45 protein-coding genes and 3 pseudogenes are annotated in these 53,516 nt (G+C 48.7%); 24 read left to right on the top strand and 24 right to left on the bottom strand.

Annotated features, from left to right (window positions below; translation table 11 throughout):
• From LLG09_03505 to LLG09_03485, 5 genes are all read left to right on the top strand, one after another.
• Window positions 1–216: hypothetical protein (locus tag LLG09_03505; GenBank protein MCE5196179.1), on the top strand; the 216-nt coding region annotated here is incomplete at its 5' end.
• Window positions 213–836, top strand: a complete 624-nt coding sequence (locus tag LLG09_03500; protein MCE5196178.1) for an ATP-binding protein — start codon at window positions 213–215, stop codon at window positions 834–836. The genes LLG09_03505 and LLG09_03500, both read left to right, overlap by 4 nt.
• Window positions 833–1,855 (top strand): iron ABC transporter permease, encoded by a 1,023-nt coding sequence (locus tag LLG09_03495; protein ID MCE5196177.1) that lies wholly within the window; start codon window positions 833–835, stop codon window positions 1,853–1,855. The genes LLG09_03500 and LLG09_03495 overlap by 4 nt, the downstream gene beginning before the upstream one ends.
• Window positions 1,852–2,622 carry an ABC transporter ATP-binding protein gene (locus tag LLG09_03490; GenBank protein ID MCE5196176.1) on the top strand — a complete coding sequence of 257 codons (771 nt, stop codon included), beginning with the start codon at window positions 1,852–1,854 and terminating at the stop codon, window positions 2,620–2,622. Before LLG09_03495 ends, LLG09_03490 begins: the two co-directional genes overlap by 4 nt.
• A gap of 15 nt (window positions 2,623–2,637) precedes the next feature.
• Window positions 2,638–3,690 (top strand): ABC transporter substrate-binding protein, encoded by a 1,053-nt coding sequence (locus tag LLG09_03485; GenBank protein MCE5196175.1) that lies wholly within the window; start codon window positions 2,638–2,640, stop codon window positions 3,688–3,690.
• Window positions 3,691–4,131: 441 nt separating this feature from the next.
• Here the strand turns inward: LLG09_03485 and LLG09_03480 are convergent, their stop codons facing one another.
• On the bottom strand, window positions 4,132–6,471 hold the full coding sequence (locus LLG09_03480) for a ribonucleoside triphosphate reductase (GenBank protein MCE5196174.1): 2,340 nt from the start codon (window positions 6,469–6,471) through the stop codon (window positions 4,132–4,134).
• A 174-nt stretch (window positions 6,472–6,645) separates the two neighbouring features.
• The gene (locus LLG09_03475) at window positions 6,646–7,338 is read right to left on the bottom strand and encodes an anaerobic ribonucleoside-triphosphate reductase activating protein (protein MCE5196173.1); all 693 of its coding nucleotides are present in this window, start codon (window positions 7,336–7,338) and stop codon (window positions 6,646–6,648) included.
• A gap of 37 nt (window positions 7,339–7,375) precedes the next feature.
• On the opposite strand from LLG09_03475, the gene LLG09_03470 reads away from it, so the two are divergent.
• The gene (locus tag LLG09_03470; protein ID MCE5196172.1) at window positions 7,376–7,948 is read left to right on the top strand and encodes a hypothetical protein; all 573 of its coding nucleotides are present in this window, start codon (window positions 7,376–7,378) and stop codon (window positions 7,946–7,948) included.
• Window positions 7,949–8,154: 206 nt separating this feature from the next.
• Here LLG09_03470 and LLG09_03465 read toward each other — a convergent pair whose 3' ends face one another.
• The 5 genes from LLG09_03465 to LLG09_03445 form a co-directional block, all read right to left on the bottom strand.
• Window positions 8,155–9,354 (bottom strand): P-loop NTPase, encoded by a 1,200-nt coding sequence (locus LLG09_03465; protein MCE5196171.1) that lies wholly within the window; start codon window positions 9,352–9,354, stop codon window positions 8,155–8,157.
• Between the two features lie 108 nt (window positions 9,355–9,462).
• Complete coding sequence (locus tag LLG09_03460; protein MCE5196170.1) at window positions 9,463–10,350, bottom strand: ATP-binding protein; 888 nt, start codon at window positions 10,348–10,350, stop codon at window positions 9,463–9,465.
• The gene (locus LLG09_03455) at window positions 10,322–11,203 is read right to left on the bottom strand and encodes an ATPase (protein MCE5196169.1); all 882 of its coding nucleotides are present in this window, start codon (window positions 11,201–11,203) and stop codon (window positions 10,322–10,324) included. Before LLG09_03455 ends, LLG09_03460 begins: the two co-directional genes overlap by 29 nt.
• Window positions 11,193–11,558: a NifB/NifX family molybdenum-iron cluster-binding protein gene (locus LLG09_03450; protein ID MCE5196168.1), complete on the bottom strand. Its 366-nt coding sequence runs from the start codon at window positions 11,556–11,558 to the stop codon at window positions 11,193–11,195. Before LLG09_03450 ends, LLG09_03455 begins: the two co-directional genes overlap by 11 nt.
• Window positions 11,559–11,759: 201 nt before the next feature.
• Complete coding sequence (locus LLG09_03445) at window positions 11,760–12,137, bottom strand: DUF5320 domain-containing protein (protein MCE5196167.1); 378 nt, start codon at window positions 12,135–12,137, stop codon at window positions 11,760–11,762.
• A 387-nt stretch (window positions 12,138–12,524) separates the two neighbouring features.
• Between LLG09_03445 and LLG09_03440 the strand changes: the two genes are divergently transcribed.
• Both LLG09_03440 and LLG09_03435 read left to right on the top strand, forming a co-directional pair.
• Complete coding sequence (locus tag LLG09_03440) at window positions 12,525–13,319, top strand: ZIP family metal transporter (protein ID MCE5196166.1); 795 nt, start codon at window positions 12,525–12,527, stop codon at window positions 13,317–13,319.
• Between the two features lie 530 nt (window positions 13,320–13,849).
• Entirely contained in the window at window positions 13,850–16,996 is a 3,147-nt protein-coding gene (locus LLG09_03435; GenBank protein ID MCE5196165.1) for a DUF3427 domain-containing protein, read from the top strand.
• A gap of 55 nt (window positions 16,997–17,051) precedes the next feature.
• Here LLG09_03435 and LLG09_03430 read toward each other — a convergent pair.
• Window positions 17,052–17,267 (bottom strand): annotated as a pseudogene (locus LLG09_03430) (DUF4143 domain-containing protein).
• Window positions 17,268–17,329: 62 nt separating this feature from the next.
• Between LLG09_03430 and LLG09_03425 the strand changes: the two are divergent.
• From LLG09_03425 to LLG09_03415, 3 genes and pseudogenes are all read left to right on the top strand, one after another.
• Window positions 17,330–17,515: a hypothetical protein gene (locus LLG09_03425; GenBank protein MCE5196164.1), complete on the top strand. Its 186-nt coding sequence runs from the start codon at window positions 17,330–17,332 to the stop codon at window positions 17,513–17,515.
• Window positions 17,445–17,660, top strand: a complete 216-nt coding sequence (locus tag LLG09_03420; GenBank protein MCE5196163.1) for a transposase family protein — start codon at window positions 17,445–17,447, stop codon at window positions 17,658–17,660. The genes LLG09_03425 and LLG09_03420 overlap by 71 nt, the downstream gene beginning before the upstream one ends.
• Window positions 17,660–18,152 (top strand): annotated as a pseudogene (locus tag LLG09_03415) (transposase). The gene LLG09_03420 and the pseudogene LLG09_03415 overlap by 1 nt, the downstream one beginning before the upstream one ends.
• A 424-nt stretch (window positions 18,153–18,576) precedes the next feature.
• Here the strand turns inward: LLG09_03415 and LLG09_03410 are convergent.
• Window positions 18,577–22,746: pseudogene (locus tag LLG09_03410) on the bottom strand (acyl-CoA dehydratase activase-related protein).
• A 162-nt stretch (window positions 22,747–22,908) separates the two neighbouring features.
• Window positions 22,909–23,619, bottom strand: coding sequence for a zinc dependent phospholipase C family protein (locus LLG09_03405; GenBank protein ID MCE5196162.1), 711 nt, complete (start codon window positions 23,617–23,619; stop codon window positions 22,909–22,911).
• A gap of 245 nt (window positions 23,620–23,864) precedes the next feature.
• On the opposite strand from LLG09_03405, the gene LLG09_03400 reads away from it, so the two are divergent.
• The 3 genes from LLG09_03400 (at window position 23,865) to LLG09_03390 (ending at window position 25,903) form a co-directional block, all read left to right on the top strand.
• Window positions 23,865–24,446: a DNA-3-methyladenine glycosylase I gene (locus tag LLG09_03400; GenBank protein MCE5196161.1), complete on the top strand. Its 582-nt coding sequence runs from the start codon at window positions 23,865–23,867 to the stop codon at window positions 24,444–24,446.
• Window positions 24,447–24,474: 28 nt separating this feature from the next.
• Window positions 24,475–25,254, top strand: coding sequence for a nitroreductase family protein (locus LLG09_03395; GenBank protein MCE5196160.1), 780 nt, complete (start codon window positions 24,475–24,477; stop codon window positions 25,252–25,254).
• A 109-nt stretch (window positions 25,255–25,363) separates the two neighbouring features.
• Window positions 25,364–25,903: an inorganic diphosphatase gene (locus LLG09_03390; protein MCE5196159.1), complete on the top strand. Its 540-nt coding sequence runs from the start codon at window positions 25,364–25,366 to the stop codon at window positions 25,901–25,903.
• 118 nt (window positions 25,904–26,021) lie between these two features.
• Here the strand turns inward: LLG09_03390 and LLG09_03385 are convergent, their stop codons facing one another.
• The 12 genes from LLG09_03385 to dnaA all read right to left on the bottom strand — a co-directional run bounded on the left by LLG09_03385 (window position 26,022) and on the right by dnaA (window position 41,872).
• Window positions 26,022–26,828, bottom strand: a complete 807-nt coding sequence (locus LLG09_03385) for a Nif3-like dinuclear metal center hexameric protein (protein MCE5196158.1) — start codon at window positions 26,826–26,828, stop codon at window positions 26,022–26,024.
• 81 nt (window positions 26,829–26,909) lie between these two features.
• A complete protein-coding gene (locus tag LLG09_03380; GenBank protein MCE5196157.1) occupies window positions 26,910–29,030 on the bottom strand; it encodes a M56 family metallopeptidase in 2,121 nt (706 codons plus the stop codon).
• A gap of 4 nt (window positions 29,031–29,034) precedes the next feature.
• Window positions 29,035–29,406, bottom strand: a complete 372-nt coding sequence (locus LLG09_03375) for a BlaI/MecI/CopY family transcriptional regulator (GenBank protein ID MCE5196156.1) — start codon at window positions 29,404–29,406, stop codon at window positions 29,035–29,037.
• Between the two features lie 171 nt (window positions 29,407–29,577).
• On the bottom strand, window positions 29,578–30,357 hold the full coding sequence (locus LLG09_03370) for a class I SAM-dependent methyltransferase (protein MCE5196155.1): 780 nt from the start codon (window positions 30,355–30,357) through the stop codon (window positions 29,578–29,580).
• Between the two features lie 244 nt (window positions 30,358–30,601).
• Window positions 30,602–32,320, bottom strand: a complete 1,719-nt coding sequence (locus LLG09_03365; protein ID MCE5196154.1) for a hypothetical protein — start codon at window positions 32,318–32,320, stop codon at window positions 30,602–30,604.
• 636 nt (window positions 32,321–32,956) lie between these two features.
• The gene (gene gyrA, locus LLG09_03360; protein ID MCE5196153.1) at window positions 32,957–35,419 is read right to left on the bottom strand and encodes a DNA gyrase subunit A; all 2,463 of its coding nucleotides are present in this window, start codon (window positions 35,417–35,419) and stop codon (window positions 32,957–32,959) included.
• 16 nt (window positions 35,420–35,435) lie between these two features.
• Window positions 35,436–37,364, bottom strand: a complete 1,929-nt coding sequence (gyrB, locus tag LLG09_03355) for a DNA topoisomerase (ATP-hydrolyzing) subunit B (protein ID MCE5196152.1) — start codon at window positions 37,362–37,364, stop codon at window positions 35,436–35,438.
• 440 nt (window positions 37,365–37,804) lie between these two features.
• Complete coding sequence (locus tag LLG09_03350) at window positions 37,805–38,035, bottom strand: hypothetical protein (protein MCE5196151.1); 231 nt, start codon at window positions 38,033–38,035, stop codon at window positions 37,805–37,807.
• Between the two features lie 13 nt (window positions 38,036–38,048).
• Complete coding sequence (recF, locus tag LLG09_03345) at window positions 38,049–39,140, bottom strand: DNA replication/repair protein RecF (GenBank protein ID MCE5196150.1); 1,092 nt, start codon at window positions 39,138–39,140, stop codon at window positions 38,049–38,051.
• The gene (gene yaaA / locus LLG09_03340) at window positions 39,137–39,361 is read right to left on the bottom strand and encodes a S4 domain-containing protein YaaA (protein ID MCE5196149.1); all 225 of its coding nucleotides are present in this window, start codon (window positions 39,359–39,361) and stop codon (window positions 39,137–39,139) included. Before yaaA ends, recF begins: the two co-directional genes overlap by 4 nt.
• A 12-nt stretch (window positions 39,362–39,373) precedes the next feature.
• On the bottom strand, window positions 39,374–40,498 hold the full coding sequence (gene dnaN / locus LLG09_03335) for a DNA polymerase III subunit beta (protein ID MCE5196148.1): 1,125 nt from the start codon (window positions 40,496–40,498) through the stop codon (window positions 39,374–39,376).
• A 39-nt stretch (window positions 40,499–40,537) separates the two neighbouring features.
• A complete protein-coding gene (gene dnaA, locus LLG09_03330) occupies window positions 40,538–41,872 on the bottom strand; it encodes a chromosomal replication initiator protein DnaA (protein ID MCE5196147.1) in 1,335 nt (444 codons plus the stop codon).
• Between the two features lie 553 nt (window positions 41,873–42,425).
• On the opposite strand from dnaA, the gene rpmH reads away from it, so the two are divergent.
• The 10 genes from rpmH to LLG09_03280 all read left to right on the top strand — a co-directional run bounded on the left by rpmH (window position 42,426) and on the right by LLG09_03280 (window position 50,487).
• Window positions 42,426–42,560 (top strand): 50S ribosomal protein L34, encoded by a 135-nt coding sequence (gene rpmH, locus LLG09_03325; protein ID MCE5196146.1) that lies wholly within the window; start codon window positions 42,426–42,428, stop codon window positions 42,558–42,560.
• Window positions 42,561–42,673: 113 nt separating this feature from the next.
• Entirely contained in the window at window positions 42,674–43,030 is a 357-nt protein-coding gene (gene rnpA / locus LLG09_03320) for a ribonuclease P protein component (GenBank protein MCE5196145.1), read from the top strand.
• A gap of 20 nt (window positions 43,031–43,050) precedes the next feature.
• Window positions 43,051–43,263 carry a membrane protein insertion efficiency factor YidD gene (yidD, locus tag LLG09_03315; GenBank protein MCE5196144.1) on the top strand — a complete coding sequence of 71 codons (213 nt, stop codon included), beginning with the start codon at window positions 43,051–43,053 and terminating at the stop codon, window positions 43,261–43,263.
• Window positions 43,264–43,393: 130 nt separating this feature from the next.
• Entirely contained in the window at window positions 43,394–44,056 is a 663-nt protein-coding gene (locus LLG09_03310; GenBank protein ID MCE5196143.1) for a YidC/Oxa1 family membrane protein insertase, read from the top strand.
• Between the two features lie 31 nt (window positions 44,057–44,087).
• On the top strand, window positions 44,088–45,113 hold the full coding sequence (locus LLG09_03305; protein MCE5196142.1) for a Jag N-terminal domain-containing protein: 1,026 nt from the start codon (window positions 44,088–44,090) through the stop codon (window positions 45,111–45,113).
• 142 nt (window positions 45,114–45,255) lie between these two features.
• Entirely contained in the window at window positions 45,256–46,641 is a 1,386-nt protein-coding gene (gene mnmE, locus LLG09_03300; protein MCE5196141.1) for a tRNA uridine-5-carboxymethylaminomethyl(34) synthesis GTPase MnmE, read from the top strand.
• A gap of 12 nt (window positions 46,642–46,653) precedes the next feature.
• Entirely contained in the window at window positions 46,654–48,534 is a 1,881-nt protein-coding gene (gene mnmG / locus LLG09_03295) for a tRNA uridine-5-carboxymethylaminomethyl(34) synthesis enzyme MnmG (protein MCE5196140.1), read from the top strand.
• A complete protein-coding gene (gene rsmG / locus LLG09_03290) occupies window positions 48,531–49,250 on the top strand; it encodes a 16S rRNA (guanine(527)-N(7))-methyltransferase RsmG (protein MCE5196139.1) in 720 nt (239 codons plus the stop codon). The genes mnmG and rsmG overlap by 4 nt, the downstream gene beginning before the upstream one ends.
• 93 nt (window positions 49,251–49,343) lie before the next feature.
• On the top strand, window positions 49,344–49,508 hold the full coding sequence (locus tag LLG09_03285) for a hypothetical protein (GenBank protein ID MCE5196138.1): 165 nt from the start codon (window positions 49,344–49,346) through the stop codon (window positions 49,506–49,508).
• Between the two features lie 13 nt (window positions 49,509–49,521).
• Entirely contained in the window at window positions 49,522–50,487 is a 966-nt protein-coding gene (locus LLG09_03280) for a hydroxyacid dehydrogenase (GenBank protein MCE5196137.1), read from the top strand.
• 151 nt (window positions 50,488–50,638) lie between these two features.
• On the opposite strand, the gene LLG09_03275 is transcribed toward LLG09_03280, so the two are convergent.
• A complete protein-coding gene (locus tag LLG09_03275; protein ID MCE5196136.1) occupies window positions 50,639–51,817 on the bottom strand; it encodes a M20 family metallopeptidase in 1,179 nt (392 codons plus the stop codon).
• Window positions 51,818–52,082: 265 nt separating this feature from the next.
• Complete coding sequence (locus LLG09_03270; protein ID MCE5196135.1) at window positions 52,083–53,426, bottom strand: C1 family peptidase; 1,344 nt, start codon at window positions 53,424–53,426, stop codon at window positions 52,083–52,085.
• Window positions 53,427–53,516: the final 90 nt, after the last annotated feature.

The following is a 53,516-nucleotide window of genomic DNA, read 5'->3' as shown; positions in this document are numbered from 1 at the left end:
GGCTGGAACATGATCAAGACTGCCGAGAGCCAATTGGGTTTTGCTTTACTGGACAGCCATCCCGGCGGGGAGCGCGGCGGCAGCTCGCAGCTCACCGCAGAGGGCACGCAATTTTTAACGATGTTTCTCAAAATGAAACGCGACCTGGAACTCTATTCCGAACAATTATTCCAGGCGAATTTCAGCCAATATCTGCCGGGAGGCGAAACGCAATGATCTCCAAGCTGCTGTTGCAGGGACCTTCCGGCAGCGGTAAGACGAGTCTCCTGCTGCAAACTCTACAACAAGCAAAACGGCCGGCCGGAGGCTTTATCGTGCAGCGAATGCGGCTGCCGAACGGTCTTTTGGCCTATTGCCTGACCCCGGCGGCGGCAGCGCTTTCTCCTGATTGGTCGGAGGCGGCGGAACAAGCCAATATTTTCCTGCAAATCACGCCAAACGGCGCGCAGTTTTCAGCAGAGGATTTCCTGCGCTCTTTCACTGCGCTGACTGAAAATCAACCTTTTCTGATTCTGGATGAAATCGGCGGTATTGAACTGCAGCTGCCTTTTGTACGGCAGCGGCTGGCAGAATTCTTTCGCTCCGAGCGTATCCTTTTAGGTGTTTGGAAAAGCCGGGCGAATCTGGCCCGGATGATTGAACGAACCCGTCTCAATCCCGATCTTTTGCTTTATCACGACGAACTGGAAGCCTTGTTTTGTGCCACACAAGGCGCGCGGTTGCTTGATCACCTGCCCTGCGCGCCGGCAATGCATGACTTTCTGGCGCAGAATGGTTTGCTGCTTTGCCCGCCAAGCTGCCGGCGGGCAAATTCAGCCGAGGCTGCAACGTTATGAAAACACAAAGCAAAGTCAGCCATCTCAATCGAATAATCTTGATTCTCAGTCTGCTGCTGCTTTTACTGATCTCTGTTTCTTTCCTGCTGGGACGTTATCCGGTGCCGCTGCCGGAACTGCTCGGTATTTTGGCAAGCAGAATTTTTCCGATCGCACCTTTCTGGACGGAACGGATGGAATCGATTGTTTTCAACGTTCGCCTGCCCCGGATCTTAGCCGCCTGTCTGGTGGGATGCTCTCTTTCCGCTGCCGGAGCCGCCTACCAGGGCGTCTTCCAAAACCCCATGGCCTCCCCGGATATTCTGGGCGCCACAGCCGGAGCCGCCTTCGGCGCCGCTCTGGCTATTCTATTGGGCGCCGGCAGCCGTCTGATTATGCTGAGCGCCTTTTGCTTCAGCTTGCTCACGGTAGTCCTGGTTTGGCTGATCAGCCTGCGCGCCAGAGGCAGCCGCGTTTTAAGCCTGATTTTAGCCGGGATCATGGTCAGCTCCCTCTTTTCCGCCGGCACTTCCTTTCTCAAGCTGGTGGCGGATCCCACCGATCAGCTGCCTGCCATCACTTACTGGCTGATGGGCAGTCTGGCCGGAATCAAAGCCGATGATTTGCTCTTTGTGACCATTCCGATGCTTGTCGGTCTTTTGATTTTGCTGCTGCTGCGTTGGCGGATCAATATTCTGACCTTGGGCGATGAGCAAGCCCGCACCATGGGGATCGATGCCAAAAGGCTGCGTTTGCTGGTGATTCTAGCTTCTACCCTGATCACTGCCGCGGCGGTCTCCGTCAGCGGTATGATTGGTTGGGTCGGTCTGGTCATCCCGCATCTCTCCCGGCGCCTGGTTGGCAGCAATTATCAGGCTCTGATGCCGGTTGCCATGCTCTTTGGCGCCTTGTTTTTGCTGTTGGTGGATAATGTCTCCCGTAATTTACTGGCCGTTGAGATTCCCATCGGCATTCTTACGGCTCTGATCGGCGCTCCCTTCTTCCTCTTTCTGATCACCAAAAAGGGAGAACAGCTATGAGTATTCTCGTCCGGGATTTAAGCTGCCGTTACGGCCAAATACCGGTGCTGCAGCAAATTGGTTTTACTGCCCTGCCCGGTGAATTACTGGCGGTGTTGGGCCCCAATGGCGCCGGCAAGAGCACCTTATTCCGCTGCATGCTGGGACTGCTCCGCTATCATGGTTCAATTCAGATTAACGGCAGGGAGGCAGCTGCTCTGAGTGCCCGGGAACTGGCGGCGGAAATCGCCTATATTCCGCAATCGCACAGCCAGACCTTCAACTTCAGTGTCATTGATATGGTCCTGATGGGTACGACGGCGCAGGTGGGACTGCTGCATGCGCCGGGAGTCCAACAAATGCGGCAGGCGACCGCCGCTTTGCAAAAGCTGAATATCCTGCCCTTGGCGGAACGCGGCTTTGAACAGATCAGCGGCGGCGAAGCGCAATTGGTCCTGATTGCCCGTGCCCTGGCGCAGGGAGCAAAAATATTGATCATGGATGAGCCAACCGCCAGTCTGGATTACGGCAATGCGCTGCATGTCCTGCGCCAAATTCAAGCGTTAACAGAAGCTAGCTATACCGTTCTGTTTTCAACACATAATCCCGATTACGCTCTCACTTATGCGCATCGGGTGATTGCACTGCAAAAGGGCAAAATTATTGCGGAAGGACCTGCCCGGCAAGTGATCACAGCCGAATTGTTGGAGCGGCTCTACGGCGTCCGGGTTTCCGTGGAAAGTTTCCAAAATGATCAGGTACGTATTTGCGTCCCAAAATTCAATTAAAGGAGAAGATCCATTTTGCAAAGAAAAAAATTATTTACTCTGCTATTGGTGATTTGCCTGTTGCTGACCGGCTGCAATCCTTTGGCGCCAAATACAAAAAAGGCCGAAAAATCGGTCAATTTCATCGATTCCAGCAAACGGTCCGTAGAGCTGCCTGCGGAAATTACCCGGGTAGCCGCCTCCGGTCTGATGGCGCAAATTGTCCTGTTCGCCATTTGCCCGGATCTGCTGGTTGGTTTAGCCGATGAATGGGCACCCGAAGCCGGGCAATTCATCGACACAAAATACGAGCAACTGCCGGTGCTCGGCCAGTTTTACGGGGTGAACACCTTAGATCCGGAAGCAGTCGCTGCTGCCGATCCTCAGGTGATCATTGATATCGGCGAGTCCAAGAAAACGATCGTGGAAGACATGGACGGCATCCAAGAGCAGATTGGCATCCCCACCATCCATATTGAAGCCACCACAAAAACCATGGCGCAAGCCTACCGCACCTTAGGCAAACTGCTGGGCAGGGAAGAACGAGCGGAAAAATTGGCGGTTTTCTGTGAAGAAACGCTGTCCACCATCCATGGAATTTTGGCCGATCAGCCAAAAACTTCCTTGCTCTATTGCCTGGGTGACTCCGGACTCAATGTCATTGCCAATACCTCGTTTCATGCCGAAGTAATCGATCTGGTGGGCAATAACCTGGCAGTGGTTGCCTCTCCTTCCTTCAAAGGCAGCGGCAACGAAGTGGATCTGGAACAACTGCTGTTATGGGATCCCGAAGTCATTCTCTTTGCGCCGGGCAGCATCTATTCGTCAGTCGGTCAGGATGCCGCCTGGCAGCAGCTGCAAGCCATTGCCTCCGGTCATTATTACGAAGTTCCCCACGGTCCCTACAATTGGCTGGGTGATCCTCCCTCCGCCAATCTATTCATGGGAATGCTCTGGCTGACCGACCTGCTTTATCCCGAAGCAACAAATTATGATCTCTATGAAAAAGCCGCAGAATACTACCGGCTCTTTTATGGCTGTGACTTAACGCCAGGTCAATTTGCTGCGCTGACGCAATTTGCCAAATAAATAATATAAAAATACCCACTGAATTTCGAATTTTTCAGAAAATACGCCTGTTTCTGCCGGTCAGCGCTGCTTTTGCTTCCTCTGCCCACGACAAACCGACCCCTTCAGCGTGCCAGGCTTATCAGGAGCGCCGGATCACAACAATCGCCTGCCTGAATCGTTTCAGCTGGTGGGCAATGCTGAAACGGCAGGCCGCCGGCGCGTTTCCCCGGGTTCCAATTTGTTTTGAAAAAAACAACACCCCTTGATCCTGCGGCAGAGCTTACTGTCTGACCATCGGGGTGTTGCTCATTGATAAATATTTTCCGTTGTTTTCAGGCAAGTGCTGCCATACCCAGCTGCCCGTCCGAGAAAATCAGCGATAATGTTTTGACCGTACGGTCTGATCCGGCGGAAAGTCAGGAGATGACGCCGTAAAAGCCACAAAACAAACCCTCTTGCTCAATTTCGATTATGAATATACTCCTCTACGCCGGCCAAACCGGTAAACTTTTCCACATTCTCCTCCGCAACAACCACAAGCGTCGGCGCCTGAAAGACGTTATATTTTTCGATCAAGTCCTGATGTTCACTCGCATCCATTACGCTGTAAGAAATATGAGCCGCAGTCAAAGCTTTTTTGGCCATTTGGCAGTTTACGCAAGCGGAAGTTGTGAATAAGAATAATTCCTTTTCCGGCGGCAGTGTCAGATTCGCCTGTGACAAAACAGGTTTCCCAACACGGTATGCTTTACGATCCTTAAACTCCTGTGATTTTCCTTCATTCCAATTTTTAACAGGGCGGTAATAACCTGTTATGCGGCTATAAACCTCGGTTTCAGCGCCGCATTCCGGACAACTGAAGTGCTCACCAGTGAGGTAACCGTGCGTTTTGCATACGGAATAGGTTGGCGATATCGTATAATACGGTAATTTGCTGTGCTCGGCTATCTTGCAAACAAGCGCAGCTGCCGAATGCCAGTCGGGCAGCTTTTCGCCGAGAAAAGCGTGGAAGACAGTCCCGGACGTATACAGGACCTGTAGTTCATCCTGCAATTCCAATGCCTCGAACAGATCGTCCGTAGCGCCAACCGGAAGATGAGAACTGTTCGTATAATAGGGGGGATCACCGGGTTTTGCGGCAGTTATAATATTGGGATATTGCTTCCTGTCGTGCCTGGCAAGCCGGTAGGTTGTGGATTCTGCCGGCGTCGCTTCCAGGTTAAAGAGAGCGCCATAGTGTTCCTGATATTTCACGAGCCTTTCCCGCATGTGATTCAACACATTTTTGGCAAACAGCCGGGTGGATTGATGCATCAAATCCGCTCTCAGCCAATTCGCATTCAGACCAGCTTCATTCATCCCGATCAGACCGATGGTAGAAAAATGATTGTCAAAGGTGCCAAGATACCGCTTCGTATAGGGATAAAGTCCGGCGTTCATCAGTTTTGTAATAACGGTACGCTTGGTATCCAACGAACGGGCGGCAAGATCCATCATTTTATCCAGCCGATTGTAAAAATCAATTTCATCCGCGGCCAGATAGGCAATCCGGGCTAAATTGATTGTGACGACCCCAATAGAACCTGTGCTCTCACCGCTGCCAAAGAAACCGCCGCCTTTTTTGCGCAGTTCCCGGAGGTCAAGCCGCAGTCGGCAACACATGCTGCGGACATCATTTGGCTGCATATCACTGTTTATATAATTGGAAAAATAGGGCGTGCCGTATTTCGAGGTCATTTCAAACAACAAACGGTTATTCTCCGTATCGCTCCAGTCGAAATCTCTGGTTATGGAATAGGTCGGTATTGGATATTGGAAGCCTCTGCCATTGGCATCCCCTTCAATCATAATATCAATAAACGCTTTATTGATCATGTCCATCTCGTTTTTACAATCTTTGTATCTAAAATCCATTTCTTTACCGCCAACGATGGCGGGGAGCTCCGCAAGATCATTCGGAACCGTCCAGTCAAGCGTTACATTCGTGAAAGGCGCCTGTGTACCCCAACGGCTCGGCGTGTTGACTCCGTAAATAAATGACTGAATACACTGCTTGACTTCCTTATAACTCAAGGCATCAACCTTTACAAACGGCGCGAGATAAGTATCAAAAGAAGAAAAAGCCTGCGCGCCGGCCCATTCGTTTTGCATAATACCAAGGAAATTAACCATCTGGTTGCACAGGGTAGACAGATGGCTCGCCGGTGAGGAAGTTATTTTGCCTTCAATGCCTCCCAAACCTTCCAGAAGAAGCTGTTTCAGGGACCATCCCGCGCAGTAGCCGGTTAGCATGGAAAGATCGTGGATATGCAGATCGGCATTTCTATGCGCGTTAGCGACATTCTCGTCATATACCTCCGAAAGCCAGTAATTTGCTGTAATCGCTCCGGAATTGCTCAAGATCAGCCCGCCTACGGAATAGGTAACGGTAGAATTTTCCTTAACGCGCCAGTCATCAAGATTTACATAACTATTGACTAAATCCTTATAATCGAGCAGCGTAGCATGCGTGTTGCGCACTTTTTCGCGCTGTTTGCGGTATAAAATGTACGCCTTCGCCACATCCGCATAGTCAGCCTGCACTAAAACACGTTCCACACTGTCTTGAATTTTCTCGACGCTAATCAGTCCGTCCATAATCGAATTCTGATAATCCGATGTCACCTTAAGCGCCAGAAAGTCGATGATATCAGAATTATATTGTTTGTTCTGCGCATCGAATGCTTTGGTTATCGCATTTGAAATTTTACTGATACTGAAATCAGTAATTTTACCATCCCGCTTGATTACCCGATACATGACGCGGTCCTCTCCTTCTGGTTAAAAATTGTTTTTATTACGATAGAATTTAACAGAACAACTTGCTCTCACAAACGCGGTCAGAACAAATTCATTGTAATATGATTATAGCAGCTTGTCAAGGAAAAGCACAATATATTGTATTCTATTTTTTACCATGATACAAGATGCAGGTCATATCCCCCTGATTTGCACGGAAGGGACAAATTCACGTACAACTTCCGCCAATACGCTCAGTTCTGTTTTATCCATACCCTGAAGCCCGGGTCGTATCAGATCTCCCGAGTCGACAAAGTTTTGCAGAAAATATCTTTGGGCTCCCCGGATCCATTTGCCAATTTCAATTAAATTCTCTTTGGCATGAAAGTCTTTTACTACCGTCGTACGAAACTCGTAATCGACGGCACCCGAAAGCAAAAAATTGACGCTCTCATTAATCTGTGGCAGCACATTGTCAGTTATCCCTGCCGTTTTCGCATACGCGTCGGGAGAGTTCTTAATGTCCATTGCCACATAATCGATCAGACCGGCTCCGACCAGTTCTTTGAGTTTAGAAGGAAAACTTCCATTGGTATCCAGCTTTACCAAAAAACCAAGGGATTTGATTTCAAAAATAAAATTTTTCAGGTCCTCCTGTAAAAGCGGCTCTCCCCCCGATAGGCAAATCCCATCCAATAACCCTCGCCGTTTGGCTAAAAAACCAAAGAATTCTTGTTCCAATCCGCTCTGATCTTTTTGCGGATGCAAAACCAAAGCGGCATTGTGGCAAAAAGGGCACCGGAAATTACAGCCGCCGGTAAACACCGTCGCTGCTATTTTACCCGGATAGTCCAGTAATGTCATTCTTTGTAAACCTTGTATCTTCATGGAATCTCCTCACGCAAGCCGCCTTCGGATGCGCTTATTGTCCTTTATCCTTGCCGAAAAAGAACTTATCATGAAAACTCGTCCGCTTTTTTCCGGCATCTACAGCACCTCTCATGAATTCCGTAGATTGCCTCCCGGATATTCAATGGCACCAAACGCTTGCAAGCCAATCCCTTACTTTTTTTCATCCGAATCATCAGCAAGGTATCTACTTTCTTTTTTTCCGGAGTCAACACCTTTTTTATATCAGCAAGCGGCAGACAAACATCTGCCGGGTTCGCGACAGATTCTGATCACTGATGGGCAGATAGGCATAATTATCCTAGCCGACTTGGATCATCCGGCAATAATGACCGGCAAAAGATTAAAAGCAAAGAAAAAATTCGTCAATTCACAAAACATATTTCTTTTTGATGCCGGAAGCGGACTGGTTTTTCCCATTGCAACGATAACAGAACAGAGCCTTGCGTCTGCTTTTACAGTCACAGGGCTCCGCTTTTTCCGTCTGTTTCGCTATGAATTTTTAATGAAAGCCCGGATGCAGGCACAACTCAATTGCGTATCGTTTTCACACATTTCAGCCATGCGGCTCCGCTCTTTACTCACCTGAATTCCACACCGGTGTTTTTAATCACATCTTCTCCGAGCGCAGAACAAGTGAATCTTCGCGTCAGGCAACTCACCTCAAGCCCGGAAAACTACTATTATAATCTTAGCGTTTCCTCGTTCGCTCGTAGCAAATCGCTTTTGATTCTGTGGATGTCAAAATTGATTGATCACTGCATCCGATAAAACCCGATGGAGACACCCCGTCTCCTATTTGCCGCATTCATCCTGATGCTGATGCTCGTGGCAAACAGATCCCGTTGTCTTCAGTTCGCCTCTCAGATACTTTTCAACAGCTGCTTTGGCATCACCAGAAGCCCCGACGACAACTTCAACATTTCTTTCGTTAAAAATATCGACTGCACCGCCGCCCATGCCACCACTGATAATCACCTTTACACCGCGATCGGCAAGAAAATTCGGCAGGAAACCCGGTTTATGACCAGGATTCGGGATGGCTTCTTCCTTGATGATTTTACCGTTTTCCACATCGTAAACCAGGAAATTAACGCAATGACCAAAATGTTCCGTCACATTCTTTCCTTCGCCAGCAATAGCAATTCTCATCATTTCTTTCTCCTCCATTTTTTCTAGTAATTGAGCAAGAGAATCCAACCAATCCTCCTGAAGGAATTCAATCATACCCTGATCGCAGGCTGTAGAGATTTCTGGAGCAAGCGGAATTTTGGCAAGAATCTTCAGCTTATGCTGATCAGCAATTTCATCAATATGGCTTTCGCCAAATATTTTATATTTCTTACCGTTATCTGGGCAGATGAAATAGGACATATTTTCAACCAAACCAAAAACCGGTATCGCCATCATTTCCGCCATTTTAACCGCTTTTGAAACAATCATCGAAACAAGTTCCTGCGGAGAAGTGACGATCATAATACCGTCTATCGCTACAGACTGAAAAATAGTGAGCGGTACGTCGCCGGTGCCCGGCGGCATATCGATCAACATAAAGTCCACATCACCCCAAATAACATCTGTCCAAAACTGCTTCACCGTCTTACCCAGAATCGGGCCTCTCCAAATCACCGGATCGGTATCGTTTTCCAAAAGCAAATTGATCGACATAATGTCAATCCCCGTTTTACTTTTCAATGGAAACCAACCGGATTCACCGCCGGAAACCTTACCGTTGATACCGAACGCTTTGGGAATAGAAGGTCCGGTCACATCGGCGTCCAGTATCGCGACGCGGTACCCTTTTCTTTGCATCGCTACTGCAAGCATAGATGTTACCGCTGATTTTCCCACTCCACCTTTTCCGCTGACAATACCAATGACCTTTTTGATATGACTCAGTTCATGCGGATCTACCCGGAAATCCGTTTTCGCTGCTTTTCTATCTTCGCAGACTTCGCCGCAGCTGCCATAATTTTGCTCACATTTTTCACTCACTGCCAATATCTCCTTACTTAAAATTCGTTCTCTGCTTTTCTATACAACAATATCAACCTGTATGCCCATAACAATACTCAGTCTTTTGTAGGTTCCATCCCTTTGCATTCATGCTCTTGGCTTATTGTCTTCCTTGTAAAGCAATTGTAAGCTGTTGCTGAAAACTTCTTTTACAGCAGTCCCAGACGGGCAAACAACGTCAACGATAGTCATCCCCTGGTTAATTGCCTTAACCGCTTCAGGATCGAACGGGATCTTTCCTGTAAACAAAAGGCCTTTCACCCGGCAGAATTCTTCGATCCTTTCCGTATTCGCGAGATTGGTATCATATTTATTGACACATACCCCGATCTTAGTCTGGAATATCCCGGCAGTTTTTATAATGCGTTCCATGTCGCTGATCCCGGATATTGTTGGTTCCGCCACAATCAAGACCATATCAATACCACTGAGAGAGGCAATGACCGGACAGCCAATTCCCGGCGAACCATCGATGATAGCTAACTCGGTAGCTGGCCCTGAAGCTGATTTCATTTGATTTTTCACCTTGGTAACAAGCATTCCCGAGCTACCGCTGCCCATTTTTAATTGTGCTGTCGAGAAAACTTTACCGTTATCCGTATATAACATCATCTTCCCCGCTATCGTGGGTTTTAGTAAAACAGCTCCCACCGGGCAAATCGCTACACAAACACCACACCCTTCACAGGCAAATGGATCTACTTTATAGCCTCCAAGTGGGGAAATTGCCTGGAACCGGCAAAACTCTGTACATTTTCCGCAAGCAGTACACTTTTTGATGTCTATCTCGGCTTTTGGCATGCCATAATAATCTGTATGCTTTGGCTCGCAGGTCAACATCATGACTAAATGAAGGTTAGGTGCATCAACATCACAATCGGCAAAAGCTGCAGCGTTAGAAATTTTGATGCAAGCACTGGCTATTGTTGTCTTGCCGGTGCCGCCTTTACCGCTGAGAATCAACAATTGTTTCATGTCGCACCTCCTTCATCACGCTTTCAAGCAGGGTAGAGAATAATATCCGAAATCTCTCGTTTTCTCTTGCAACTATTTTGGCATCTGAATTCAACATTCCAAGCTCATGATCAAACGGTATCCGTCCTAAAATTGGAATACTTCTTTCCGTACAGAACTTTTCCGCAGGATTCTCACCATTCAAGCATTTGTTGAGCACCACTCCATATGGTTTACCGAATAACCTGACCAAATCATAGACCATATTGAGGTTTTGCACGCCAAACAAAGTTGGTTCAGCTACCAATATGCAATAATCCGCATCCTTAATACATTCCATAACAAGGCAGGCACTACCCGGAGGGCAATCGATCCAGACAGGAACTTCGTTATGGCTGTTATTTTCATGCAAAAGTTTTTTTATGATCGGAATACCGGAAGTCTCACCGGTGTTCATCACTCCGGTATTTACCGTAACCCGACCGGATACGCCTTTTTCGATTTTTCCAATCTTCTTTTCTTTCTCAGTAATTGCTTTTTCCGGGCAGAGCAGCAGACAACCTCCGCAGGAGTGACAGACTTCTTCAAAGACATACGGCTTATTCTTGATAAAAGCAAGCGCGTTGAATTTGCAAAAATCTACACATTGGCGGCAACCCTTGCATAGCGCTGTAGCGATAACAGGTATTTTCACCGTGATGTCTTCTTCATCAACAGCTTCAGGTTTGAAAAACAGATAGCCATTTGGTTCTTCTACATCACAGTCAATATAGACAGATTTCCCCGCTGCTGCAGCCAAATTAACGGCAATCAGTGTCTTGCCTGTACCCCCTTTACCACTCAGCACGGCAATTTTGGTGCTCTTATTTTTCATGACCATGAAGGCTTGGATGAAAATCACTGAGTGAGATGAGTTGCCCGGCTAAGTAGGCATCTATATTTTGTTTCGCTGTTCCGGGGATTGTTTTATAGACAAAAATCTCCGCTTTTTGCAGAACCTCTTTTGCATTTTCGCCGCAACGCGGTGTTAGCAGTGCCTTAACACCATGATCTGCCAGTACCTGAGCCGCTCTGATCCCCGCTCCACCTTGGCTGGCGACGGCACTGTTATCTAAATAATAACTTTCTTTGGTGAGCGTATTATAGAAGAGGAAAAATGGCGCACGCCCATAGGACGGGCACACATCCGATTCTATTCCTTTACTCTCTACTGGTATTGCTATTTTCAATGTAATCCTCCATTCTAATTTTTTTTTTGCGGTTGTTGATTGCGAAACTTTTCATAAATTCTGCACCATCTATATCTCATACTTCGCAGTCATGATGGAAATCTCGCTTTGTCTTCCTCTTGAAAAATGGAGAGAACGAAATCTCATTCATTTACAGGTACAGAAGTAACCAGAACTAAGTCTGGTTACTTCTGCCATTTCTCATGAATTTTCTAATTGCTGATTAATCACTTCAAGCCGTCTTTGCAATGCCTCTTTTTGTTCCTGGAGTAGCGCTTTTGGTGTTTTAGCAGAGCTCGGATTGAAAAAAGCATTTCTTCCAAAGCCACATCCAAAACCACGCCTGCAAGCATAACCTAAGCCTAAGGCTAATCCCAAGCCAGCACCATACTTTACTGCATGAGCTCCGCATGTACCTAACCCTCTTCCGGTCATTGCTCCCGCACCCACTGGGCCGGTCCCATCTCTCCTTGGCATGTCATTCACCTCCTTTTGTTTTTGACATATGCCGCTTTCAATTCTTATTATACATGGTTTATGACATATGTCAATAATTATTTTCAGCATTTTTTCTAACAAAAAATAACCTGCCGTTTGAACGCAGCAGGGACGTTCAAACGGCAGGTAGAGCTAACGATTTTTTCACTTCGTTCTGGCAATATTACTGAAAATACGCCGGCAGCTCAATCAAGGATTCATCAAAAGATCCTCCAATTAGTCAAACCAGGCATGGCTGAACAAAGGCACTCCGCTGTTTTAAGCTTACAATCAACGATCTTATACAGACAAAACAGTTCCACCCAGATTATGATCAAATCAGCCATATTTTTAATCCCCTAAGGTTCTCACATGCTTTTAGAGAAGAAGCTGAAACTAAGCGGTTTCAATAGAGCAAAAAGGGGTTCGATCCTAAGATGCGGAATAGATCAACGAAGAAAATGAAAAAGATTTGAACGAGGTGAAAATGTGATAAAGGCATTATTATGGGCCGGCGCCGGAACCGGTTTTACGTTTCTCATGACTACCCTCGGCGCTGCCATGGTTTTTTTATTCCGCAAATCCATGAGCGGCGGTATCCAAAAAATATTTCTTGGTTTTGCCGCCGGTGTCATGATTGCGGCATCCGTCTGGAGCCTCTTAATCCCCGCTATTGAAGAGGCCCAGGCAAACGGGCAGATTGGCTGGCTGCCGGCAGCCGGGGGATTTATTTTGGGGATCGCTTTTTTATACCTGCTGGATCAACTGATTCCGCATTTGCATCCGCAGAAAAACACAAGAGAAGGTTTGTCTTCCTCGATGAAACGAACCTCTTTGCTGGTCATGGCGGTCACGCTGCATAATATCCCCGAAGGAATGGCGGTGGGCCTTTCCTTCGCTTTGGCTGCCCAACATGGCGGTGAATCGGCGGTTTATGCTTCCGCACTGGCTTTGGCGCTCGGCATTGGCATACAAAATTTTCCGGAGGGAGCCGCTATCTCGCTGCCGCTTCGTCAGGAAGGCGTCAGTCCGCAAAGAGCCTTTTTCCTGGGCAGTATGTCCGGGATTGTGGAACCTGTTTTTGGTGTTTTGACGGTGCTGCTCGCCGGCGTAATTATACCGTATATGCCCTGGCTTTTATCGTTTGCGGCGGGTGCCATGATGTATGTGGTTGTGGAGGAACTGATCCCGGAGGCTCATCTGGGAGAACATTCCAATATCGGCACCTTAGGGGTGATGCTCGGTTTTCTGATCATGATGGTTTTAGATGTCGCCTTGGGTTAAGGTTAAATTGTCTGGTTTCCCGCGTTCATTTCCGCATCGACAAACAAAGTCAGATCAGCATTTGAGCAGCTGATTTGACAGATCCAGCGGTCATTCTTTTTGAAGCTTTTGCGCGCAACATCCATACAAAACGCTTTGGCAGACGCCGCAGCGAAAATAACGCGCTGAATATTCAGAGAATCGCCGGCAAATTCGCGGCGAATAATTGGTTTTTTCTCATTTCAGTGCGGATTTACAGATTTCTCGAGAAAGTCGATTGCTTTTCCTCATTGCTTTGCCTGGCTTTCCGGCTGTGGCTTCTGCATACTCCAATTATCGCTGCTGCAAAGAGTTTGCCCTGGGACAATTACCCATATTTTCAATACAGGCAGCCTGAACCGCTCCGCCGGTATGGCAGCGCTCTGATCCTGTTTGCGGCGATCTCTGTAAGAACCGAAACGAAATTGAATCGTTCTGAAATTCAGGCTGTCATCATTGGCAGAACAACAGCAATCATCCGATGAAAGATGTTTTATTTGAGGTGAACAAGAATGTTGAAGCCCGGCCTATATGAACAAGTCATTAATACAATGATCGGCAGCGAGCTTGCCGTTGTTCAGGACGCCCGTAAGGCTGTTGCGCCGATTGACAAGGCGGAAGCCTCCAGGATACTGGCACAATATCTCTCCGATGTGGTGCAGCGGGGGCTGGAAAATCTATTGGACAATGGCGGAGATCTGGCGGCGCAGGTTGCTCTTTCCAACCGAATTGTCAACCTGATTGAACAGGAGACAAAGGAAGCAAACTTTGCCGTTTTCTCTGTGGATGAACGCGCAGAGCAGCTTCTTGCCCTCTTGGGAGAGAATGATCCCAGTCTGATGTTGGGCAAAACAGCAAGTGATATGAACCGGCCGCTAACCTCCATCGCCCAAAGCAGCCTGTTTACCGGTGCAGCACATGAACCTCAAATGTTTTCCGAGCTGAAAAAAGAGATACTCTCAGCCAATCGGATCGATTTGTTGGTATCTTTCATAAAGTGGAGTGGTCTGCGGTTGATTCTGGAGGAACTGCGTGAGTTTACTCAGCACGGTGGTGATCTTCGCGTCATCACCACCTCCTATCTGGGTGCAACCGATCTGAAAGCCATAGAGGAACTGGCCGGGCTGCCGCGCACGGAAATCAAGATCTCCTATGACACCAAAAGAACCCGACTTCATGCAAAAACCTATGCGTTTTACCGCGATACCGGCTTCAGCACAGCTTATGTAGGTTCCTCGAATCTGTCCAACAGTGCCATTTCCAGTGGCCTTGAGTGGAACATTAAGCTAACAGCCAAAGATTTACCGGAAACCATTCAGAAGATCAGAGCTACTTTTGACAGTTACTGGAATTCCAGTGAATTTGAATTATACAAGCAAGACGAACACGAACGCTTGCGAGAGGCGTTGAAAGCAGAACAGCGCCCCGGTTTTGATGCCGGCCGCTCTTTCGTCTTTGACATTCATCCCTATCCCTTTCAGCAAGAGATTCTGGATCAGCTCTGCGCGGAGCGTGAGGTAAGGCATCATTATCATAATCTCGTGGTGGCGGCAACAGGCACAGGCAAGACCGTAATCTCCGCGTTTGATTATCGCCGCTTCTGTCGCGATCACATCGGTCAAGCGAACCGGCTGCTTTTTGTGGCTCATCGGGAAGAAATTTTGAAACAGAGCCGCGACACCTTTCAGGGTGTACTGAAGGACCAAAATTTCGGCGAATTGTTCGTCGGCAGCTATCAGCCGGAGGGAATTGATCACCTCTTTGTTTCGATCCAGACCCTGAATTCTCAGGCATTCTGCGAAAACCTGCCTGAGGATTACTATGACTTCATCATTGTGGATGAGTTCCACCACGCCGCCGCACCAACCTATCAGAAATTGCTGAGTCACTTCAAACCGAAAATATTGTTGGGCTTGACCGCAACACCGGAACGCCTGGACGGTAAAAGTATTCTGGACTATTTCAACGGCCGGATTGCAGCAGAAATCCGTCTGCCGGAAGCCATTGACCGGAAGCTATTGTGCCCATTTCAATATTTTGGCATAACAGATACCGTCGATCTGAGTGAGCTGCGCTGGGTGCGCGGCGGCTACGATAAGGCGGAACTGAGCAACCTCTACTCCCTGCATCGCGTTGTGGCAGAACGGCGCGCGGACAACATCCTGCAATCCCTGGAAAAGTACGTGACGGATCTGCATGACCTGAAAGGTTTGGGTTTCTGTGTATCGGTGGAGCACGCCAAATTCATGGCGGATTTCTTCAATAAAAACGGGTTGCCCTCCCTCTCACTGGTGAGTCAGTCGGCTGATGAAGAACGCAAGACAGCCAGAAAACGGTTGCGATCCGGAGAAATCCGTTTCATTTTCGTGGTTGATCTCTACAACGAAGGAGTGGATATCCCGGAAGTCAACACCGTGTTGTTCTTGCGCCCAACCGAATCGCTGACCATCTTTTTGCAGCAGCTCGGCCGCGGTTTGCGTCTAGCCGAACAGAAGGAATGCCTGACCGTGCTGGATTTCATCGGTCAGGCAAACAAAAAGTATAACTTTGAAGAAAAATTCGCAGCACTGCTGACCAATTCAAACCATAGTGTGCAATACGAATTGAAAAATGGCTTTCTGTCCGCGCCAAAGGGCTGCTACATCCAATTGGAGAAAAAGGCGGCAGCCTATATTCTGGAAAATATAAAGAGTTCCTTCAGCACAAAGTCCGGGCTGATCAGCAAACTTACCAGCTTTGCAGAGGACAGCGGTCTGCCCCTGAATCTGGCAAATTTCATAGGCTACTACCATTTGGATAGCCGCACGATCTACGCACGATACAGCTTTAGCCGCCTTTGCGTTCTGGCCGGAGTCCAAGAAAACTTTGTCGAAGCAATCGAGGACCGCTTGACAAAAGCGTTCGGCCGTATCGCGACCATTGATTCGCGCAGGTGGATCTCCTTTTTGCTGGATATCTTACCGCGGTTGAATCAGGTGGATTTTGCTAAACTGACACAGCCGGAAGAGCGCATGCTGCAAATGTTCTATATTACGGTTTGGCAAAAGGCCGCGGACAATTGGAACAGTGACGAAGTATTCAGGAATCTCAGCTCGCTTGCCGGCAGCCCGGTATTGCTTGCGGAACTAATGACGCTGTTACAGTATAACTACGACCACATCGATTTCATCGATGAACCTTTGCATCTGGGTTTTGCCTGCCCCCTGGATCTGCACTGCTCCTACACCCGTGATCAGCTGCTGGTTGCCATGGATTACAGGCTGCCCTCAACGATACGTGAAGGAGTCAAATGGCTGCCGGAAAAACAGATCGATCTGCTCTTCATAACACTGAACAAATCAGATAAGGATTATTCCCCCTCGACGATGTACAACGACTATTCTGTCAATGAAAGTTTATTTCATTGGCAAAGTCAGAGCACAACCTCAGACAGTTCCCCCACCGGTCAGCGCTATCTCCATCACCGCGAGCGCGGCAGTAAAGTGCTGTTGTTCGTTCGCGAATACAAAACGGATATGTTTGGCACAGCACCCTATACCTTGCTCGGCCTTGCTCATTATCTGCAGCACTATGGCAGTCGGCCCATGAATATCACCTGGCAGCTGGAGCGTCCGATCCCGGCAAAGTATCTTAAGAAGACGAATCAATTAATCGTTTGATCAAAACGAAGGATTACTCCCTAACCGAATCCAGAAAAAAACTGATTCAGGCGGCTTATTCAAGCAGCCTGCTAACCTCAGAGACAGCATAGAGTGGCAAATTAACCAGCCACTCTCGCTTTTTATAATCCGCCATTGAAATACGCACGGAAAGCTCTGGGTAAAATTTATCTTTATAAGTTCTCAGGCTCTTTGCCATCAGATTCACTTCTGCTTTTACTTCAATCGGTATGATCTGTTCACCATCGTCAATGATAAAATCAATCTCAGAGGAATTTCGGCTCTACTCCCGAAGTAGTTGATATGATATCATGGGAGCAGGGTGATGAAGGAATGGAATCCATAGACAACCTATCGAAAATGATGACGGGTTCGCTCGGCTTGGAAGAACTGTGGTATATCATCGGCGCAGAGTTTAACGAGAAGGAACTTGCACTACACATTCCTTTTGGGATCCAGAAGGGGGCCGGCCATTGCCTGCCCCAAATGCGGCGCGCAAACCAAACGATTCGGTTATGAGACCAGGGAGCGTGTGTGGCGGCATGGGGACGTGATGTTCTATCCGTGCCTGGTACATTGCCGCCGACCAAAAATGCTGTGCCCACACTGCGGAGGCGTCCGGGTCAACGCACCGTTTGAACGGAGAAACAGCCGGAAAAGGTGATGATGGACGCGCTGAATGAGGTTCGCAAGGCAGAGCAGAAGGCGGTCGCCGACAAGAAAGACCTTTTCCGCGGACGGAGGCTGTTCCTGATTCCCCAGGCGAGGTTAAGCAAGAAACAGGCGTTCAAAATCGCCGAAATGTCCAGGCGATACCAAAAGGCAGGCCGCGCTTACCGCATAATCGTGGGGCTCGATGATTTCTACGCCAGTCAGACCATGGAGGAAGCCGAAAGCGGCTTTGACAGCTTGTATTCATGGATGCGCCGCTGCCGCCTGCTGCCCATAAAGGATGCCGCTGAAACTCTTAGGCGGCATAAGGACAAAATTCTTGCCTACTTCAAAAACCGTTACCAACGCGATTTGCGAGGGAATCCATTTCGTGATTCGGGCGGCTAAACGCAACGCCACAGGCTTTCACACCTTAGAGGGATACTCCTCCATGATTTATCTTGTCGCCGGAAAGCTTCCACCGGCTGTTCCAAAACCGTTTTGAATTTCCCTTTTCCACTAAAACAGGAGCAGAGCCGAAAAAACTCTTTACTCATTAGACTCTGCAGTCGTTCCTCGATAAATTGGATATCATCGAGTGTTTCGAAAATCCTGGTGATAAACTACGCCTGGGTGAGGTTCCCGAAAAACAAAAAAATTATATGAAGCAATGGATGTCCTGCCACCCACCTAGTGATGTATGGCGGGAATCCAGGGTTTAAATGATCACGTTTTTCCGGATAAAGAGAACAGCATTGCTTCGGATAATAAAACATGCTTATAATGTTCGGTATTTTTACCGTGCTTTATGAGCATGTTTTCAGTTACGTTGGCTCTATTTCTGTTAAAAACCGCTGTAGAATGAGACCGAACTCACGCTCCGCTTTGTTGTCTCCCGCTTACCCCGCCCGCCGGCTTTCCCCGGGTTCCTACTGCTCTCTGGCCACCGCCAGCATCAGTTTGATGCGGTTCTCCTGATTGACCTTGGTAGCGCCGGCATCATAATCAATCGGCACAATGTTGGCCTGCGGGTAGAGTGTTCGGATCTGGCGGATCATCCCCTTGCCCACAATATGATTGGGCAGACAGCCGAACGGCTGCGCACAGACAATATTATGATAGCCTTTTTCGATCAGTTCCAACATCTCGCCGGTCAGCAGCCAACCCTCACCCATTTTGCAGCCGGCGCCGATCAGAGGCGCTGCCAGTTGTTTGATATGCTCATAACTGGCAGGCACGATAAAGCGGGAATTCTGCTGCACCGCCTGAATCAAATAAGTTTCGAATTGTTTGAGGAATTGATAGAGCCAGCCGACAACCGTTTTTTTAATCCGGCTGCCGCCGTAGAGTTTGATATCTTCAATCCGGTTATCCACTTTAAACAGCATGAACTGCAGCAGACCGGGCACCATCACTTCACAGTCTTGCTCGGCCAGCAGCTTTTCCAGGTTATTGTTGGCCAGGGCGGAATATTTGACATAAATCTCGCCCACGATGCCGACTTTGACCTTCTTGACTATGCGCTGCGGAATCGCGGCAAAAGCATGAAGCATTTCACTGCAGTAGTTTTTAATTTCCTTCGTGCTCGTGGCTTTGCCTTTTTCAAACAGGTCGGAAACAAAGCTGACCCAATGCTCTACCGTCCGGTCGCTCTGACCGGGTTCGGTTTCATACGGTCTGGTCTGATTGCTGAGCAGCATCAGCAGATCGCCGTAAGCGAGGGCGGCTAACGCTTTGCGCAGCATGGACAGCGTGATTCTAAAACCGCTGTTTTCTTCCAGGCCCGATAAATTCACCGAAATTACCGGCACCTGCCCCATACCGGCATTGACTAAGGCTTTGCGCAGCAGATGGATGTAATTGGAGGCGCGGCAGCCGCCGCCGCTCTGCGACATCATCAGCGCCGTCTTGTTCAAATCGTATTTCCCGCTTTTCAGGGCGCTGATCATCTGACCCGTGGTTAAGAGCGCCGGATAACAGGCATCGTTATGGATATATTTCAGGCCTTCGTCAATCACACTGCTGTCGGTGTTGGTCAGCAGTTCAACATCGTAACCGTAACTGACAAAAACATTGCGTAGGATGCGGAAGTGAATATCTGCCATATTCGGAAAAAGGATCTTATAGGTCTTCTTCATTTCTTTGGTAAATTCAACCCGATTTTGCTCATCCGCCATCTTGTGTCATCTCGTTTCCTGTCCAACCGCGGCAAACAGGCTGCGTAAGCGTACCTTAACAGCTCCCAGGTTGGTAATTTCATCAATTTTAATCTGTGTGTAAATTTTATGCTCCTTTGCCAGGATTTTGCGAACTTCATCTGTGGTAATGGCGTCCACGCCGCAACCGAACGAAACCAATTGGACTAAGTTGATCTTCGGGTTTTTACTGTCGGCCACAAATTTAGCGGCAGCATAGAGTCTGGAATGATAGGTCCATTGATTCAAGACCGTCGTGGGAAACTTCTCAACCAGATCGGAAACGGCATCCTCACTGACCAGCACCGCGCCGAAACTGCAGATTAAATTATCAATACCGTGATTGACTTCCTGATCAAGATGGTACGGCCGGCCGGCCAGCACAATCACCGGCAGATTTTCCTCAGCGGCAATCTGTAAAAATTCTTTTCCTTTGTCCCGTATTTTCTGCATATAAGCGCCATATTCTTCATAAGCCATTTTGGCCGCATGCTCGACTTCCGCCAAAGAAATCGGACCGAATTCACGCTGCAAAATTGCCTGCATCTTTTTGGGGAAATCCGCCGGACGGTGAATCCCCACATAATCCGTGATCAGTTTGATCCCCGCCGGTAAGCTGACATTGGCGCTGATGACTTCCGGATAATAAGCCACCACCGGACAGTTGTAATGATTATCTCCCAGCTCTTCGTCAAAATAATAACTCATACAGGGGTAAAAGATGGCATCGACACCCGCTTCCGCCAGTGCTTCCACATGTCCGTGCATCAATTTTGCCGGGTAGCAAACCGTGTCGGAAGGGATGGTGTGCTGTCCTCTGCGATAGAGCCGGGGGCTGGACTGCGGCGAACTTTTCACGCCAAAACCCAATACGGTAAACAAGGTGTACCAGAAGGGATAAAGCTCATACATGTTCAAACCCATGGGAATACCAATATTGCCGCGCGAACCGGAGCAAGGTTGATATACCTGCAGCCATTGTCTTTTCTCATCATAGAGATTGTATTTTTTCTGGTTTCCCGGTAAAGCGAGCGGTTTTTCACAGCGATTACCGCCTATAAAGCGCTTGCCGTCATCGAATGTATTGACCGTCAGATGGCAGTGGTTGGAACAGCCGTTGCAGGTGATAGCCTGCGCGGAATGACGGAAAGTCAGCAGCTGAGCGGCGTTTAAAATACTGCTTTTTTCGGTCCGATGTTCTTTGGCATAGAGCGCGGCTCCCAAAGCGCCCATCAAGCCGGACATCAGCGGTCTGGTCACTTTGCGTCCAATTTCCATTTCAAAGGCGCGCAGAACCGCATCGTTGAGAAAAGTACCACCCTGCACCACAATATGCGAACCCAGGTCGTCGATGCTGGTAGTGCGGATGACTTTATAGAGCGCGTTTTTGACAACGCTGATCGATAAGCCGGCGGAGATATTCTCAATACTGGCGCCTTCCTTTTGCGCCTGTTTGACCGAAGAATTCATGAATACGGTGCAGCGCGAACCCAAATCGACCGGTCGATCGGCAAAAATTCCCTTTTGCGCAAAATCGGATACGGAATAACCCAAAACGCTGGCGAAGGTCTGCAAAAAGGAACCGCAGCCGGAAGAGCAGGCTTCATTTAAGAAAATATTGCCGATGGCGCCGTTTTCAATCTTGAAGCACTTAATATCCTGCCCGCCAATATCGATAATAAAATCCACCTGCGGATCGAAACGTTTGGCAGCCAGATAATGCGCAATCGTTTCCACCACACCCTGATCGAGATGAAACGCCTTTTGGATGATCTCTTCGCCGTAACCGGTGGAAGCGGCGCCGATAATTTCAATTTCAGGAAAGTTCTGATAAATCTGCTCTAAAAATTGCTTGACAATCGGAATCGGATTGCCGCTGTTGGCTTGGTAACTGGTAAAAATAACCTCATCCTGTGTATTCAGCAGAACACATTTGACCGTAGTGGAACCGGCATCGATACCGAGATAAGCACCCCGGTCGGCGCCAAGCGGAAAGAGCGGAAAGGTTTTGCCGATTTGATGCCGTTCCCGAAAAACTTCATAGTCTGCCCGCCCGGCAAAAAGCGGCGGACAGCTTTTATAACTGCCGTCGGACGTGAAATTTCTGATTTTCTCAACCAAAGCGGCCAGATCGCAGACCGTCTCATCGGCCAAAAGCGCTGCGCCGATGGCTGCAAAGTAGAGTGAATTCTGCGGGCAGCTTCCCTGCAATTCCAGGGAACGATCGAAGGCAAAACGCAGCTGCGATAAAAAGGTCAGCGGCCCGCCCAAATAGACGATATTCCCTTTGATCTCACGTCCCTGCGCCAAGCCGGCAATGGTTTGATTGACGACCGCCGCAAAAATGCTGGCAGAAACATCCGATTTTTGCGCTCCCTGATTGAGCAGCGGCTGGATATCCGATTTGGCGAACACACCGCAGCGGGAAGCGATACTGTAGAGTTTTTTGTGTTCTTTGGCCAATTCGTTCATTTCATCCGGGGTGATCGCCAGCAAAGTGGCCATCTGGTCAATAAAAGCACCCGTGCCGCCGGCACAGGAACCGTTCATGCGAACTTCCAGGGTGCCCGATAAAAAGAGAATTTTTGCGTCCTCGCCGCCCAATTCAATCACAACATCTGTTTTTGGCAGCAGTTTTTTCACTGCCACTCTGGTGGCATAGACTTCCTGCATGAAGGGAATTCCCATTTGTTCGGCAAAACCCATTCCTGCCGAACCGGTAACAGCCAAGCCCTGCACAATTTCCAGGGGAAACCGCTGCAGAATATCGTTCAAAAGAGCAGATGCTCTTTCCGTTATTTGTGAAAAATGCCGTTCATATACCTGATACACGATCTCTCCGTGTTGCTCAAGCACCACGCATTTAAGGGTTGTGGAACCTACATCCAGCCCGATTCGTATCATACCATCACGTCCTAAATCCCTGCTTCACGCGGCAACTTACCGTTTTTATTTCTGTTCACTAAGCTTTTATCTTAGCACCAATACCCATCCTGCACAAGCAAAATAAAATGTAACTTCCTGCATAAAGGTGTTTCCGACAGCTTGTTCGTGCTGATTCAAGATTCACCGACCGGTTGTTTTCGCCGGCGGCAATCCGGCTCCTTCAGCTGCTCTGCAATCGCCCGACGCACCGGATGCCGGGAGCCGGGAGCGACGGATCATCTTACGGCAGAGCTGTTCTGTCTGTCTTGCCAGTTGATCCACCAACAAGTCCGTTACCAAGGCCGGCGGGTTGCAGAGCCTGTTGTCCCGCTCGGTCCCGCCGGCGATGATTTGCTGCCGAAAAGCTTCCATCCATTCTTTGCTCAGGCCGTTGATTGGTTTTACCGCCGCTGTTTTCAGCAGCGGCCGCACTTCCTGCAGCCACCAGGCAGCCTTTAGCTGCTGATGGTCAAACCGAAAACAATCGTCCCAACCGGCGCCCAACTCGCTGACCGCCGGCAACTGCAGTTTCGGCATGGCCCGCCAGACATAATTATGAGCACCGGCATCCCAGGCAATATCGGTGAAAACATGCACGACATAACCCAGCAGAAAATCCGGGTCCTCATCGCCGCTGCTGTTTTCATAAAAGCGCGCCGCCTGCTCCGCCCAAATTTGCAGGTCGGCATGGCGGAAATGAGCGGCCCAGCGTTTTTCTTTACTGGCGAAACCTTGCAGATTGACGCTGTCCGGCACAATACAGCCGAGATAGAACTGCGCTTTGTTTTGCGGCGGCAGCCAATTCATGCTTACTTTCCGGCCGGCATACAGATGCATCATGGAACTCGCCACAAAAAACAACTCCTTTTTTAAAGCGACCCGTGCCTGATAGGTTACCCAGGAGTGGTTAAGACCGCCCCTATGACTGCGTTGCCGGTAACCGGTGGCGGGAAATCTTCGCGCAAACCTTGCATTTATCTTGTCCTCTGTGGTAAATTATCCTTATGAGTAAAAGATAATTATTATCATACTCAATAACGGGGCCGGCGTCAAATGAAATCTATATGAAATTCCAGTAAAGCAAGGAGGCTGCCGCCATGTTAAACCCACCGCGCTGTCCCTGGGCCGTCGATCCCTGGTCGGTTGCTTATCACGACAGAGAATGGGGCATCCCCTGTCATGAGGACCGTTTGTTATTTGAACTGCTCATTTTGGAAGGTTTCCAGGCAGGATTAAGCTGGCTGACGATTTTAAAAAAACGCCCCGCCTTTCGGGAAGCCTTTGATCGCTTTCAACCGGAAAAAGTTGCTGCTTATTCCCCGGAAAAATGCCGGGAGTTAACAGAAAACAGCGGTATTGTCCGCAACAAACGCAAGATCGCTGCCGCGGTTACGAATGCCCAGGCTTTTCTGCAAATTCAAGAAGAATATGGCAGTTTTGATGCCTTTATCTGGTCTTTTACTAATGGCAAGCCCATACTGAACAATTGGCAGCTGCAAGCCGAAGTACCGGCAACCTCTGCGCTTTCGGACAAAGTCAGCGCCGAATTCAAAAAACGCGGATTTAAATTTGTTGGCAGCACCATCATCTATTCTTATTTGGGAGCGATCGGTGTGATCAACGACCATCTGGCCGGCTGTCCGTTCAATCCCGTTTTTCAACAAACCTGTTGCAAATAACAGAAGCTCGCATGGGGAGGTTATTCAAATGATTCAGATCAATTCGGAACTCTGCAACGGCTGCGGCCTTTGCAGAGGCGATTGCTTTGCCGGCTGTATTACCATGATCAATGGAAAAGCGGCGGCAGCCGAAAGCGGTTGTATGCAGTGCGGCCATTGCGTCGCGCTTTGCCCACAGCAGGCAATTGTCAACACCAATTACCCCACCGCTGACCTGGAAACATACCAAGCGGACACCTTTGCGGTAAATCCGCAAAATTTGCTGCATCTGATGAAATATCGACGCAGTATTCGTCAATTTAAGCCGGATGCTATCGCGCATAACGTGCTGGAACAGCTGGTCCAGGCCGGACGTTTTGCTCCCACCGGCAGTAACCGGCAGGATGTCAGTCTGACCATCGTAGAGGAAAAATTAGCGGAGCTGAAGCCGCTGATCTGGCAGACCATCCGCAAAACTCTGCAAGATGCGGAGAAACCCAGCGCGTTTTTGCAGAAACTTTTAAAAGCGTATGACGAAGACGGGCAGGACGGCTTATTCTTTACAGCGCCCGCCGTCATGGTAATTACGGCCCATTCCACCGTCAACGGCAGTTTGGCCGCCGCCTATATCGAGCTGCTGGCCAATGCCCTCAACCTGGGCGTGCTCTATAGTGGTTTTATCTCTGCCGCTCTGCGCAACAACAAGGAAGCGCGCGCCTTGCTGGATCTCGCCGGGAAACCGATTGTCATCTGTCTTGTCTTGGGTTATCCGAATGTCACCTACCGGCGCACGGCGCCGCGCAAAGCAGCGGATGTTGTCTGGAAATAATGGCAAACCGATCGACTCCTCTACAGTCATTCTTGCTTTGCAAGCTATTTTAGCGTATGCTTAGCTTGCAACAAATCATAAATCATCTGAACTTGAAAGGAGTTTTTCCATGCCTAATATCTGGCACGATATGAACCCAGCCCGTATCAATTCCACCGATTTCACCGCTGTGATCGAAATTTCCAAAGGCAGCAAAAAAAAATATGAGTTGGACAAAACGACCGGCATGATTGTTCTGGATCGAATTCTCTTCACCTCTACCCATTACCCCGCCAATTATGGCTTCATCCCGCTCACTTATGGCGATGACAATGATCCTTTGGATGTGTTGGTCCTCTGTTCGGAGGCACTGGACCCCTTGGTCTTGGTGCGCTGCTATCCCATCGGTGTGGTGGATATGATCGATGAAGGAGCGCATGACGAAAAAATCATCGCCATTCCCTTTGGCGACCCGGGCAATAATTCCTATCACGACATCTCCGATCTGCCTGATCATATCTTTAAGGAAATGCTGCATTTTTTCAGCGTCTATAAAGATCTGGAAGGGAAATCGACGGTCGCCGATCGGGTATACGGTCGGGAAGAAGCCGAAAAAGTCATCGCCCGCGCGATCATCAACTATCAAACCCACTATTTAAAAGGCAAATAAAATCACTGCGCACTAAAACAGAGAAGCACCCGACCTGCCGGATGCTTCTTTTTTAAACCTGATCTGATAAAACGATCTGCCGTAATTTCTCCCGGGTAATTTCAAACAACTCCGCTCTTTACATTTCCTGCAGCTGCGGAGTTTCCGGCAAGAATAGTGAGGGTAAACCCAAAGCAGAAAAATAATGACACATCACCATAGGTGCGAATTTTTCGGTGGAATAATGCGTACCGCCGATCAAATTGATCCGATACTCTTTCGCCTGCTGATGCAGATCTGCTACCCAAGGATACTCTGCATTGGTTACCCCAGTAATAAAAGCGTTAATCCCCTTCTCATGAAGCTCGCGATAAATCTCCGTATTTTTAGCGCCGCCTGCCATGATGGCCAGACGTCCGTTTTGCAGAGCTGACTCACCGTAGGCATAACATTTGACTTGATGATTCAGCGCAGTTCGCAGCGCTTGCGTCAATTGATCAACCAGAGTATAGCCGGAATTGCATAGTGCTCCCATCAGCACACCATTTTGGAAATAAAACTCATCATATGGCGCAGCAGCGATTGCCTTAGCCAAATTGTTGCCCGGAGACCAGCGGCCGTTGCGGTCCAAGGGAATATGATAAGAAAACAGGCTGATCTGACGTTTCGCCAATTCCTCAAGATATTGCTCAGGGATCACAGCCGGCGGATCGGAAGCAAGTTTCCGCTGCGGTGCAGGGTGATGGGTAAACAACAGACATGCTCTGGCATCCAAAGCAATCAATTGTTCGAAAACTTCCGGACTGGCGAAGTTTGCGGTGTAAACCCGCTGCACTTCGTCACAGTGATGATACTGCAGCCCGATTTTGGGAAATACTTCGGTGCATTCGGATGGTTTAAATTCTTCTTCCAGCAAGGCATAGAGCTTTTGGGCTTCCATACTCATACAAAACACCTCTTTGCCATCAATTTAGCAGGAAGATGCTGAAAATGCAAGTCTATCTTTGCGGCAGCTCTTTTCTGTAAATTATGGTACGTAATGAGCCAGGATGATTTTCAACTGCCCGTCACTGGCCAGAATAAAATCATAGTAGTAATCTTTGTAATTTGTATACTTCTCAACAAAGCTCTGATCCAGAATAGGCAGCTCATACGTGCCGTATGTGTTGTAATTTGGCGCCACAAGCGGAACGATAGGAACGCCAAATTCGAGAGAGTAGGTCTCGCTCCGCTGCAAATCGCGGATTTGATAGCCATTTGGCGCTGTTTCATCAATCAAAAATTCCATGACATTTACCTGGACGGCTGTTGCTTTGCCATTCTCTTGGATAAGACCGACGATTTTGCCGAAACTTTTCTGCCCATCCCGTGCCAGATATTGCAGCGCATTATACTGTAAATCCAAGACGTTAAAAGGTCCACCGGTAAAAACAAAGCTGTCTTTCATTTTTGTCAGGATCTTCTGATTCTCATCATTTCGGGTCAATGTAATTTTAAACTCACGGTAATTGTCTTGCTGCAGTAAATCTGCCTCAAGAAAGGTCGAATCAACCGGTCCCTCTGTCTGATACAGCACCTGCCGGACAGTACCGATGTTTTTTGCCTGTGCGTCCAGCAGCTGCCAATTCTGAGGCATTTCCTCCACCCTCTGCAATTGCCAACTCTCGGGTATCTCCAGGGTGAAATAGCTGGTTCCCACTACCTGATACCCCTCATTCTCCGCTTCGGGTCTTTGATTACCCAACAAAGCCATCCAGGCACCCACCTGACTTACCTTGGCAGACAAGGCTTCATACTCGGTAACGAGTGCTTGCTCATCCGGTGGGCACTGCAGATCCGACGGCATACGGGTGAGATAAGTATAACCGTTGCCCTGCAGCGCAATCTGCATCCGAACAGGCTCCTGCTCTACATCTGCCTCTGTAATCAACTCTCCCACAGTTCTGCTGAGGGTAAAGAGCCGGCCCATGCCTTGGTATTGCTGATAAACCTTTTTACTGTAAACGGCAATGCCATTCTCTTCCTCCTGAATGAGATACCGATCAGACCACTCTCTGGGAAAGGTGAGCGTAAATCCGAGTACTCTGCTTTCATAGCGTAAAGCGGCCGCATTCGGTGTGCAGCTGATACAGACACCGACTACACCAAGCAGCATAATCAGCAGGATCAGCGCCGGAATTCCTTTGCTCTTGTAACGAAAATCAAAAAGATTGGTTAATCTTTGCTTCAGCATTTGCTTTCCTCCGCCAAAATTCGTAGAAAATTCTGCTTTCGCACTACTGCCTCTTTGTGCTGCAGCCAGGAGCGTTTCGCTGTATTTTTTACGGTAAATGAGATCCCGATTTGCCACCACACTGGCGTCACAGGACAATTCAATGTCTTTATTGGCTTCCAGCGCCATCAGATGGACGAAAGGATTAAACCAATGCACCGCTCTGACCAATAAAAGCAATGCTTTATAAAGAATATCGCGGCGTTTGACATGAATCAGTTCATGACGCAGAACCATCTCCGTCTGCACTTCTGGCAACCCGCAATCCGGCAGCAAAAGCAGCGGCCGCCAAAAGCCGATTACCACGGGACTGGTGATTCTCTTACAGGATAAGAGCGGTATCGCTGTTTTGATGGCCAGTTCATTGCATACGCTCTGATAAATCCGCAGAATCTCCGGATTTTTGATTTCCAGACACCAAGGTCTCAAACTTTTACGATAAGAATAATAGGAGAACAATTGCCAGCTCAAGAAAATTACACTGCCGGCCAGCCAGCACAGGATCAGCAGCTGCTGCGAAGACAGCTTGGTTAAGAAAGCCAACGGATGCGCCGAAGGTTTCACTGCGGCTTCTGTGGCAGCAGTTGTCGTTTGTTGCTGCTTTGCTTGGCCGCTTTCCGTATTCGCCACTACTACCGGAGTATTGGCTGCAGTCATGGGCATGGAGAATTCAGGGGCAGCAAGCTGCAGAGGGGGGTCGGGCAGCGTCAGGTTCAGTGGGATCAGCAAACGAATCGCCAAAGCCAGCCAGAGCCAATAGCGCCATTTCACCGTATAATTCCGATCCCAAAAACGAGACAGTAAGAGTAAAAATGCAATCACAATAGAAACGGCCACTGTGATCTCGATCAAATTCGCAAAAATGCTTTCGATCATCGCGTTACACCTCTTTCGACTTCTCGGCTAAAAACTTTTTCAGTTCCTCCAGATCCTGACTGCTGATTTCTTGATTCTGGTATAAGCCTGCGACCAGATTCTTAACGGAATTTTGATAAAACATGCCCAAAAATCTTTTGTTTTCCAACTTGAGATACTCCTCTTCTTTGACCAAAGGAGTATAAAGATTACTTTTTCCCTGGCAATCGCAAGCCAGAAATCCCTTCTCCACCAGACGGGCCAGGAAATTCAAAACAGTTGTTTTGGCCCAGCCTTTTTCCTTCATACGCTCCGCCACAAACGAGGATTTGACTGCCTCCGGCGCACTCCAAATGGCCAACATAATTTCCAATTCGCTCTCTGATAATTTTCTCAAAAGAATCCCCCTCTCCATTTTTATCTACGTTTGTAGAACACTTACTTGTGTTTATTCTACATTTGTAGAGAACGATTGTCAAGCGAATTTTTTAAAAAAAAAGGAGCACCCCCAGCCATTCCTGCCTTGCCTGCTGTTGGTACTCCCCCCGTGTGATTGCCATTTAACTCCTTACGGCTTGATGGCTCGTGTGGCAAGATACTGCGGCATAAACTCCCGGATCAAACCCTGTCCCTGCCGATCGCGGTCTTCATAGAGATGGGTGAGCCGGAATCCTGCCTGCAGCTGACCGCCGATCTGTTCTTCCAGAGAATGGCTGAACTGGACGCCGTTCCAGTTTCGCAGACTGCGCTCGTAATCCTCTTCGATCATCTGCAGAGGGTTGTAGGGTAATTGATGCGTTACCGTCAGGGGTAATTGGCTGTCATCTTCAAACAGGAAATTTACGCCATTATCCATCCCGGCCAACAGAACGCCGCCGCTTTTGAGGATACGAAAGCATTCGTGCCAGAGCGGAACTACTTCTTCGATATAGCAGTTGGAAACCGGATGGAAAACCAGATCAAAGCTGCAGTCGGCAAACGGCAGCGGCCGACTCATATCCCCTTTGATGATGCGCAGCGCATACCCTTCCCGTTGGGCAAACAGCGCATCTGCCGCCAACTGCCGGTCGGAATAATCAAACAACGTACACTCGGCGCCCAGACTTGCAAAAATCGGCATTTGCTGACCGCCGCCGCTGGCAAGACCCAGCAGCTTCGCACCGTTCAATTGACCAAACCAATCCTGCGGTACCGTTTTGCAGGGCGTCAGATAAACACCCCACTCACCAGATTTTGCCTTTAAAAACTCCTCATGCGTGATGGGAACCGTCCAGATATTGCTGTTTTCCGCCCAATGATCCCAGGTTTTTGCATTGATTTTTGTATAGTTTTCTCGTTTTTCCGTCATGGCTGAAACTCCTTTTCCGCATAGCAGCCGTATCGACCGGCATTCAACAATAGAGTTTGCCTGTTGGTTATTTCATCAAAGATACGATGTGAAGCGCACAGTAAACATCACGTTTCGCTGCTAACCTACTTTTAAACTGCAGCGGCTGCCATGATGGCGGCAAACCAAAAACAGTCACCCAAAACAAGCCCGGCTCCCAAGACAACCGAAAGGCTGATCAAAATGCTGCGGCATCAACACGAATTCATATTTTTGATAATTCATCCCTGAATGCGGGTTTCTTTTGATATCTGAGCAGCAATTCCTGTTTGTTTGCCAGCGCTTGTTTATCCCCGCCCGCTCTTTTCAGACTGCCGATAATTGAGCATACATGCTGATAAGCTTTTCTATCGCTCGACTTTGCGGCGGTTTGCTCGATATGCCGCAGGAATATTGTATATACTGCATCTTGGAATTCCGGTAAAAGGTATTGATAGAAACTCTCAATCTCTGACGGAGATTCCTGTAGATACTGCAAAAGCTTCTGTTTCTCCGCCTCTTCAATAAGGATCTGTGAGTATACCGCATAATGTGTCTTTTTTTGCTCTTCCAACTGCAAAATAATTTGCGGATAAACGGAAAGCCATTCGTTTGCACAATAGGTTCTCTTTAGCTCCCTGTAATATTCATAATTGCCGTCAAAAATAAACTCCCTTGCGATGGCACGCTGTTTTTCCAGATTACCGGTTTCTTTGTACATCGCGTAACGGTACTCTTTCCAGCGTTTCACCAAACCGCTGCTGTTTTGATCGAGATCTTCTCCTGCAAGCGCCAGCTTTTCTGCCTTGGCATAATCTTGTTCCTGCATCGCGTTTTCAATCGCCATTACTCTAAAACTGGTATACTTTAAATTCTCTTCAATGAATTCCCGGGCTTGGTCCGGACCTTCATTCCTTTTGATTGTGTTGTATCTGATTAATTTGACTCTTTCGATAAAATAACTGCCGCTCCATGAATTCTCATCTTTGTCAGCAATCGTCAATGTAAAAAGCCTGTCGCACTCATCCCGCAAAACCTGTGTGTCCGCCAGTTTCGAACAGCATTCAAGATAACTCAGCTGCCAACCTGTCCAATCCCGATACCGGCTGCTGATTGTTTCCTCAGCCAGCAGCTCGAAAATGCTCTGCTGATCGCTTTGATTCAGTTCTCCGATTTCGATTACTTCCTCGATAAACGCTAAGGATTCTTCAATTTCACCGCTGATCACTCCATCGGAATCGTCTGCCGACTGGATCAGTGACAGCATTTCGTGAATCACACACAGCGCCAGTTGAACCGCCTGCAGGTTTTTCCTTTTCTGCAGGTTTGCACGGGCTTTCTCCAGGACTAATCCGGCGCCCTCACTTGCCTGATAAACATTTTCATAACTCACATCCCCGTGACAGTCGGCATATTGATCAATATAGGTGCGAATGAGCCTGATGGATTGCTTAATCTCCTCTATTTCACTGCCATTGAAAAAATCAAACTCAATCTGCCGCCTGATTTCTTCATGCGCAGAGGCGATCTTCAGCAAAAAATCAATCAGTTCCTCTTTCTGTCTCCCCGCCAGGATTTCCCGAATAGCCGGGGGTTGATCCTGCTTTTCGATCAGCGGTTTTGTGATAACCGCCGGCGGCTGTGTGCCGGAATCGCCGCTCTGCCGGCCTGAGTCACCTTTCATCTCCCGCAGCCCGAAAAACACAGCCACCTGGTGCTTGCAGTATTCTCCCATGTCATACGGGCAAGTGCATACGCTGTCGATAATATGATCCTCTTCGTCCAGTGTGACCGCAACCGTATACAATTCAGTCCCCTCAACCTTAGCCTCGTATTCGTTGTCGCCGATTGCTTCAATTGACAGGACACGATTTTCCTTGAAATACGCCAGCCCTCTGGCAAGTATCTTTTGGTCAATATAATTTTCCAGATTGTTCAGTTTCATTTTAAAATCCATTCCTTTCACAGTGCACAAGGCACAAATAGAGATGAAAAGGATGCAAACCGTTCCTTTTCATGCTAACACCAGCCTCTGCTTTTTTTACTCCGCTATTTCCACTGCTGCGCTGATTTTCGAAATGAGCGTATTTTATTGCAATCGCTGATCAAAAAACTTTTCCGCATGTTCTGTTGATCCGCTGTCTCAGTAGTTTCTATTACGATACTGGCTTCCTCATAACACTGCCCTGTGCGGCTGATTTGCATCGAATCGGCCTGTTCCCGGCACCAGGGGACAGCATTGACGCTGCCTGGCACTTGCCGGGCAATGAGCTGAATTGCTCTACACTATTGTTTTTTTGAGCTTCCCGAAAAAGTCCTGCCGCTCATTTCTCGTGCGGCAGCGGCTTCCCATGCACTGACCTTCCCGTTTACCGACTGTAAAGCAAATTGATCTCAAGTCTGCGGCCCTTCTTACACGATTTGCACCGCTCATTTTCTTTCCTTTTCTCTCTGCAAAGAAAATAGCCGGCGACGCGGCTTGAACCACGCGGCTGTTTTTCAAAACCGGCAGTAAAAAGCAGAAATAAAATCCTCCTTAAAAACAGGTCAATACCGGTTTTTGAGGAGGATTTCCGCTGGTTTATTCTTTTTCTATCTCTTCGTCCAGGGTTTCCTCTTTGGCGCCGATCACTTTGGCAAGACCGATGACCATATCGCCTTCGTCCATCTTCATAATGGTCACACCTTGGGTGGTACGGCTCATTTGCGAGATCCCGGAGACGGAAGTCCGGATGATGATGCCGTTAATCGTAATCACCATCACGTCATCCCCTTCGCGCACCATGCGCACGCCGGCAATTTCACCGGTTTTTTCGGTGCGGCGCATCAGCATCACGCCTTTGCCGCCCCGGCCCTGGCAGCGATATTCCCGCAATTGCGTCCGCTTGCCGAAACCATTGGCCGTGATGACCAATAAATCCGCATCGTCGTTGGCTACTTCCAAAGAAATGACTTCATCGCCTGCACTTAAGGTGATTCCTCTGATGCCGGCAGCCACGCGACCCATATTGCGCACATCGGCAGCGGCAAAGCGGATCACATTGCCTTCTTTGGTCGCAATCACGATATGATCTTTTTCAGAGGCAAATTTGACCCCGACCAGGTCATCGTCTTTCTTCAGGGTAATGGCTTGAATGCCGCCTTTGCGAATATTGAGGAATTGATCCAGACCGGTTTGCTTGACAACTCCGGATTTTGTGCAGAAGAACAAATTTTTCTCATTGCTGAATTCTTTCACGGCCAGGACGGCAGTGATCTTCTCATCGTTATCGATATTCAGCAGATTGATCAGATTCGTACCTCTTGCCTGACGGCTGGCTTCCGGAACATCATAGACTTTGCTCTGGTATACTTTGCCTTTGTTGGTAAAGAAGAGCAGATTGTGATGGGTAGAAGTTATAAACAGATTCTCTACAAAATCTTCTTCTTTGGTACCCATGGCGGTAATTCCCTTGCCGCCGCGGCGCTGACTGCGATAGGTTGTTGACGGCAGGCGTTTGACATAACCCTGATGCGTCAGGGTCACCACTACTTCTTCTTCCGCGATCATGTCTTCAATATTCAGTTCCCCGTCATCCGGCACAATTTCCGTACGGCGGTCATCGCCAAATTCATCGCGAATGGCAGTCATTTCGCTGCGAATGACCGCCTTTAATTTCTCGGCGTCGGCTAAAATCGCTTCCAAACGGATGATTTCCGCCATCACTTCTTTGTATTCCGCTTCCAGGCGATCCAATTCGAGATTGGTTAAGCGGCGCAAGCGCATATCGAGCACCGCGGTAGCCTGTTTATCGGAAAATCCGAAGGTTTCCATTAAGCGCGGTTTTGCTTCACTGTCATCTTTGGAGGAACGGATCACCCGAATTACCTGCTCGATGTTTTGCGCGGCGATCCGCAAGCCTTCTAAAATATGAGCACGGTCTTTGGCTTTGCGCAGTTCAAAACTCGTGCGACGGGTAATGACTTCTTTCTGATGTTCCAGGTAATATTCAAGCACCTGTTTTAAGTTGAGAACGCGCGGCTCATTGTTGACTAACGCCAACATAATGATGCCAAAACTCTCCTGCAGCTGCGTGTGAGCATACAATTGATTCAGGATCACATCCGGTTTGACGTCTTTGCGCAGCTCCATTACAATCCGCATGCCTTCCCGATCGGATTCATCGCGCAAATCGGTGATGCCGTCAATCTTGCGGTCGCGGACTAAACTGGCAATTTTCTCCATCAGGCGGGCTTTATTGACAAGATAAGGGATCTCACTGACGATAATCCGTGTCTTGCCGTTATTCATGCGCTCAAAACGGCTGCGGGCACGCATGATCACGATACCGCGGCCGGTTTGATAAGCGCCGTCGATTCCGGCTCTGCCCATAATGATTCCGGCGGTGGGGAAATCAGGACCTTTGATATATTTCGTTAATTCGGCAATGCTCATCTCCGGATTTGTCAAAAGCGCCAGGGCGCCGTCGATCACTTCGGTCAGATTATGCGGCGGAATATTCGTCGCCATGCCAACCGCAATGCCGGAAGTACCGTTGACCAAAAGATTGGGGAAGCGGCTGGGTAAAATAGACGGTTCCGTTTGGCTGGAATCGTAGTTCGGTACAAAATCAACCGTATCTTTATCGATATCGCGCAGCATTTCACTGGCGATTTTACTCATCCGCGCTTCCGTATAACGCATGGCTGCCGCAGGATCACCGTCGACCGAGCCGAAATTGCCGTGACCGTCGATAAAGGGATAACGTAAGTTAAAGTCTTGCGCCAAACGAACCAGCGTATCATAAATCGCTACGTCGCCATGGGGATGATATTTACCCATCGTATCCGCAACCGGTCTGGCAGATTTGCGGTACGGTTTATCATAAGTTAAATCCCCCTCATACATGGCATAGAGCAGCCGGCGGTGCACCGGTTTTAAACCGTCACGTACATCCGGCAGAGCCCGACTGACAATAACGCTCATGGAGTATTCAATATAGGATTTTTTCATTTCTTCGGCAAGATCTACCGGCACTATTTTACCGTGAATAAACTCATCCATCCCGGGTTTCCCCTTTCTATACGTCTAAATTGACTGCGTCTTTGGCATGCTTGAGAATAAAATTACGTCTGGGTTCCACTTTTTCACCCATCAGCGTCGTGAACATTTCCTCTGCCCTGACCGCACTGTCCAGGGAAACCTGTAAAAAGGTTCTCTTCTCCGGATTCATTGTCGTTTCCCACAATTGCTCCGCGTTCATTTCGCCCAGGCCTTTGTAGCGCTGGACAACCGGCGCCGGCCGCTCACCCAAAGACTGCAAAATGCGGTCGCGTTCCGCATCATTGTAGGCATAAAAACTTTGTTTGCCGCGCTTAATCAGATAGAGCGGCGGCTGCGCAATGTAAATATAACCGGCTTTGATCATTGGCTGCATATAGCGGTAGAAAAAAGTCAGCAGTAATGTACGAATATGACTGCCGTCGACATCCGCATCGGTCATGATCACGATTTTGTGATAACGCGCTTTGTTGATATCAAAATCATCGGAAATCCCAGTACCGATGGCTGTTATGATCGTACGAATCTCATCCTGACCCAAAACTTTTTCCAGACGTGCTTTTTCCACGTTGATGATCTTACCGCGCAGCGGCAGAATCGCCTGGAAACGCCGGTTTCTGCCCATCTTGGCTGAACCGCCGGCGGAATCGCCTTCCACCATATACAGTTCGCTCACCGCAGGATCTTTCGCGCTGCAATCGGCCAATTTACCCGGCAGAGCAGAGACTTCCAGAATGTTTTTTCTTCGGGTTAATTCTCTGGCTTTGCGGGCCGCATCCCGGGCCCGGGATGAAAGCAATGCTTTTTCGATAATTTTCTTGCCGATCGCGGGATTTTCCTCAAAGAACGTAGAAATCGTATCGGCTGTGACGGTATCGACAATTGCTCTGATTTCACCATTGCCTAATTTTGTTTTCGTCTGTCCTTCAAACTGCGGATCATCCAGGCGAACCGAAATCACGGCAGTAATTCCTTCCCGTACGTCATCCCCACTGAGATTGGACTCATTGTCTTTGATCATATTATAACGATGCGCGTAATCGTTTACCACACGGGTCAACGCATTTTTAAAGCCGAGCTCATGCGTCCCGCCTTCCTGCGTATGGATATTATTGGCATATGACAAAATGGTTTCACTGTATGAGTCGGTATATTGAAAGGAAAGTTCCACCTCTACCCCGTCTTTTGTTTTCTCGGTATAAAAAGTGGGATGCAGCGCCTCTTTATTCTCATTGATGGATTTGACAAATTCCCTGATACCGCCATCATATTTGAAGACATGTTCAATTTTTTCAGCCGGTCGTTCGTCACAAAAGGTGATCGCCAAACCTTTATTCAAATAAGCTTGTTCTTTTAAGCGCTGTTCCACAATTTCGGCATCAAAAGTCACTGTTTCAGTAAAAATCGTCGGGTCCGGCTGAAAGCTGACCAGCGAACCCCGCTTCTCTGTTTTACCGATGATACTGAGTTTTTCCGTGGTAAGCCCTTTTTCAAAGCGCATTTTATATTCCAAACCATCCAGAAAAACATGCACTTCCAACCAGTTGGAAAGCGCATTGACGACAGAAGCGCCGACGCCATGCAAGCCTCCCGCTACCTTATAACCGCCGTTACCGAATTTTCCACCGGCATGAAGCACGGTAAAAATGACTTCCACGGCAGGAATCCCCAATTTGGGATGTTTATCTACCGGCATTCCTCTGCCATTATCTTCCACAGTGACAGAATTATCAGGGTGGATCGTCACAATAATCGAAGTACAAACACCGATCAATGCTTCGTCAACGGAATTATCAACAATTTCTTGAATCAAATGATGCAAACCCATTGAACTGGTGGTGCCTATGTACATACCCGGACGTTTACGGATCGGTTCCAACCCTTCCAGCACTTCAATTTTACTGGCATTATAATTATGTACATAATCCCGATTGTTGTCTTCAGCCATCTTAAAATCACCTTTTCCCTTTATCGTTCCGCTATTTTATCAGTCTGTTATTCGTTTCTCATTAACTGATCTATTATAGCAAAAAAACAGTCAATAGGCAAGCCGCTGCTTTTTTCTTTTGCGTTTCCCTAACTAAAAAGTAAATGAAGTAGAAAGTACTCTCTATTAGTAACAGTCTCAGCAGGCTATGTGGACAGTGTGTATAATTTTTTCCTTTCACTATATAAGGCGAATTTGATCGGTGTTGATGCAGGGGATAAACGGCAAAATAGGGTGGATAAGTGCCGGACTGGCCGTGAACAGTTCTGGATAACTTTTGTTCTGCACATTTTATCAGCAAAGTTATCGACAAAAAAGGTGAATAACTTTGGTTTTTTTGTGTAAAAAAGGCAATTCGGTCCAGAAAATTTGTTTCTGACCGGACTGCCTTTTTTAAAAACCTATTTTTCCCATAATAATTCGTGGATATCATCACAGCGTTTATGTAGCGTATGGCTGGCAATGGAGGAAGCAAGCAGCTCAGTCCTGGTTAAAACATAAGATTTATCTTTTCTTTTTTTTTCAATCAATGTCAGCGGCTGAAATAAGGCAGAGTGACAAGTCCGCAAATCGAAAATTCCGATGATTTCGTTGATTTCAGCATTTTTATTATGGCCAAGGTGTAAATACAAAAAGCAACACATCCTAACTGAAAATGATTTTACCGTCATTGATCCGGAATACTTTACTGTTCAATCCGCTCAGCACCGGAGGCAAATCGGTTGAACTGATTAAAGTCTGCCCGATATTTTTTAAACCGCCAATCAGCTGATTCTGCCGCACCGGGTCCAATTCGGAGAGCACATCATCTAAAATGATGACCGGCTGCTCGCCGGTAGACTCTTCCATCAAAGTTGCCTCCGCCATTTTGATGGATAAGACCACACTGCGCTGCTGACCTTGCGAGCCGTATTGCCGCACGTTGACTCCATTGAGGTAAATGAAAAAATCGTCCCGATGGGGTCCGACCAAACCGATCCGCCGCCGCAGCTCATCTTCTTTACGCTCTTCCATTTTGCGGAAGAGTTCTTCCGCAATCCGCGTGGGATTTTCCTTTGTTTCGGTTTGGCTTTGATAAATAAAACTCAGGTTTTCTGTTTCCCGCAGCAGATGCTGGTATTTTCTGGCGTTGTTCTCCAGTTGCCCGATAATCTCGCTGCGCTTGGCCACAATCACACCGCCGCTTTCCGCCATTTGCTGGTTGTAAATGGAGAGCAGCGCTTCATCCGGCCGATTTGTTTTTAACAGGATATTTTTTTGATTGAGAATTTTATGATATCTGGCGAGATGATGCAGGTAGAACGGTGAGATTTGCGAAATCGCGATATCCAAAAATCTTCTGCGGCCGGAAGGATCGCCTTTGACTAATAATAAATGTTCCGGTGCGAAAAATACAACATTCAGCTGACCCAAGAGCGCCCCAAGTTTCGGCTGCAGCAAACCGTTCAATTTGACGATTTTATGGCCCTGTCGGTCGACATGCAGCTCAATCAGTTCGCTGCTTAATTTTTTCTGCACGATGGCTTTGATATGAAATCCTTCCTGCTGCCAGGCAATCATTTCCTGATCACGAAAGGTACGATGGGACCGTCCGGTAGCCAGCAAATGACAGGCTTCCAATAAATTCGTTTTGCCCTGTGCATTGGCGCCGATAAACAGATTCATCCCCGGGTCCAAATCCACTTCCAAAGTGAAATAGTTACGAAAGGTGACCAGGGACAGATGCATGAGTTTCATTGGTTGGTTCCTTGCAGCAACTGCCAGCTGCCGATACCGGCAATACGAATGGTATCGCCGGAACGCAGCTTACGGCCGCGTCTGATTTCCCGTTCCTGGTTGACGAAAACAGAGGTTTCCGTCAGGAAACTTTTGATCTCTCCGCCGCTGCTAACAATATTCTGGGTTTTCAGAAATTGTCCTAATGTGATGAATTCGCCGTAGTATTGAAATGGTTCCATTCTTTTCTCCTTTTATTGTGCCAAACGGATCGGAGAAAGGAACCCGGTAAACTTCTCATCGCCCATGGCATAGATAATAGCGGCAGCCAGACTGCCGGCTAAATCAAATTTAACGACCTCAGTTTCGATGCTGCGCAGAAAATCCAGCAAAAATTTTCCGTTAAAGCCAATGATAATATCGTCGCCGTCTTTTTCAATGGGTATTTCCTCATACATTTGACCGAGTTCCGGTGAGGTGGCGCTGATGATCAGTTGCTGCGCCTCAAATTGTAAACGGACGATATTGGAACCGCGATTGTCTTCCCGGGTCAGCAGCAAACTGCGGTCGATGCTGTCGATCAGATCACGGCGGGAAATCATGATGTGGCTGGTGGGTGCTTTTCGCATCAATTCTTTGGCGCTCTTAAAAGGGTATTGACCGTCAATCAGGCGAGTCTGGAAGGTAATTCGGTCCAAAATTACGCTCATATGATTTTGTGTGAAGCAAAGCGTGACCGGCGTGTCGTTTAAATTCAGCAATTTTTCCAGATCTTTGATACATTTATCCGGGATGATGCATTCAAATTCTTCCGCAGTTTGTTCTACTTCCAAGGCATATTCCGCCAGACGGAAGCCATCCATGCCCAGGACCCGATTCCCGCTGCTGCTCAATTTTAAGAGCATACCGGTCATCACGGGTCTGGCTTCGTCCTGTGAGATGGCAAAACCGACTTTGTTGATGGCTCGTTTCAAGACATCCTGCGTTACTGTCCAGCTTTTTTCAGTGGAGAGAGCCGGAGGGACCGGATAATCCAGCGGGTCCATGCCGCGCAAATCCATTTTTATTTTATTGCCGGTCAGTTTAACCAAAGAATCACCCTGCGCCATCGTCATGGAAACGGTTCCTTCCGGGAAACGGTGAATCACATCAGAGAGAAAGCGCGCCGGCAGGACAACTTGTCCGGCTTCTTCCACTTCGGCACGAATCTTAACCTGCAGAGAAAGCTCCATATCGGTGCCGGTGATTTCCACCGTTTGCGGGTCCAGTGTTTTGATCAGCAAGCCGGTTACGGAAGCTTGCGGATATTTGGCGGGAACGACACGCTGGGCCAGCGAAACACCGTATAACAAGTCTTCTTTTTCAAATCTGATAATCATCGATTTCTACCTCTTTCCATTTTTATTGCAAAATCGGCTCTAAATTTGAATCTGTTGGACGATTTCCTGCAGGAGGCGGTCAAATTTACTGTCATTATTGCGTGCTTCATCAATTTTTTCAATCGCATGCAGCACGGTGGCATGATCCCTGCCGCCAAAGGCATCGCCGATTTTCTTCAAAGAATTATCGGTCAGGGAGCGGCAGAGATACATGGCCACCTGGCGGGGAAAGGTGATGTTGGCTGTTCTGGTTTTCGCCTTCATGTCATTGATCGTGATACTGTATTGATGAGCGACTTCCTCCTGAATGGATTCGATAGAAATTACTTTGATTTTCTGATTGCTGATGGTGTCTTTCAGGGTATCATTCACAAAATCGATGGTGACGGTCTGACGCATCAGCAGGGAGCGGGCGTTGACCCGCAGCAGAGCGCTTTCCAATTCCCGAATATTGCTTTTGATATTGGAGGCGATAAAATAGAGCACATCGTCCGGTACATTCATGAATTCTTCCGTTGCTTTGGCCTGCAGGATTGCGACGCGCGTTTCCAAATCCGGTGGTTGAATATCGCAAATCATTCCCCATTCAAAACGGGTGCGGATGCGGTCTTCCAGAGCCGGGATTTCTTTGGGCGGCCGGTCACAGGCAATCACGATTTGCTTTTTCGCGTTATAAAGCGCATTGAAGGTATGGAAAAATTCCGTCTGCGTCTCTTCTTTTTTGGTGATGAATTGAATGTCATCGATCAGGAGCAAATCAATATTGCGGTAGCGGTCCCGAAATTCACGGGTTGTATCATTACGAATGGCGGCAATGAATTCGTTGAGAAAGTGCTCAAAAGGGATATAAACAATCCGTGCGGTAGGGTTGTTTTTATAAACATGATTGCCGATGGCATGCATCAAATGTGTTTTGCCTAAGCCAACGCCGCCATATATGAAAAAGGGATTGTAAGTAGTGCCGGGCGCTTCGGCGACTCTTAAGGCGGCAGCATGGGCAAACTCATTCGATTTCCCTTTGACAAAGCGTTCAAAGGTATACTTTGGATTCATGGCATTATACGGCATTTCCCGTAAACCCGCCGGAATGATCGGTTCCAGCGGTTCCATCGCCTGATCGTGAGAGACTTGCGGAGAAATGATTTCCACTTTTAAATTCAGTCCGGTGGATTCTCTGATGGAATCGCAGATGATTTTGCTATAATTTTCCTGAATGAATTTCTGTAAAATCGGATCAGAGCTATTGAGGATTATCGTATCCTCGTAAATATTCACCGGGGTCAAGCGGGTGATAAAGGTTTCAAAGACGACCTTTTGCAGACGTGTTTCCAATTTCTTGAGCGTACTCTGCCAAATTGTATTCAGTTCATTCATCATACCAGCATCCTTATCTTTTTCTTTCAACAATACGAGCATTCCTTCGCAAGGATGTGAGAAAATTCACGAGGCCGATTTTTAGAAAATCATCTGAGCTTTGAAAGAAATAGTTTTCCCCCGTGGTTTTCACAATTTGTGTATGTAATGTGGATAACCTGGCTGCCGCTCCGGCTCTGCGCTGTGAATAAAAAAGGGAAAAATCTTGTGAAGCCTGCGGTTATCCACAGCTGTTTTCTGCTTTCACCGGCAATGCCGCTGAAAAATCACGGGAAAACAAAAGTTGTAAACAAAGTTATCCACAAACGTTCATAACTTTTCGGCTTTTCGAATTTTCCACAGCATAGTAACAGTGCGATGGCAATATATTAACATAACACGGCAGAGTTATCAACACTTTTTTCCGGTTCGGTTGCACAAGTTTCAAAACACGGTTGCAAATGATTGACAGATTCGGACTTTTCGATTATAATGCTTTCTATACTGTAACATTGCCTGAAACCTGTGATTTACCCGCAAATGACAGGTTGGTAATAAAAGGAGGTGTTGGACAATGCTGAGAACATATCAGCCTAACAAACGGAAGCGTAAAAATGATCACGGTTTTCTCAAACGAATGTCAACCCGCGGTGGACGTCTTACCATAAGCCGTCGTCGCCTGAAAGGCAGAAAAAAATTGACTGCATAAAAAGGCCACCATTGTGTGGTCTTTTTTCCATGTCTCGCTCTCAAACATCTATTTTGATCGGGGAGTTTTTGGCGGGAGAAACAACTTTTAATTGATAGGAAAAGAGTGAAACTTTGAAAAAACGCTGGGTAAAACTGCAAAAAAACCGCGATTTCCAGAAAGTATACGACAAAGGACGTTTTTTTGTGCATCCTTTGCTGGTGATTTATTTGCTGCGTAAATCGGGCAGCAGAGTCTGCCGGATCGGATTTGCTTCCGGCAAAAAAATCGGTAATGCCGTAGAGCGCAACCGCATTCGGCGGCAACTGCGGGAAGTAGTTCGCCTGAACAGCAAGTCTGACTGCTTTTCCGGCTACGATATCGTAGTGATGCTGCGGAAACAGGCCCTGCAGGTCCGCTACGCTCAAATCGCCGAGGCTTATGCAAACTGCGAAAGCAAAGCAATCAACTGGCTCAACCGGGCTTCCTGACAAGGAGAAGGAAAACAAAGATGAAAAAGATTTGCCTGTTGCTGATTTCTTTCTATCGGCGCTTTCTTTCTCCTTTGAAAGGACGCTCAACCTGTCGGTTTCAGCCTACCTGTTCTCAATACGCTTATGAAGCAATCAGCCGTTACGGAGTTGTAAAAGGCGGCCTCCTGGCAGGCAAACGGATACTGAAATGCGGGCCATGGCATGCGGGTGGTTATGATCCGCTGCCGTAAACTGAAAATTTTTTCAATTTGAATACTACGAATGAGATTGTTCTTGCAAGAACACGGATGAAGTTGATGATTTCATTCCTTGATATAAAGAGACAAATAATAAAAGATTTACGATCGGAAGGAGCAGACTATGTCTTCAATCATGGCATCGATCACGAGAGTTGCTCAATTTTGTCTCGATTGGTGCTTTCGCATCACAGGCAATTACGGGCTGGCGATTATTTTGTTTACTGTCATTTTCACTGCCCTGTTAACCCCCACCAAGATTGCTTCCGTCAGACAAATGAAAGCCACTCAGATTCTACAGCCGCAAATTAAAGAGATTAACGAGAAATATAAGGGTAATCCGGAGAAAATTAATAGTGAAACCTCCCTGCTCTGGAAAAAATACGGGGTGAATCCGTTGCTGGGCTGTTTACCGATGCTGTTGCAGCTTCCTATCTTTATCGCCGTTCTTTCTGTTTTCCGAACCATTGCGTTTCCGGAAGGCGCAGCCAGTGCATTTCTTTGGCTGAAAGATTTAGCGGTGAAAGATCCTTATTATATTCTGCCGATTTTAGCCGGTGTCGCTTCGTACTTGCAATCGTGGGCTTCCGGTATGACCAAAGATCCGCAGCAAAAAGCGATGGTTTTAATGATGCCGGCCATGATGGTTTGGATTTGCTGGAGTCAGCCGGCCAGTTTGGCACTCTATTGGGCTGTCAGTCAATTCTGCGCAATGGGACAACAAGTGATTATGAACCGTTTTATTAAAGTGGAGCCCATTGTTGAAACAGCCGTGACGAAGAAATAGGTAACACCTGAGGAAAGGGTGACATGCGTTCATGCGAACAATTGAAAAAAAAGGAAAAACAGTGGACGAAGCGATCTGGTCTGGTTTGCAGGAGCTGCAGTTAACCAGAGACCGGGTCCGTGTCGAAATTATCGAACCGGGCAGCAAAGGGTTTTTGGGTTTGGGAGCGAAAGCCGCCGAAGTGCGATTAACCGAAGTGGAACCGGAAGAAAAAATTTCTTTTGCTGATTTACTCAAAACCGATTTGAATCTGAGCTTAAAAGCAGATGCCGAAAAAGCCAAAGAACCGCTGCGGGAAACGAAAGCACAGCCCAAAGTGCAGGAGCAAAAGCCTGCCGCAGCTCCGGCCGTGGCAAACAAACCGGTCGGCAAGCAATTGTCGGAAGAAAAAAGCAATCCTCGTCCGGCCGGCACAAGCGAAGCACAGATGCGCTCAGCCTCACCCGGACGGAACAATCGTCCGGAGTATTCCGACCGTCAGAGCGATCGGATTCGCGGCAATTACGGCGGACGCCATGACGGCAGCGAAAAATACAGTCGTCAGAATTTCGCGGAAGCAAAGCAAATTAGCGAAACAGAAGATGAAGTTTGGCCCATTCCCACCGAGGAAGCACCCGCCCGGGCCTACAAGTTCGCTGGCGAGATGATTCAGGCGATGCAGCTGAAATGCCGGGTCGATGTCCGGGCAGAAGAGGACAGCATTGTGGTCAATCTGTCGGGAGACGCCGATGATTTAGGTATTCTGATCGGCAAGCGCGGCAATACCCTGGATGCCTTCCAGTATTTATTGACGGTTGTGGTCAATCGCGGTCGGGAAGAGCATCAGCGCATCACGTTAAATGTCGGTGATTATCGCAAGCGCCGGGAAGAGACATTGATTCGTTTGGCCAAACGTTTGGCCAAAGAAGTGGAAATGACAGAAAAAGCGATTTCGTTGGAGCCGATGTCTGCCAGAGAACGACGCCTGATTCATATGGCGTTACAGGACAGCGAGACGGTTTATACGGAAAGTGCCGGGGAAGACAGCCGTCGACACGTGGTGATTTACAAAAAATAAGCAAAAACCCAGTTCGGGTTGAATACGAATGTAAGCATAGCGTGTTGAGTAAAACGTGCTATGCTTCTGTTTTAGATTGATGCAATGCAAATTGATTTTTCTTTCTTTATTTCAACGCGTGGGTAAGGCAGGTGAGATTCGTATGTGGACATCCGGCGATACCATTGCCGCTATTTCAACACCCCCCGGCGAGGGAGGGATTGGGATTGTACGCTTAAGCGGAGATCATGCGGAAGAAATTGCCCGCCGAGTGCTCTTGCTGCCGGGCTGCCGAACAGGCAGAATGCAGCCGCGGCAGGTCTATTATGGTTATGTCAAAGAACCGCTCAGCGGCCGCCGCATTGACGAAGTGATCAGTTTTTATTTTGCGGCGCCGCATAGTTATACCGGCGAAGATGTGGTGGAAATTCAAACCCATGGCGGTATTGTGGTTGTGCAGCAGGTTTTGCAGCTTTTGCTGCGTTCGGGTGCCGTGCCGGCCGCAGCCGGTGAATTTACCAAACGGGCGTTTTTAAGCGGACGCCTGGATTTGACCCAGGCGGAAGCGGTCAGGGATTTGATTCAGGCGGACGGCAGCGCCGGAGCCGCACAGGCGATGGCACAGCTCGGCGGCCTTTTGGGACGAAGAATCGGCCAACTGACCCGAAAATTCCTGCAGTTGATCGCTCTCATTGAGGTTTCCATCGATTTTCCCGATGATTACGAGCCGCTGGACCGTCAGGCGTTCGGGCAAAGCCTAGCCGCTTTGGCGAACGATCTGCAGCAGTTGCTGCTCACGGCGGATCAGGGCAGAATTTTGCGGCAGGGAGTCAAAATCGTGATCGTGGGGCGGCCCAATGTGGGCAAATCCTCTTTGCTGAATAGTTTGCTGGGAGAAGACAGGGCGATTGTGACGGCAATTGCCGGGACTACCCGCGATATTTTAGAGGAACGTTTTTCTTTGGACGGCATCGTCATGCGCTTGGTGGATACGGCGGGTTTACATGAAAGTGCCGATGAAATTGAACGACTGGGTATGGTTCGCACCCGCGCCGCCATCGATACCGCCGATCTTGTCTTATGGGTCCTGGATGCCGGGGAAGCTTTGCAAGCGGAAGACCGTGAATTGGCGGATCTTGTGCAAAACAGGCCGCTGCTCTTGGTGATCAATAAGACCGATCTCGCCGACGGCAGCAATCTGCGCAAAGAATTGCTGCAATTGGGTTTCAAACAGAAACCAGTCCTGATTGCGGCTGCTTTGGGTGAAGGTCTGGAAGATTTACTGGATGCGATTCGGCAGCGGGTGCTGAGCGGGACCGTGACGGCCGGTAATGAAGCGATCTTAACCAGTTTAAGGCACAAAGACGCGGTGGAGCAGGCTTTGCGGCAGGTGGAAGCCTGTCGGCAGGCAGTCGCGAGTGGATTGCCGGAGGACTGTTACGTGATCCATTTGCGTTCCGCTTATCAGGCGCTGGCGGCCATCAGCGGAGAATTGGTTTCGGAAGATATAATCGATACGATTTTCAGCCAGTTTTGCGTCGGCAAATAGAGGTGAGGTCAAATGCAATATGATTATGATCTGATTGTGGTCGGCGCCGGACATGCCGGTTGTGAGGCGGCTCTGGCCGCGGCCAGAATGGGAGCCAACACGCTGCTTTTAGCCATTGGTTTGGATTTTGTAGCGCAGCTGCCTTGTAATCCTGCCATGGGCGGCCCGGCGAAAAGTCACCTGATCAAGGAAATTGATGCGCTGGGTGGTGAAATAGCAAAGGCAGCCGATGCCTGTGCCATTCAAATGCGATGCCTGAATACGAGCAAGGGACCGGCGGTGCAGTCTTATCGGGCTCAGATTGACCGTGGCCTCTATCTGCGCTATATGAAGCATATCCTGGAAATCCAGCCGGGTTTACAGTTGAAACAAGCTCTGGTGGAGGATATTTTAACGCAAGACGGAGCGGTCAGCGGAGTAGCCGACCAATTGGGACGGGTTTTCACGGCGCCGAAAGTGATTTTAGCGACCGGTACTTTTCTTGGCGGTAAAGTGATCATCGGAGATTATCAGAGTACTTCCGGACCGGATGGGCAGCAAGCCGCCTTGGCTTTAAGCGGCAATTTGCAGCGTTTTGGCGTCAGCTTGCGGCGGTTCAAAACAGGCACTCCCGCCCGGGTGAACGGCAACAGTTTGGATTACAGCAAAATGATCCGGCAAAATGGTGACGAAACAAAAGAACGGTTCGGTTTCGATTCTCCCTATCCCGATCTGCCGACCCGCTGCTGTTGGCTGACTTGGACAAATCCCGCGACACACGCCATTATCAAAGCGAATATTCACCGGGCGCCGCTGTTCAGCGGTGTGATCAAAGGCACCGGTCCGCGTTATTGCCCCAGCATTGAAGACAAAGTCATGCGCTTTGCCGAGAAAGACCGGCATCAGCTGTTTATCGAACCGACCGGCCTGGCCACGGAAGAAATGTATGTGCAGGGGATGTCAACCAGTTTGCCAATGGATGTCCAGCTGGCTTTTTTACGCACCATACCGGGATTGGAACAGGTTGAGATCATGCGTCCCGGTTATGCCATTGAATATGACTGCCTGGACCCGTTGGAATTGAAACCCGACTTAGAGTGGAAACGCGTCCGGGGTCTCTACAGCGCCGGACAGCTGAACGGCACTTCCGGGTATGAAGAAGCGGCAGCACAGGGTTTGATCGCAGGGATTAATGCCGTTTTGGCACTGCAAGGCAAGGATCCCTTGATTTTACAGCGTTGGCAAGCCTATATCGGCGTGCTGATTGATGATTTGGTCACCAAAGGCACCAACGAACCCTACCGGATGATGACCGCCCGTTCGGAATACCGCTTGATTTTACGTCAGGATAACGCCGATCGGCGCCTGACCCCCTATGGCTATGCCCTGGGTCTGATCGATGAGCAGCGTTATCAGCGTTTCTGCAGCAAGAGAGACGCAGTCGACCGGCAAATCGAACGCGTGGAACGTGTCTTTCTCGCACCGGGCGAGGAGTTAAACAACGCGCTGGTCAAAGCCGGCACGACGGCGATGGAGCATAGTACATCCCTGGCCGCCCTGCTGCGCCGGCCGGAGCTGAATATGGAAGTATTGCTGCCGTTTGACAGCGAGCTGGCGGCCTTGTCGCCGGAGATCCGCAGTCAGGTGGAAGTGGAGGTTTGCTATGCCGGCTATATCAGGCAGCAGAGCGAACAGGTTCGGCATCAGCAGCATCTGGAATTTACTGTTTTGACGGAGGATTTGCCCTATCAAACTTTGCAGGGCTTATCCAGGGAAGCCAGAGAAAAGCTCAGCCGGGTGCGTCCGCGTAATCTGGGACAGGCGGCGCGAATTTCCGGTGTCAGTCCGGCGGATATTTCTGTATTGCTGATTTGGCTGGAGCAGCAGCGTCGGAAAGGAGAGCAACGGTCATGAAGGAAGAAAATCTGGAGAAGCTGAAAACAGGTGCGGCGGAGCTGGGCATTCTGCTGACGGACAAGCAGCTGCAGCGATTTGAAATCTATGCTGATTTTTTATTGCAGTACAATCAAAAAATCAACCTTACCACCCTGACGGATGAATTTGAGATAATCGAAAAACATTTTTTGGATTCCCTCACGGTTTTGCAGCTGGTTTCTTTGCGTTCCGGCATGTGGGTCATCGATATCGGAACCGGCGCCGGTTTTCCCGGGGTGCCGCTGCTGATCATGGAACCGGGCTTACAGCTTGTCTTGCTGGATTCCCTGGGCAAACGCCTGGAATTTTTGCGTCAGCTGCTGGAAAAACTGGATTTATCGGCTTCCCTGCTGCACGCCAGGGCGGAAGATGGCGCACACTTAGCGTTGCACCGTGAACGCTACGATCTGGCTTTGGCCAGAGCCGTGGCGCCTTTGCCGGTGCTGTTGGAGTATTGTCTGCCGTTTGTGCGTTCCGGCGGCAGATTCCTGGCTCTCAAAGGACCGTCTCTGACCGAAGAACTATCCGAGGCGCAAAACGCCTTGCAATTGCTGGGAGGCAGAGCGGAGCGGGACTGCTGCTTGCAGCTGCCGTTCAGCGGACAGGACAGACGCCTGCTTTTAGTGAAAAAAATCCGTCAAACACCGACGAAATATCCCCGTCAGGCCGGCACACCCAAAGAAAATCCCCTTTAAGCGAAAGGAAAACTGCTTTGTCCGGCATTTTCTTTTGTCTACCGCGCTGAATTCAGCCATCAGCTGACAGAATACGAGTATGATCCTGTGTTGATGGCTGACTATGAAGGACCTTTCAGCCGTAATCCGGCAGAAGCTTCCGGGATGAAATGGGTTCGCTTTTATGATCTGGTTGAGGATTTGCAGAAAAATCCGCGGCGCTACGCCGTCTGGTTTCTTACTGCGGCGCCAAAAGTCATGAAACTGGCAGGAATGTAGGGAGGTAAGCAATTTGAAGGCAAGAATTCTGCTGCCCCAGAAGATCGCGCAAACCGGCATTGATTTTTTACTGCGGCAGGGTTACGAAGTCAGACTGGGCAGCGATAATTCGGAAGCGGGCCTGGCGCGGGAAATCAGAGACTGCGATGCGCTGCTGGTGCGGGCGACTCCGGTCACGGAGCAGGTCCTGGCCAATGCCAATCGTTTGAAGATTGTCGCTCGCTTTGGCGCGGGTTATGACAATGTTGATCTCACGGCGGCCGCGAAACGACAGATTTATGTGACCAACACGCCGCTGGCCAACAGCAATGCGGTTGCTGAGTATACGATTTTTCTTTTACTCGCCTGTGCCAAACGCTACCGCGAATTGGAGCCAAGTTTTTCAGCCGGAGATTTTCAAGTGCGTGACCGGATTTTCTGTCATGAACTGCGGGGCAGGGTTTTGGGGATCATCGGGTTGGGCAACATCGGCTCACAGGTGGCCGGTATGGCCAAGTCGGCCTTCGGCATGAAAGTGATTGCCTATGGTCCGCATCTCAGCGAAGAAACTAAGCCGCCTTGCCTGGATGCGGTGCTGTCCCGCGAAGCAGTCTTTCGCGAAGCGGATTATCTCAGCATCCATGTGCCTTCAACCGCCCAGACCAAAGGCAGCGTGAGCAGCGCCGAATTTGCCTGGATGCAGCCGCAGGCCTGGCTGATCAACACAGCCAGAGGCGATATTGTGGTGGAGGCAGATTTGATAGCCGCCCTGAAAAACAAGCAGATCGCCGGTGCCGCTCTGGATGTATTGCAGAAGGAGCCTTTTGATTACAGCAATCCGTTGTTTGCTTTGCCGAATGTGCTGATCACGCCGCATTATGCGGCGCATACAGTGGAAGCCTTCGACGCCATGGCACTGCAGGCGGCAGAAGAAATTGACCGGGTATTGCGCGGCAAGCAGCCTTACTGGCAGGTCAATCGCTTCCCGGAGAGAAATTGAGCGAACTGAAAATAAGCGGGAAACCCCCGGAAGATAACCCACGCATGCGGGATATCTTCCGGGGGTTTCGTTTGATTTGTTCGAAGGAGTGTCTCTTCGCGGCCGGAGGCTGCGACGGTATTTTTTAGCGGGCCGGACGCGTGCCGCTGTTTTATTTGTATTCCTGTGGGATTTGCTTGACGAAATAAGCTTGGATTTGTTGGCGCAGTTCCGGTTTTTCTAAAATATCAAGCGCGGTCATGGCGAGCCCTTTGGCGCCCAATAGACAGGTGGCATCGGCTTGCGCTTTATCGGTGTAGGCTGTGTACTCCGCATTATGACTGTTGACACCGGCCGGGCAGGCGGGCAGATAATCATGAATGGCCGGGATTTTGATGGAAACATTGCCAATATCGGAAGAACCGTAGTTGCCGACCGGATTGCCGATTTCCATTGGCATGCCGAGGGATTCCATATTATTTTTAAAGGCTTCACACATCGGCCAGTTGGGATAACGCTCGGCATACAAATCGCCGACTTTGATTTCACAGCGGGCGCCGACTAAAGCTTCCGCGGTTTTAGCGCATTTTTTCACGGCGTCCACTAATTTTTCCAGTTCAAAGAGGGTGGAAGAACGCAGTGAGAAATTCGCTGCGGCATAATCGGGAATGGCATTGGCCACGGTGCCGCCTTTGGTGATGATGCCGTTGATATTGCTTTGCGGATGCAGAGCCGGACGCAGCAGATCGATATGGTTAAAGGTTGCAATCAGCGCATTGAGCGCGTTGATCCCGGCCTGCGGGCCGGAAGAATGGGCGGATTTACCAAAGAATTCGACGCTGACAGTAGTGGCTGCACGGCCGCCGCGGTTGACGAGCCCTTTGTTACCGGAACTCGGATGCATCATCAGCACATATTCGATGCCTTCAAAACCGCCATTGCGCAGCAGCTGGATCTTACCGCCGCCGGCTTCCTCGGCCGGAGTGCCGATCAACATAATCTCCCCATTATACTGATCCATCAGCCCGGCTAAAGCAAGAAAAGCGCCGGTGGAACAGGTGGCGATGATATTGTGACCGCAGGCATGTCCAATCTCCGGCAAAGCGTCGTATTCGGCCAGGAAAGCAATCTTCGGACCGGGCCCTTTGCCTTTTTTGCTGGCGCAAAAAGCAGTTTCTACGCCGGCATAAGGTGTGGTTACTGTGAAACCGTGTTTGGTCAGGATTTCGCTCAAGAAAGCGACCGCTTTGTGTTCGGTATAAGCAATTTCCGGATTGTCATGGATATGGTGAGAAAGGGCGAGCAATTCCTCTTTGAGGGAATCTACATTGGCAATCAATTTTTCTTTCATAACAGTACCTCCCGGTTAAATTTGCTTTCATTCTAGCACGATCGCCGAAGAGAGTCAATCTCCGGGGCAGACGAAGCCCAGATCCCTTCATTGAATGGATTTGACTGCAAAAGCAAAAGATTTCGCTTTGAGAAACCGAATATTCTTATGAGTTGGCAAGAAAAGCTGGACTGTCTGGCAATCAGCAAGGCAGAGAGCGCAGATCAATGGCGGCGCTCTATGCCCATACCGATTATTTGAGTACGGCATTACAATGGAGGGCAGCTTATTCCGCCAGAGAACCCATGGGATCCCAGGGGTTGAGATGCTTGACCGCTTTTTTGAGAATTTCCTGCTGCCGGGCAGAGAGATATTTCCGGTTGACGACCGCCTGATAGACCCACTTATCAAACCAGGAATCCGTCATCAGGAAATAACCTTTGCGGCCGGCGGTATCGCCCCAGCTGTTCTGGATTTTCCACTTCGTTGCGCAGCCGCCATCCGTCAGATTGACGCCGGTAATCACCATGGCATGATTCATGGCGCTGTGACGGTAATCGAGCGCCACGGCTTTGCTCATGTCAAAGTTCAGATCAAAAGCAGTTGCATAATCGTATGCGCTGTCATCCCAAACGCCGATCTCCCGTTCGCCATCCTTGCCGCAGTCGCTGCCAAACCAAACGACTTCCTGATCTTTTAATTGTGCGATCACCAGCTGTTTGAATGTGTCGATTTCCAGATTCAAGTAGAGAATTTCATTGCCGCCCACCACATTGCCCAGATAGTCGACGGTATAAGTCTGATCGAAGGGCTTATCGGCGGTGGGAGCGTTGATGATGGAGACATACTCGTCCAGAATATCACCGACATAGTCCTGATAAAACCGCAGAGGAGTGATCTTCTGTTCACAATGGTATTTTTTATCTTTGTCGACAAATTCAAATTGGAACGTTTCCGGCGGCTGACCAAAATTCATGCAAAGGAACCGATACATTTCAGCCAGCATGCGGCTCTTCTCGGTTTCGATTGCGGTCATGGCTTGCTTTTGGGCAACCATTTCCCGCAAAGCAGCGGCATCGAGCCGCAATTTTTGATTGATCAGACCATTCATCGCGCGCGTGTTGCTGCTTTGGAAGGTTTCATTCATCGCTGCCTGGGGCACCAAGCCGTATTTCTTGATCAAGCTGACCATCATATCCCATTGACCGCCATCCTGAATGCCGGTGTGCAGCAGATATTCAACGGTACGGTCATCCACCGGACGATCGGCTAAGTCGATGATGGATTCTAAAAAGTAATTGATTTTTTCAAATTTATCCCAAAAGGCCAGGTAATTCTGACTGAATTCAAAATACTCCAGATTATATTTTTTACCGATTCTTTCACGCAAAACATTCAAACCGGCAAACAGCCAGCAGCGACCGCTGGACTTTTGGTTGGTGACTGTCATGGTGGGTAGGTCAATGGAGAATTTAGCATCAGTGTATTCGGTGCTGCTTTGGACATAGGCAATGCTGTTCACTGCATTTTTGGCCAAGGCATGCGTCATTGCCTTGTAATGCTTGTTGCTGCTGTAATCGGCATCAAATTTTTCAACCATACTGCTGCTGATCGGCTTGGCGTTTTTCATCGGAACAATCCTCCTGTCATTTAATGGCATATCACCTGTTTTGATATGCTGTTCGCTGATATTTTAGCACACGAAAGATTAGAAAGCAAG

The sequence above is a fragment of the Negativicutes bacterium genome, assembly GCA_021372785.1.
GTDB lineage: Bacteria > Bacillota > JAAYKD01 > JAAYKD01 > JAAYKD01 > JAJFTT01.
The sequence above is the reverse complement of the archived record's forward strand: the minus strand, read 5'-3'. Positions and strand labels throughout refer to the sequence as shown.

Bases quoted from the DNA above. Each gene is read 5' to 3' on its own strand.
- LLG09_03500 (MCE5196178.1), top strand. From the start codon at position 213: ATGATCTCCAAGCTGCTGTTGCAGGGACCTTCCGGCAGCGGTAAGACG.
- LLG09_03495 (MCE5196177.1), top strand. From the start codon at position 833: ATGAAAACACAAAGCAAAGTCAGCCATCTCAATCGAATAATCTTGATT.
- LLG09_03490 (MCE5196176.1), top strand. From the start codon at position 1,852: ATGAGTATTCTCGTCCGGGATTTAAGCTGCCGTTACGGCCAAATACCG.
- LLG09_03480 (MCE5196174.1), bottom strand. From the start codon at position 6,471: ATGTATCGGGTAATCAAGCGGGATGGTAAAATTACTGATTTCAGTATC.
- LLG09_03475 (MCE5196173.1), bottom strand. From the start codon at position 7,338: ATGAAGATACAAGGTTTACAAAGAATGACATTACTGGACTATCCGGGT.
- LLG09_03460 (MCE5196170.1), bottom strand. From the start codon at position 10,350: ATGAAACAATTGTTGATTCTCAGCGGTAAAGGCGGCACCGGCAAGACA.
- LLG09_03455 (MCE5196169.1), bottom strand. From the start codon at position 11,203: ATGAAAAATAAGAGCACCAAAATTGCCGTGCTGAGTGGTAAAGGGGGT.
- LLG09_03435 (MCE5196165.1), top strand. From the start codon at position 13,850: ATGTTGAAGCCCGGCCTATATGAACAAGTCATTAATACAATGATCGGC.
- LLG09_03425 (MCE5196164.1), top strand. From the start codon at position 17,330: ATGGAATCCATAGACAACCTATCGAAAATGATGACGGGTTCGCTCGGC.
- LLG09_03400 (MCE5196161.1), top strand. From the start codon at position 23,865: ATGTTAAACCCACCGCGCTGTCCCTGGGCCGTCGATCCCTGGTCGGTT.
- LLG09_03395 (MCE5196160.1), top strand. From the start codon at position 24,475: ATGATTCAGATCAATTCGGAACTCTGCAACGGCTGCGGCCTTTGCAGA.
- LLG09_03390 (MCE5196159.1), top strand. From the start codon at position 25,364: ATGCCTAATATCTGGCACGATATGAACCCAGCCCGTATCAATTCCACC.
- LLG09_03385 (MCE5196158.1), bottom strand. From the start codon at position 26,828: ATGAGTATGGAAGCCCAAAAGCTCTATGCCTTGCTGGAAGAAGAATTT.
- LLG09_03380 (MCE5196157.1), bottom strand. From the start codon at position 29,030: ATGATCGAAAGCATTTTTGCGAATTTGATCGAGATCACAGTGGCCGTT.
- LLG09_03370 (MCE5196155.1), bottom strand. From the start codon at position 30,357: ATGACGGAAAAACGAGAAAACTATACAAAAATCAATGCAAAAACCTGG.
- LLG09_03365 (MCE5196154.1), bottom strand. From the start codon at position 32,320: ATGAAACTGAACAATCTGGAAAATTATATTGACCAAAAGATACTTGCC.
- gyrA (MCE5196153.1), bottom strand. From the start codon at position 35,419: ATGGATGAGTTTATTCACGGTAAAATAGTGCCGGTAGATCTTGCCGAA.
- gyrB (MCE5196152.1), bottom strand. From the start codon at position 37,364: ATGGCTGAAGACAACAATCGGGATTATGTACATAATTATAATGCCAGT.
- recF (MCE5196150.1), bottom strand. From the start codon at position 39,140: ATGAAACTCATGCATCTGTCCCTGGTCACCTTTCGTAACTATTTCACT.
- yaaA (MCE5196149.1), bottom strand. From the start codon at position 39,361: ATGGAACCATTTCAATACTACGGCGAATTCATCACATTAGGACAATTT.
- dnaN (MCE5196148.1), bottom strand. From the start codon at position 40,498: ATGATTATCAGATTTGAAAAAGAAGACTTGTTATACGGTGTTTCGCTG.
- dnaA (MCE5196147.1), bottom strand. From the start codon at position 41,872: ATGAATGAACTGAATACAATTTGGCAGAGTACGCTCAAGAAATTGGAA.
- rpmH (MCE5196146.1), top strand. From the start codon at position 42,426: ATGCTGAGAACATATCAGCCTAACAAACGGAAGCGTAAAAATGATCAC.
- yidD (MCE5196144.1), top strand. From the start codon at position 43,051: ATGAAAAAGATTTGCCTGTTGCTGATTTCTTTCTATCGGCGCTTTCTT.
- LLG09_03310 (MCE5196143.1), top strand. From the start codon at position 43,394: ATGTCTTCAATCATGGCATCGATCACGAGAGTTGCTCAATTTTGTCTC.
- LLG09_03305 (MCE5196142.1), top strand. From the start codon at position 44,088: ATGCGAACAATTGAAAAAAAAGGAAAAACAGTGGACGAAGCGATCTGG.
- mnmE (MCE5196141.1), top strand. From the start codon at position 45,256: ATGTGGACATCCGGCGATACCATTGCCGCTATTTCAACACCCCCCGGC.
- mnmG (MCE5196140.1), top strand. From the start codon at position 46,654: ATGCAATATGATTATGATCTGATTGTGGTCGGCGCCGGACATGCCGGT.
- rsmG (MCE5196139.1), top strand. From the start codon at position 48,531: ATGAAGGAAGAAAATCTGGAGAAGCTGAAAACAGGTGCGGCGGAGCTG.
- LLG09_03285 (MCE5196138.1), top strand. From the start codon at position 49,344: ATGGCTGACTATGAAGGACCTTTCAGCCGTAATCCGGCAGAAGCTTCC.
- LLG09_03275 (MCE5196136.1), bottom strand. From the start codon at position 51,817: ATGAAAGAAAAATTGATTGCCAATGTAGATTCCCTCAAAGAGGAATTG.
- LLG09_03270 (MCE5196135.1), bottom strand. From the start codon at position 53,426: ATGAAAAACGCCAAGCCGATCAGCAGCAGTATGGTTGAAAAATTTGAT.